The organism is Streptomyces flavotricini, from assembly GCF_020639365.1.
GTDB classification, from domain to species: domain Bacteria; phylum Actinomycetota; class Actinomycetes; order Streptomycetales; family Streptomycetaceae; genus Streptomyces; species Streptomyces flavotricini.
Genome location: NZ_JAINUL010000001.1, coordinates 2183951 through 2241621 on the forward strand (window position 1 = coordinate 2183951; position 57671 = coordinate 2241621).

Annotated in this window: 40 protein-coding genes and 1 pseudogene (1 of these 41 cut by a window edge); 5 read left to right on the plus strand and 36 right to left on the minus strand. The window is 74.3% G+C overall.

What is annotated here, in order from left to right; all coding sequences use genetic code 11:
• Positions 1–150: 150 nt before the first annotated feature.
• From K7B10_RS41245 to K7B10_RS09995, 5 genes are read right to left on the minus strand one after another with little or no spacing between them, the layout of a single operon-like run.
• A complete protein-coding gene (locus K7B10_RS41245; RefSeq protein WP_229335752.1) occupies positions 151–2160 on the minus strand; it encodes a phage tail sheath subtilisin-like domain-containing protein in 2010 nt (669 codons plus the stop codon).
• Positions 2157–2612, minus strand: a complete 456-nt coding sequence (locus tag K7B10_RS09980; RefSeq protein ID WP_030858299.1) for a phage tail protein — start codon at positions 2610–2612, stop codon at positions 2157–2159. Before K7B10_RS09980 ends, K7B10_RS41245 begins: the two co-directional genes overlap by 4 nt.
• Before the next feature lie 26 nt (positions 2613–2638).
• Positions 2639–4513 (minus strand): phage tail sheath family protein, encoded by a 1875-nt coding sequence (locus K7B10_RS09985; protein WP_229335753.1) that lies wholly within the window; start codon positions 4511–4513, stop codon positions 2639–2641.
• Positions 4514–4536: 23 nt separating this feature from the next.
• Positions 4537–5415 carry a hypothetical protein gene (locus K7B10_RS09990; protein ID WP_229335754.1) on the minus strand — a complete coding sequence of 293 codons (879 nt, stop codon included), beginning with the start codon at positions 5413–5415 and terminating at the stop codon, positions 4537–4539.
• A complete protein-coding gene (locus tag K7B10_RS09995) occupies positions 5412–6068 on the minus strand; it encodes a Pvc16 family protein (protein WP_229335755.1) in 657 nt (218 codons plus the stop codon). The genes K7B10_RS09990 and K7B10_RS09995 overlap by 4 nt, the downstream gene beginning before the upstream one ends.
• 133 nt (positions 6069–6201) lie before the next feature.
• On the opposite strand from K7B10_RS09995, the gene K7B10_RS10000 reads away from it, so the two are divergent.
• Positions 6202–7110 carry a hypothetical protein gene (locus tag K7B10_RS10000; RefSeq protein ID WP_229335756.1) on the plus strand — a complete coding sequence of 303 codons (909 nt, stop codon included), beginning with the start codon at positions 6202–6204 and terminating at the stop codon, positions 7108–7110.
• 83 nt (positions 7111–7193) lie between these two features.
• On the opposite strand, the gene K7B10_RS10005 is transcribed toward K7B10_RS10000, so the two are convergent.
• The 14 genes and pseudogenes from K7B10_RS10005 to K7B10_RS10070 all read right to left on the minus strand — a co-directional run bounded on the left by K7B10_RS10005 (position 7194) and on the right by K7B10_RS10070 (position 23428).
• Positions 7194–7934: a LysR family transcriptional regulator gene (locus K7B10_RS10005; protein WP_229335757.1), complete on the minus strand. Its 741-nt coding sequence runs from the start codon at positions 7932–7934 to the stop codon at positions 7194–7196.
• 177 nt (positions 7935–8111) lie between these two features.
• A complete protein-coding gene (recQ, locus tag K7B10_RS10010; protein WP_229335758.1) occupies positions 8112–10115 on the minus strand; it encodes a DNA helicase RecQ in 2004 nt (667 codons plus the stop codon).
• A gap of 65 nt (positions 10116–10180) precedes the next feature.
• The gene (locus K7B10_RS10015; protein ID WP_229335759.1) at positions 10181–10693 is read right to left on the minus strand and encodes an O-acetyl-ADP-ribose deacetylase; all 513 of its coding nucleotides are present in this window, start codon (positions 10691–10693) and stop codon (positions 10181–10183) included.
• Positions 10693–12111 (minus strand): phytoene desaturase family protein, encoded by a 1419-nt coding sequence (locus tag K7B10_RS10020; protein WP_229335760.1) that lies wholly within the window; start codon positions 12109–12111, stop codon positions 10693–10695. Before K7B10_RS10020 ends, K7B10_RS10015 begins: the two co-directional genes overlap by 1 nt.
• 88 nt (positions 12112–12199) lie before the next feature.
• Positions 12200–13024, minus strand: coding sequence for an inositol monophosphatase family protein (locus K7B10_RS10025; protein ID WP_229335761.1), 825 nt, complete (start codon positions 13022–13024; stop codon positions 12200–12202).
• 42 nt (positions 13025–13066) lie between these two features.
• Positions 13067–14599 (minus strand): NCS1 family nucleobase:cation symporter-1, encoded by a 1533-nt coding sequence (locus K7B10_RS10030; RefSeq protein ID WP_229335762.1) that lies wholly within the window; start codon positions 14597–14599, stop codon positions 13067–13069.
• Between the two features lie 35 nt (positions 14600–14634).
• A complete protein-coding gene (locus K7B10_RS10035; protein ID WP_229335763.1) occupies positions 14635–15636 on the minus strand; it encodes a TIGR03842 family LLM class F420-dependent oxidoreductase in 1002 nt (333 codons plus the stop codon).
• A 9-nt stretch (positions 15637–15645) separates the two neighbouring features.
• Positions 15646–17046, minus strand: coding sequence for a dihydropyrimidinase (gene hydA, locus K7B10_RS10040; RefSeq protein WP_229335764.1), 1401 nt, complete (start codon positions 17044–17046; stop codon positions 15646–15648).
• A gap of 16 nt (positions 17047–17062) precedes the next feature.
• Positions 17063–18316, minus strand: coding sequence for an aspartate aminotransferase family protein (locus K7B10_RS10045; RefSeq protein WP_229344911.1), 1254 nt, complete (start codon positions 18314–18316; stop codon positions 17063–17065).
• A gap of 38 nt (positions 18317–18354) precedes the next feature.
• On the minus strand, positions 18355–19197 hold the full coding sequence (locus K7B10_RS10050) for a nitrilase-related carbon-nitrogen hydrolase (RefSeq protein ID WP_229335765.1): 843 nt from the start codon (positions 19195–19197) through the stop codon (positions 18355–18357).
• Between the two features lie 151 nt (positions 19198–19348).
• Complete coding sequence (locus K7B10_RS10055) at positions 19349–19909, minus strand: hypothetical protein (RefSeq protein ID WP_229335766.1); 561 nt, start codon at positions 19907–19909, stop codon at positions 19349–19351.
• Between the two features lie 5 nt (positions 19910–19914).
• Positions 19915–20067: pseudogene (locus K7B10_RS10060) on the minus strand (sulfate adenylyltransferase subunit CysD); the annotation flags it as partial.
• A complete protein-coding gene (gene cysC, locus K7B10_RS10065; protein WP_372481545.1) occupies positions 20064–20687 on the minus strand; it encodes an adenylyl-sulfate kinase in 624 nt (207 codons plus the stop codon). The pseudogene K7B10_RS10060 and the gene cysC, both read right to left, overlap by 4 nt.
• A 17-nt stretch (positions 20688–20704) precedes the next feature.
• A complete protein-coding gene (locus K7B10_RS10070) occupies positions 20705–23428 on the minus strand; it encodes a penicillin acylase family protein (protein ID WP_229335768.1) in 2724 nt (907 codons plus the stop codon).
• Between the two features lie 260 nt (positions 23429–23688).
• On the opposite strand from K7B10_RS10070, the gene K7B10_RS10075 reads away from it, so the two are divergent.
• Positions 23689–24420, plus strand: coding sequence for a sulfotransferase-like domain-containing protein (locus tag K7B10_RS10075; RefSeq protein WP_229335769.1), 732 nt, complete (start codon positions 23689–23691; stop codon positions 24418–24420).
• Between the two features lie 51 nt (positions 24421–24471).
• Here K7B10_RS10075 and K7B10_RS10080 read toward each other — a convergent pair whose 3' ends face one another.
• The 4 genes from K7B10_RS10080 to K7B10_RS10095 all read right to left on the minus strand — a co-directional run bounded on the left by K7B10_RS10080 (position 24472) and on the right by K7B10_RS10095 (position 35721).
• Positions 24472–25347 (minus strand): glycosyltransferase family 2 protein, encoded by an 876-nt coding sequence (locus K7B10_RS10080; protein WP_229335770.1) that lies wholly within the window; start codon positions 25345–25347, stop codon positions 24472–24474.
• 83 nt (positions 25348–25430) lie between these two features.
• Entirely contained in the window at positions 25431–26927 is a 1497-nt protein-coding gene (locus K7B10_RS10085) for a non-ribosomal peptide synthetase (protein WP_229335771.1), read from the minus strand.
• Positions 26924–30241, minus strand: a complete 3318-nt coding sequence (locus tag K7B10_RS10090) for a non-ribosomal peptide synthetase (RefSeq protein WP_229335772.1) — start codon at positions 30239–30241, stop codon at positions 26924–26926. The genes K7B10_RS10085 and K7B10_RS10090 overlap by 4 nt, the downstream gene beginning before the upstream one ends.
• Positions 30238–35721 carry a non-ribosomal peptide synthetase gene (locus tag K7B10_RS10095; RefSeq protein WP_267501361.1) on the minus strand — a complete coding sequence of 1828 codons (5484 nt, stop codon included), beginning with the start codon at positions 35719–35721 and terminating at the stop codon, positions 30238–30240. Before K7B10_RS10095 ends, K7B10_RS10090 begins: the two co-directional genes overlap by 4 nt.
• A 148-nt stretch (positions 35722–35869) precedes the next feature.
• Between K7B10_RS10095 and K7B10_RS10105 the strand changes: the two genes are divergently transcribed.
• Positions 35870–36880 carry an RNA-guided endonuclease InsQ/TnpB family protein gene (locus K7B10_RS10105; RefSeq protein WP_229344916.1) on the plus strand — a complete coding sequence of 337 codons (1011 nt, stop codon included), beginning with the start codon at positions 35870–35872 and terminating at the stop codon, positions 36878–36880.
• 286 nt (positions 36881–37166) lie between these two features.
• The gene (locus K7B10_RS10110) at positions 37167–38468 is read left to right on the plus strand and encodes an MFS transporter (RefSeq protein ID WP_229335773.1); all 1302 of its coding nucleotides are present in this window, start codon (positions 37167–37169) and stop codon (positions 38466–38468) included.
• On the opposite strand, the gene K7B10_RS10115 is transcribed toward K7B10_RS10110, so the two are convergent.
• The 10 genes from K7B10_RS10115 to argC form a co-directional block, all read right to left on the minus strand.
• Entirely contained in the window at positions 38438–39682 is a 1245-nt protein-coding gene (locus K7B10_RS10115; protein WP_229335774.1) for a tryptophan 2,3-dioxygenase family protein, read from the minus strand. The genes K7B10_RS10110 and K7B10_RS10115 overlap by 31 nt on opposite strands.
• Positions 39679–40500 carry a tryptophan 2,3-dioxygenase family protein gene (locus K7B10_RS10120; protein WP_229335775.1) on the minus strand — a complete coding sequence of 274 codons (822 nt, stop codon included), beginning with the start codon at positions 40498–40500 and terminating at the stop codon, positions 39679–39681. Before K7B10_RS10120 ends, K7B10_RS10115 begins: the two co-directional genes overlap by 4 nt.
• Before the next feature lie 13 nt (positions 40501–40513).
• Positions 40514–42202 carry a condensation domain-containing protein gene (locus K7B10_RS10125; protein ID WP_229335776.1) on the minus strand — a complete coding sequence of 563 codons (1689 nt, stop codon included), beginning with the start codon at positions 42200–42202 and terminating at the stop codon, positions 40514–40516.
• Positions 42203–42210: 8 nt separating this feature from the next.
• A complete protein-coding gene (locus K7B10_RS10130; protein ID WP_229335777.1) occupies positions 42211–45570 on the minus strand; it encodes a non-ribosomal peptide synthetase in 3360 nt (1119 codons plus the stop codon).
• 36 nt (positions 45571–45606) lie between these two features.
• Positions 45607–46968 carry a M20/M25/M40 family metallo-hydrolase gene (locus K7B10_RS10135; protein ID WP_229335778.1) on the minus strand — a complete coding sequence of 454 codons (1362 nt, stop codon included), beginning with the start codon at positions 46966–46968 and terminating at the stop codon, positions 45607–45609.
• Positions 46969–46984: 16 nt separating this feature from the next.
• On the minus strand, positions 46985–48088 hold the full coding sequence (locus tag K7B10_RS10140; protein WP_229335779.1) for an acyl-CoA dehydrogenase family protein: 1104 nt from the start codon (positions 48086–48088) through the stop codon (positions 46985–46987).
• Positions 48085–49251, minus strand: a complete 1167-nt coding sequence (locus tag K7B10_RS10145; protein WP_229335780.1) for an acyl-CoA dehydrogenase family protein — start codon at positions 49249–49251, stop codon at positions 48085–48087. The genes K7B10_RS10140 and K7B10_RS10145 overlap by 4 nt, the downstream gene beginning before the upstream one ends.
• Complete coding sequence (locus tag K7B10_RS10150) at positions 49248–52646, minus strand: non-ribosomal peptide synthetase (RefSeq protein WP_229335781.1); 3399 nt, start codon at positions 52644–52646, stop codon at positions 49248–49250. Before K7B10_RS10150 ends, K7B10_RS10145 begins: the two co-directional genes overlap by 4 nt.
• A gap of 5 nt (positions 52647–52651) precedes the next feature.
• Positions 52652–53521 (minus strand): [LysW]-aminoadipate kinase, encoded by an 870-nt coding sequence (locus tag K7B10_RS10155; RefSeq protein ID WP_229335782.1) that lies wholly within the window; start codon positions 53519–53521, stop codon positions 52652–52654.
• A gap of 155 nt (positions 53522–53676) precedes the next feature.
• Positions 53677–54702, minus strand: a complete 1026-nt coding sequence (gene argC / locus K7B10_RS10160; protein WP_229335783.1) for an N-acetyl-gamma-glutamyl-phosphate reductase — start codon at positions 54700–54702, stop codon at positions 53677–53679.
• A 107-nt stretch (positions 54703–54809) separates the two neighbouring features.
• Here argC and K7B10_RS10165 point away from each other — a divergent pair, with 107 nt between their 5' ends.
• Positions 54810–56027 carry an RNA-guided endonuclease InsQ/TnpB family protein gene (locus K7B10_RS10165; RefSeq protein ID WP_229335784.1) on the plus strand — a complete coding sequence of 406 codons (1218 nt, stop codon included), beginning with the start codon at positions 54810–54812 and terminating at the stop codon, positions 56025–56027.
• 38 nt (positions 56028–56065) lie between these two features.
• Here the strand turns inward: K7B10_RS10165 and K7B10_RS10170 are convergent, their stop codons facing one another.
• The 3 genes from K7B10_RS10170 to K7B10_RS10180 all read right to left on the minus strand — a co-directional run.
• Entirely contained in the window at positions 56066–56236 is a 171-nt protein-coding gene (locus K7B10_RS10170; RefSeq protein WP_229335785.1) for a lysine biosynthesis protein LysW, read from the minus strand.
• Positions 56237–56342: 106 nt separating this feature from the next.
• On the minus strand, positions 56343–57395 hold the full coding sequence (locus K7B10_RS10175; protein ID WP_229335786.1) for a BtrH N-terminal domain-containing protein: 1053 nt from the start codon (positions 57393–57395) through the stop codon (positions 56343–56345).
• A protein-coding gene (locus K7B10_RS10180; protein WP_037847103.1) for a beta-sandwich domain-containing protein crosses the window boundary here: on the minus strand, positions 57385–57671 show its 3' end. 295 nt of this gene lie beyond the right edge of the window; only the last 287 of its 582 coding nucleotides appear in the window; its start codon lies off the right edge, out of view; its stop codon occupies positions 57385–57387. The genes K7B10_RS10175 and K7B10_RS10180 overlap by 11 nt, the downstream gene beginning before the upstream one ends.

Consider the following 57671-nt stretch of genomic DNA (forward strand, 5'->3'; position numbering starts at 1 on the left):
CCCGGGGCGACCGCGGCCGGTCCGGGCGCGCCGGCCCCGGACGGCGGGCGGGGGATGTCGGGCGGGGGTTCGGCGGTCCGGCCGGAGGTGGCGCTGCGGGTCAGCCGCACCCGGAAGCGGAAGGTCTGCACGAGCTCGGGCACGCTCACCTCAGGTCACCGCCACGGAGCCGTCGGCGTCCTGCGCGATCCGCAGGACGAGGTACTCCAGGGGCCGGGCGGGGGCCACGCCGATCTCGGCGACGAGCCGTCCGAGCCCCTGCGACCAGCCGGGGTTGAGGTGCTCGTCGCAGCGTACGAAGAAGGCCTCGTCCTCCGTCTCCCCGGCGAACGCCCCGCCGCGGTACAGCCCCCGCAGCAGCTGGACGACGGCGGCGCGCAAGGCGCCCTGCAGCTGCGGGGTGTGCGGTTCGAAGGCCAGCCCCCGTGCCTGCCGGTCCAGCACGAGCCGGAGCATGGTCATCAGCCGGCGCACGCTGAGCTGGCGGTGGTCGGGGTCGCGGGAGAGGGTGCGGGCCGAGGCGAGCCGGTAGCCGTCGCGCTCGGCGCGGAACACGTCGATGCCGAGCAGGTGCAGCTCGTCGCAGTCGGCCTCGCCCAGGCGCTGCGCGGCGGTCACGGCGTCGGCGGCCAGGGCGTTGGCCGGTCCCCAGGGCAGTCCCAGGCTCCGCTCGCGCTCGGCGATGATCCCCGCGGCGAACCCGGAGGGCGGTACGTACACGGCCCGGCGCTCCGGGTCCTCGGGCGCGACGACCCCGAGCCAGGGGTGGTAGGCGGCGGCGTACGAACTGTCGAAGGCGGCCCGCCAGCGGGCGACGGCCCGGACGGGGAGCCCCGGCGGCACGTCGAGGAGGGCGACGAAGCGGCGCTGACGCTCGGCGAGGGCGACGAGCCGCTGCTGGCGGCGCAGGATCTCGGGCAGTTGGGCGCCGGCGTCCAGGAGCAGTGCGCGCGGCCGGGCGGGGTGCAAGGTCATGGGGGCGGGCGGCGGCGGGCAGGGCGAGAAGGAGCCGCCGGGCTCCCGCGGCGGGGTCTCGGTGGTGGGGACGGACTCGCCGTACTGCCAGAGCAGATCCGGTACGCAGAGCAGCGCGACCTCGGTGACCAGAGCCATCCGGTCCACGCCGACGACCTGCCCCGGCCCGGCTTCCTCGGCGCCCTCGAAGCCGTCGACGGGCAGCAGTTCGGCGGGGACCGCGCCCTGGAAGCTGTCGGAGCCGATGGATCCGTAGCGGTCGGTGCCGGGGCGGACGGGCCGGGAGAGGGCGGAGCCCAGGTACCCGTCCGGCGGGAGCAGCGCCCCGGGCCACGGCCCGTCGGGAGCCACCAGCAGGGATTCGGCGGCCAGTACGGCGGCGGCGTACCGGGGGTGGGCGGGGCCCAGCCCGAGCTCCGCGAACCGCTCCAGGCGGGGGTGGGCCGGGTCGCCGTCGGCCACGGTGACGGTGGCGGTGACGACCTCGGCCTCGACGGTCCTCGGCCGGGTGCCGCCAGACGCCGGGGCGCCCCCGCCCGGCGGCCGGTCCAGGACCGCGACCCGGCCGCGCGCCCCGTACTCGTCCTGCCGTTCGGCCAGTTCGAGGACGCGGAAGAAGCTCCCGGAGGCCGGCAGCCACGACCCCCGTACCCGCAGCACGGAGCCGGCCGGCGGGGTGCGCCCCTCGGGCAGGGCCAGCTCCCGGCCGTTCGCGGCGGCCTCGAACGGCCCGGAGCCGGTGAACTCCCAGCGCACCGAGAGCCGCCCGCCCCAGCTTCCCTCGTCCCGGGCGCGCAGCCCGATCGCACACGGCGTCCCGCGGCCCGGGTCGGCGCCGGGCGCGTCCGCGCGGGCCAGCGTGGTCCGGTGCAGGGCGCGGGCCTCCTCGGCGGCGGGATGCGGGGCGCGCGGCAGCGGCGCCACCCGCAGTACGTGGGCCCGGACCCCGCCTTGGGCGAAGAAGGCCCGTACCGCGTACGGCAGCAGCCCAGGGCCCTCCAGGCCGCCGAAGTACCTCTGGTAGTCGGCCCAGCGGTCGACGGCGACCGGCTCGTCGACGGGCCCGCGGGGTGCCACGCCGACGAACCCCGCGATGTCCAGGCGCACCGGCCGGAAGGAGGGCGCCGCCCGCCGGCCGTCCCGGTAGACCCCGGGCGCCCCGAGGCCCCGTCCGGCCGGGCTCACAGCGACTGGAAGTCGATGCGTTCGGCGACGAGGTGGAGTTCCTCCATCGCCACCTCCCCGCCCCCCTTGCCCGTGAGGGTGGGGCCGACCCACTTCTTGGGCTGGGCGGCGCGCAGCACCCAGGCGCAGACCGGTTGGCGTCCCTCGTCGTGGAGGGTGACGGTGACGGTGCGGGCGTCGTACTCGCCCTCGCGGGTGGCCTTGATCCAGTTGAAGAGGCGCAGGTCTCCGATGATGCCGCGTTTGAGGGTGACGTCGTTGGTCGTGTTGGTGTTGGCGATCTTGCGGACGTGGTTCTCGGGGTCGTTGCCGTTGCGGTACTCGGAGAACTTCACCTCGTTGCCGGCCCCGCTGAAGTCGGAGAAGCCGCCGGCGATCTGGTCCTCACCGCCGGTGTCGCCGAGTTTGACGAGGAAGTTGAAGGCTCCGTAGGGGTTGTTGCGCGTGGCCATGGGTGGTGTCTCCCGTTCTGCGGGCGTCAGCCGCGCTGTGCGTCGGCCGTGAACTGTCCGACGCGGAACACGACGAACTCGGCCGGGTAGGTGGGTGCCACCCCGATCAGGCAGATCAGCCGCCCGTTGTCGAGGTCGTTCTGGGTCATGGTGGTGCGGTCGCAGCGGACGAAGAAGGCCTCCTCGGGCTTGGTGCCGAGCAGGGCCCCGGTCCGCCAGACGGTGATCAGGAAGTCCTCGACGGTCTGCCGTACGGAGGCCCACAGCCGTTCGTTGTTCGGCTCGAACACCGCCCACTGGGTGGACTTCTCGATGGAGTGCTCCAGGTAGATGAAGAGCCTGCGCACGTTGACGTACTTCCACTCCGGGTCCGAGCTCATCGTCCGGGCGCCCCACACCCGCCGGGCCCGGCCCTCGAAGAAGCGCAGGGCGTTGACGCCCTCCGGGTTGAGCACGGACTGCCGGTCGTAGGTCACGTTGGTGGTGAAGTCGTTGATGCCGAGGAGGACTTCGTTGGCCGGGGCCTTGTGCACACCGCGCTCCACGTCACTGCGGGCGTAGACCCCGGCGACGTACCCGGAGGGCGGCACGTCGATGACCGGCGGCGGAGCGCCGGGGTCGGGGCGCCGGCTCGGATCGGTGATCCGTACCCAGGGGTAGTAGAGAGCGGCGTACTTGGTGTCGAACTGGGCCCGGAACCGGCGCACTTCGGAGATCGAGCTGTCGCGGGGCGGGTCGACGATCGCCATGCGGTAGCGCAGCTTCTCGCAGTGCCCGATGAGGAGGTCGACGGCGGTCTTCTGCTCGGCGGCGGGCAGGGTGACGGTGTCCGGGAGGGCGACGATGGCGATGTCGTCGATCTCGGCGAGCGCGCCGAGCCCGCGGGCGGGATCGGTGAGGCTGTCCGGATTGGCCTCCTTGCCGCCGAGGTCCTGCGCGGTCGGCTCCAGTCCGTCGCCGCCGCGGGTCAGGTGGGCGCCGGGCTGTCCGAGGCCGAGGAGGGCGGCGAGCCGGGCGCCGGGGAGCGTGGGCGGCGCTCCGGCGGCGGGCCTCACCGTGTCCAGCCAGACGAGGGAGAACTCGTCGGCCGGATCGGCGGCCTGGAGCACGTTGCCCACCGAGCGCGGGTGCCGGTCGTCGAGCTCCAGCTCGTTGTACACGTCGACGCGCTCGCCCAGGCGCACGGTGACGGCCAGCGTCAGGTGGAAGGCGGCGGTTCCGGCCGCGACGGGCTCGAAACCGCCCTGGCCGTTCAGGTATCCGAGGATCCCGTCGGCGCGGCGGACGACGGTCCTGACGTTGGCCGCCACCGGCGGCGCGTCGTCGGACGGGGAGGGCGCGTTCCCGCCGCTCAGCGGGAGGACCTCCACGGCGGCGCCCGCCTGTACGCCGGTGAGCCGGAGCGCTCCGTCGCCGCCGGCGATCAGGATGTTCTTGCCGCGCCGGAAGGTCACCGCCACGGAGATCCGGGCACCGGCGGAGCCCGGCCAGCGGGCCCGCCAGTACAGCAGCGGGGTGCCCGTCGCCGGGACGGCCAGGGAGGCGAAATTGGCGTCGACGGCGGGGGGCGCGTCCTCGGCGGCGCTCGTGCGGACGAAGGGGAAGACCCGCGAGACGTACAGGCGGCGCCCGCCGTTGGCGAAGAAGGCCCGTGCGGCCAGGGCGAGTGGGCAGTCCTCCTCGCCGATCTTCAGCCCGCCGAAGGCCCGTTCGTACTCGGTGAAGCTCGTGACGAGCGCCGGCCCCGGCAGCACGGTGGGACCGCCCGGCAGGAGGTACGGCACCGGTCCGTACTCGGTGCGCCCCGCCATGCCGAACGTGCTGGTCGGCACTCCCTCGATGGACCGCGAACGGAAGCTGGTCTCCTCGACGTAGACGCCGGGGGTCAGGTACTCGGGCATGTACGGGTCTCCTCGGTCACGGGTCAGGCGGGGACGTGCGGCAGGTCGGCGGCGTGGACCACCTGGCCGACGGTGAGGGCGCGGACGGTGTCGGCGGCGGCGGTGCGGTATCCGGCCGGGCGGGCGGTGCCGCGCAGCACCGCGTTGTCGAGGTCCTGCGGTCGGGGCGGGTTGGCGCTGCGCACGACCGGCTCCGCGACGAGGTCGGCCGTCGCACCGGCCGGCGGGTCGGGGGCGTGGGTGCGCAGCGCGACGGCGAACCCGGAGGGCGGCGGGTACGGGAGCACCCCGACCCCGTCGATCAGCAGCAGCACCTGGCCGTGCTCGTCGCCGTGGGCCCAGCCGAGCGGGACTCCGCCCGGCCCGAAGGCGTCCACCCGCGGCCAGCGCACGGGGGTGGCGGCGGCGTCCGGGCGTACGACGCGCAGCCGCAGACCGGTCGTGCCCTGCGGGACCGGGTAGGCGGGACCGGGCAGCAGCCAGGGGATCAACAGCCGGGCGTCGGCGCGGACGTGGGGGGCGGTGGGCGGCCGCTCGTCGGCGCCGGAGACTTCGGCGCGGGTCCACAGCGGTACGGAGAAGCGGCGCGGTATCCAGCGGCGGGCGGGGTCGTCGATCCGTACGGTGACGGCGGCCGGGAGGCCGCCCGCGGTGGTGTGGCGCAGGACGAACCCGGCGGCTCCGTGCCCTTCGAGGGGGCGGAGCAGGTCCTGCGGGCGACGCTGCCGGCGGCCCGGTACGGGCTCGCTCTCGCAGCCCACGCGCAGCCCCGGCCCGGCGGCGGCGCGGCTCCTGGCGTCCAGGGGCCGCACGACCAGCGCGAGCCGGTGCAGTACGTCGACCGGACCGGCCTCCACGGCGATGCGCCGGTCCGCCCCGCCGGAGCCCGCCCCCGGCGTCATCGGAGCGGCTCCGGCGGCGGCCCGGCCGACGGCCCCGCCGACAGCCCGGCCGACAGCCCGGCCGAAGCCCCCGCCGACGACCCGGCGGTGACCACGGTGACCTCGCCCGCGGCGGGGCCGGCCGGCCCGTCGATCCGCACGACCCGGGCGACGTACGGCAGGCAGAGGCGGTAGTCGGTGGTCATCGCCTGGAAGGCCTCGCTCATCGAGTCCATGGCCAGCTCGTCGGGGACGATCTGCACCGAGTCCCCGGCGATCCAGTCCCCGCTCGGGTGCAGCAGCGGCCCGGTGAACACCCCCTCGCTCTCCAGGATCCGGGCGGCCAGCCCCAGCCATTCGAGCTCCGCCTCCACGAACCGGTCCCAGGCGGCGATCATCAGGTGCATCCGCAGCGGCAGCCGGGGCAGCCCGTCCTGGGCGGCCATCGCCGCCAGCGCGGGCCGGGTCTCGCGGTCGATGCTCAGGCGGTAGCAGTAGACGGACACCGCCGGATTGCGGATGACGGAGCCCGGGGTGTCCACCTTGTCGAAGTCGACGGGCCCGGCGAGGACGGCCTCCGGGCGGCGCCCCGCCGGGATCTCCTCGGCGAAGCGCCGGTTGAGCAGCGTGACGACGCTGCGCCCCACGGCGGCGAGTGCCCGGTATCCAGCCATGGGCCGATGCTGCGGCCCCTCCCGTCACGGGCGCGTTGCGCGGGCCGCGGGCGGCGATGGCCGGGCGACGAACCGGTGACACCGCCCGGCCCACACTCGGGTGCGCCTGCCCCCTCACCCAGGAGAGCCCACCATGAGCAGCACCGCGCACCACCCCCCGGCCGCCGGCACGGGCGGCTGCGATCCCGGCGCGATCGACGAGCTCGCCTGCGTCGCCGCGGGCATCCAGCGCCGGGCCGAGGTCACCCAGCAGCACCTGCCCCAACTGCGCGAGTTCCAGGAGAAGTTCAACAGCGCCCGGACCGAGTACACCAAGGCCCGGCTGGCCGCGAAGACCGATCTGGACGAGGCGGCGGCGACACTCGCCAAGGTCCGCGAGCAGATCCGCTGCCGGGTCACCCACGAGCAGCGCCACTGCCTGCAGCAGGCCGTCGACAAGGTCTTCGACGAGATCCGCCGCTGCACGGGCGGCCGGGGCTGCTGCGTGGACGACTGCGGGTGCGATTTCGACGACACGGTCGGCCGGGAGGACACGGTCGCCACACTGGCGGCGCGCATCGCCCGGTACACGGCGGACACCTCGAAGGCCGCGGCCTGTTTCACCGACCTGGACGGGGAGCTGACGGCGCTGCCGGAGCGCGCGGCGAAGATCAAGACGGATGCGGCCCAGCTGCTGGCGGACGTCTGCGACGCGGCCTTGGGCAAGGACGTCGTACGCCTCTACGCGCGCCTGCTGGTGCTGCTCCGCCGCAGCGCGGAGGCCTGGCGGGGCTTCACCACGGTCTCCGAGTTCGTCGACTGCCTCTGCAAGGCCCTGCTGTGCGTGTTCAAGGGCTGGCAGGCGATCGCCGTGCTGGAGGGCGCCCGCGCCGAGCTGCTGTGCAAGGAGGAGACGCGGAAGAAGGCGTGCGAGCGCAAGCAGAAGGAGACGGTCGAGGAGGTGATGGCGGAGTACACCCGGCTGTGCCCGCCGTGTGCCGCGCACTCCGACGAGACCGAGGAGGAGGATCCGGACGAGGACCGCACCGCCGACGCGGCCTGAGGCTCCCCGACCGGGTCTCAGCCGTGCGGGCCCTCGGGCTCGGGCTCCGGTGCGGGGGCGCCGGCGGCCGCGGCCGCCGGCAGTTATCGCAGCGCGGGTCCGGGAGGCCCGGGCAGCACCGCCAGGTACGTCGTCAGGGCCGGCCGGGTCAGCGGCCGGATCGTGGTGCGCGGCAGCCTCGGCACCGGCCCCACCTCGTAGAACACCGTCCAGGACGGGGCCAGGGGGCTCTCGCCGATCGCCGTCAGCGTGGCGAGCAGGTCGGTGAAGGGCGGCCCGGCCGGTGCCGCGGCCAGCGGGGCGACCAGGTCGTGGAAGGGCGGGTTGTCCTCGCGCGCGGCCGGCCGCAGCGGCAGGTGCGCCAGCTGCTCCGGGGCGAGCTCCTCGGCGGCGGCCAGCGGATGCCCGCCCGGCAGGGCCGCGTACAGCGGGTCCCGCCACAGCGGCAGCAGCTCCAGGCCGGGGGCGTCGGGCCGGGCGCGGACCAGTGCCGCGTCCAGCTCGCCCGAACGCACCGCCGCGAGCCGCTCGGTCACCGGCAGCCGGACCGGCCGTACCCGCAGCCCGGGTGCGCGCTCGGCGAGCTCCTCCAGCAGCCGGTAGACCCGGTCCCCCGGCCCGTGCACCGTGCCCAGCCTGAGCACTCCGGTCGCGCCCGCCGCGACCCCGGCGGCCACCTCCCGCGTGCGGGCGGCCGCTGCGAGCACCGCCCGCGCCTCCGGGAGCAGCCGCTCCCCGGCGCCGGTGAGGCCCACCCGGCGGGTGGTGCGGGTGAACAGGACCAGGCCCAGTTCCCGCTCCAGCAGGCCGATCTGACGGCTCACCGCCGACTGGACGGCGCCGCCGGCTCTTCGGCTGCTTCCGGACGCTGGGGCGCATCCAGCACGGGCTGGCGTCCTTCGAGGAGCTGCTGCCCCACCAGGACCGCTACGACGTCCACTTCCCCGGGGCCTGAGGCCGCCCCGTGGTGCGCGCCGCGGGGCCGGGCGGGCCGGGCCCGCCTACTCCCAGTCGTCCCAGGGCGGGTCCGTGTCGTCGAAGTCGAAGGGCGGTTCCTCGTCGGCGTGCGGGGCCGCGGGCTCCGGGGCCGCGGCCCGCGGCGGGGACGCCGGTGGCGGGGACGCCGGGCCGGCGGCGGCTCCGGTCTCGGCCAGCGCCGCCAGGATCCCCTCGGCGTACTTGGCCAGCTTCGCCTCGCCGACACCGCTGACCGTGCCGAGCTCCTCGGCCGTGCCGGGCAGCCTGGTCGCGATCTCCCGCAGCGTCGCGTCGTGGAAGACCACGTACGCCGGCACGCCCTGCTCCTTGGCGGTCGCGCCCCGCCAGGCGCGCAGGGCCTCGAACACCGGCACGGCCGCCGCCGGCAGGTCGACCGGGACCCGCCCGGCCTTCCCCGAGCCGGAGCCCGAGCCGGAGGACTTGCGGGCCGATGGGGCCGGCGCGGCCTCCTTGCGCATCGGCACGCCGCGGCGCCCGCCCAGCACCTCACCGCTGGCGTCGGTCAGCACCAGCGTCCCGTAGTCCCCCTCGACCGCCAGCAGCCCCGAGGCCAGCAGCTGCCGTACGACCCCGCGCCATTCCGCGGTGCTCAGGTCCGTGCCGATCCCGAAGACCGACAGGGCGTCGTGGTCGAACTGGATGACCTTGGCCGTCTTCTTGCCCTGGAGGATGTCGATGATCTGGCCGGCGCCGAACTTCTGCCGCCGCTCCTTCGCCAGCCGCCACACCGTGGACATCAGCTTCTGCGCGGCGACCGTGCCGTCCCAGGACTCGGCCGGGGTCAGGCAGGTGTCACAGTTGCCGCACGGCCCGGCGGCCGCCTGCCCGAAGTACGCCAGCAGCCGCGCCCGGCGGCACTCGACCGTCTCGCAGAGCGCGAGCATCGCGTCGAGGTGGGCGGCCAGGGAGCGGCGGTGCGTCTCGTCGCCCTCGGAGCCCTCGATCATCTTGCGCTGCTGCACCACGTCCTGCAGCCCGTACGCGAGCCAGGCCGTGGCCGGCTCCCCGTCACGGCCGGCGCGGCCGGTCTCCTGGTAGTAGCCCTCGACCGACTTCGGCAGGTCCAGGTGCGCCACGAACCGCACGTCCGGCTTGTCGATGCCCATGCCGAACGCGATCGTGGCCACCACCACGACCCCGTCCTCCCGCAGGAAGCGCGCCTGGTTCGCCGCGCGCGTGCGGGAGTCCATGCCCGCGTGGTACGCGACCGCGTCGATGCCGTGCTCCACCAGGAACGCGGCGGTCTTCTCCACGGAGGCCCGCGACAGGCAGTAGACGACTCCGGCGTCCCCGGCGTGCTCGGTGCGGATCAGCTCCAGCAGCTGCCGGGTCGGGTTGTTCTTCGGGGCGATCCGGTACTGGATGTTGGGCCGGTCGAAGCTGGCGACGAAATGCCGGGCCCCGCCCTCCGTCAGCCCCAGCCGGGCCGCGATCTCGGCGTGCGTGGCCTCGGTGGCCGTCGCGGTCAGCGCGATCCGCGGCACCGTGGGCCAGCGCTCGTGCAGCATCGACAGCGCCAGGTAGTCGGGCCGGAAGTCGTGGCCCCACTGGGCGACGCAGTGCGCCTCGTCGATCGCGAAGAGCGACACCGTGCCCCGGTCGAGCAGCCGCTGGGTGCCCTCGGTGCGCAGCCGCTCGGGGGCCAGGTAGAGCAGGTCCAGCTCACCGGCGAGGAAGGCCTGCTCGACGGCCTGGCGCTCGTACGGATCCTGCGTCGAGTTCAGGAACCCGGCCCGCACGCCGAGCGCCGTCAGCGCGTCAACCTGGTCCTGCATGAGCGCGATCAGCGGTGAGATCACCACGCCGGTACCGGCTCTGACCAGCGCCGGGATCTGGTAGCAGAGCGATTTGCCGCCGCCCGTGGGCATCAGGACCAGCGCGTCCCCGCCGCCGGCCACGTGCTCGATGATCTGCTGCTGCTCGCCGCGGAAGGAGTCGTATCCGAAGACGCGGTGCAGCACCTCGAGGGCATCGGGGGTCTCGGTGGGGGCGTCGACAAGGCTCATCCCAGAAGCCTATCGACCCCCACCGACACATCCGGACGCATCGAGCGCATCCCCCCGCCCCGGCGCTACCCCAGCGCCGTCGCGAAGACCGCGTACGCCTGCTCGTCGAAGAGGACGAAGCGGACCTCCTCCACGGGCGCCGCGGCCGCCGCGCGGACCGTTTCCACCGCGATCCGGGCACCGTCGTCCATCGGCCATCCGAAGATCCCGGTGGAGATCGCCGGGAAGGCGACCGTACGGGCCCCCAGCTCGGCCGCGACCCGCAGGGACTCGCGGTAGCAGGAGGCCAGCTGCGCCGAGCGGTCCTCGTCCCGGGACCACACCGGGCCCACCGTGTGGATCACCCAGTCGGCCGGGAGCCGGCCCGCCGTCGTGGCCACGGCCCGGCCCGTCGCGAGGCCCTTGCCGTACTGGGAGGCGCGCAGCGCCCGGCAGGCTTCCAGGATCTCGGGGCCGCCGCGCCGGTGGATGGCGCCGTCCACTCCGCCGCCGCCGAGCAGCGAGGAGTTCGCCGCGTTGACGATCGCGTCCGCGCGCTCGGCCGTGATGTCGCCCTGGACGAGGGTGATGCGCACCATCAGGTGGCCCTTCTCAGGTGGCGCCAGACCGCCTTGGCCGCGTTGTGCCCGGACATGCCGTGCACTCCCGGGCCGGGCGGGGTGGCGGAGGAGCAGAGGAACACGGCCGGGTGGGCCGTCGTGTACGGGGACAGGGTCAGCTTGGGCCGCAGCAGCAGCTGGAGCCCGGAGGCCGCGCCGCACGCGATGTCGCCGCCGACGTAGTTGGGGTTGCGGGCGGCCAGCTCCGGCGGTCCGGCCGTGGCGCGGGCCAGCACCAGGTCGCGGAAACCGGGGGCGAAGCGCTCGAGCTGCCTCTCGACGGCTTCGGTGAGGTCACCGCCCCAGCCCGCGGGGACGTGCCCGTACGCCCAGAACACGTGCTTGCCCTCGGGCGCCCGGCCGGGGTCGACCAGGCTGGGCTGGGCGGTGATCAGGAAGGGGTTGCGCGGGGCCCGGCCGCCGGTGGCCAGCTGGAGGGCGGCGTCGATGTCGCGGGCGCGCGGGCCGATCTGGACGGTGCCGGCCCGGCGCGGGGCCTCGGCGGTCCAGGGCACGGGGCCGGACAGGGCGTAGTCGAGCTTGAACGCGGCGGCGCCGTACCGGTACCCGTCGTACGCGCGTCCCAGCCGGGCGATCCGGGCCAGCGCGGTCGGCGAGGTGTCGAAGACGTACGCCCGGGCGGGAGGCAGGTCGTCGAGGCGCTTGACCTCGAAGCCGGTGTGGACCGCGCCGCCCAGGTCGCGCAGGTACCCGGCGAGGGCGTCCGAGATCGACTGCGAGCCGCCGCGCGGCACGGGCCAGCCGCCGGCGTGCGCGGCGAGGGCGAAGACGAGGCCGACGGCGCTCGTGCCGATCCCGCCCAGCGGGGCGATGACGTGCGCGACGAGCCCGGCGAACAGGGCCCGCGCCCGCTCCTCGTGGAAGCGGTTCAGCAGCCAGGTGGAGGGCGGCAGTCCGGCGAGCCCGAAACGGGCCAGGGTGACGGGGTCCCGGGGCAGGGCGGTCGAGGGCAGGGACATGAAGTCCCGGGCCAGGGTGTCCCACTTGCCGAGGAAGGGGGCCACCAGCCGCCGGTACGTGCCCGCGTCGCGCGGACCGAGGGAGGCCGCCGTCTCGGAGACGGAGCGGGAGAGCACGGCGGCGGTGCCGTCGTCGAAGGGGTGCGCCATGGGCAGCGGGGCGTGCAGCCACTCCAGCCCGTACCGCTTCAGCGGCATGGTGGAGAACACCGGCGAGCCGATGCCGAGCGGGTGCACGGCCGAGCAGGGGTCGTGCCGGAAGCCCGGGAGCGTGAGCTCCTCGGTGCGGGCCCCGCCGCCGACCGTCTCCGCGGCCTCGAACACGGCCACCGAGAGGCCGCGCCGGGCCAGCTCGACGGCGGCCGTCAGCCCGTTGGGCCCCGCCCCCACCACGACCGCATCGAGAATCGACGGCACCTTGAGACTCCTTCGTCCGGCGGCGGCTGCGCTCCCAGGATATTCGCCCCGTCCACACCGGCCGCCGCCCGCGCCCGGACGGGGGCGCCTACGCGCCGCGCAGCAGCTCGCGGATCCGGACGGCAGTGGCCTCGTCGCGCCCCACGGCGAACGGCAGCTCGTTGTCCCGGTCCACCCGGAAGGGGACCCCGGCGACGGTGCTCTGCGCGCCGCCCGCCTCGGCGACCAGGAGCAGTCCGGCCGCGTGGTCCCACGCCGAGGGCCAGGTGAAGGCGAGGCCGTCCATCTCCCCGCGGGCCACCTTCAGGTACTCCAGACCCGCCGAGCCGCAGGGCCGGGCCGCGACCCCGGGCACGTCGAGCCGGGACAGCTTCGCCTTGTCCTCTTCCGAGGTGTACAGCGGGTGGGCCATGGCGACCCGCAGATCGGCGCCGGGCCGCGGCGAACCACTGTGGATGCGCTCGCCGTTGACGTACGCGCCCTGCCCGCGCACGGCGGTCGCCAGCTCCTCCAGCGCCGGGGCGAAGGTCCAGGAGGCGAGGATCTCGCCGCGGTGGGCCAGGGCGACCAGGGTGCAGAACGCCGGGTCCCCGGCGACGAACTGCCGGGTGCCGTCCACCGGGTCGACGATCCACACCGGCGCGTCGGCGCGCAGCGCCCCGTACACGGTCGGGTCGGCGTGGACCGCCTCCTCGCCGACGACGGCGGAGCCGGGCAGCAGGTGGGTCAGGGAGGCCGTGAGGTGCTCCTCGGCCTTGCGGTCGGCGACGGTCACCAGATCGTGCGGACCGCTCTTCTGGTCCACCTCGTGGTCGGCGAGCTGCCGGAATCTCGGCATGATCTCGACCGCCGCCGCCTTGCGGATCGCTTCTTCCACTGCGGACAGGTCTTGGGCCAGGAACTCTTCGATCATGCCCCCATCACACCACGCCGGGCTGACAAACCCCACCGGTCGTCATGTCGGTCTGCCGTACTCGGGATGGCCCCCCGGTGAACCGCGGCGCGTCCAGCGCATCAGGGCCGTGTAGAGCAGCAGGGACGCGGCCAGGCCGACCGCCCAGCCGTAGTCCGCGAGGGGTTTCAGGAGGGGGATCAGGCCCTCCTCGGGGAAGGGGCCCTTGCCGGGGGCGGAGTGCGAGCCGCCGATGGCCAGCACCCCGCCGACGGCGAAGGCGGCGACCGCCCGGACGTTCCAGCCGCCCGCGTACCAGTACGGCCCGCCCGCCCGGTACAGGTCGGGCAGCGAGAGCCGGGTGCGCCGCACGATCCAGTAGTCCGCGATGAGGATGCCGGCGACGGTGCCGAGCAGCCCGCCGACCAGGCCGAGCCAGGTGAAGATGTACAGCTCGGGGGTGGAGGTCAGCTTCCACGGCATGATCAGCACGCCGACGACCCCCGTGATCAGCGCGCCCCGGCGGAAGTCGATCAGGCGGGGCGCCAGGTTGGACAGGTCGTACGCCGGGGAGACGACGTTGGCCGCGATGTTCACCGAGATCGTCGCGATCAGTACGGTGACCAGCGCGTAGAGCAGCCCGAAGACGCTGTCGGTCTTGGCGACGAGCTCCACCGGGTCCCAGATCGGGGTCCCGTAGACCGCCTCCGATCCGGAGGTGACGAACACCGACAGCAGCGCGAAGAGGATCATCGTCGTCGGCAGTCCGAGCGTCTGGCCGAGGATCTGCGAGCGCTGGCCGGCGCCGAAGCGCGTGAAGTCCGGGATGTTGAGCGAGAGGGTGGACCAGAAGGCGATCATCGCCATCAGGGAGGGGAAGAACACCGACCAGAACTCCGGGCCCCAGCCGAGCCGGGAGGGCTGGTCGAGCAGTTCGCCGAAGCCGCCCGCCTTCACCCCGATCCACACCAGCAGGGCCAGGGCGCCGACGATGACGAAGGGCGCGGCCCAGTTCTCGAACCGCCGCAGGGCCTCCATCCCCCGGTAGATGATGGCGAGTTGCAGGACCCAGAAGACGGCGAAGCACAGCCACAGCGTCCACGGTTCGCCGCCGATCTCCGCGGCGTCCGACCAGCCGCCGAAGATCTTGCCGAGCAGCACGAAGATCCCGGACCCGCCGATCCAGGTCTGGATCCCGAACCAGGCACAGGCCACGGCCGCCCGGATCAGTGCGGCCAGATTGGCTCCGCGCACCCCGAAGGAGGCGCGGGCCAGCACCGGGAACGGGATCCCGTACTTGGGGCCGGCGTGCCCGGTGAGCAGCATCGGCCCCAGTACGACGATGTTGGCCAGGGCGATGGTGAAGACGGCCTGCTTCCAGTCCATTCCCAGGGCCACCAGCCCGGAGGCGAGCAGCCAGGAGGGGATGTTGTGCGCCATGCCGACCCACAGGGCCGTGAAGTTGTACGTGGTCCAGCGCCGGGCCGCGACCGGTACGGGCAGCAGGTCGGGGTTGCTGAAGCGGCTGTCGGACGGGGCCTCGCCGGGGGCGAGCTCCACGCGGTTCCCGGTTTCTGCGGTCGGGTGGTCCGGCACGTGCGCACGCCCCTTCGGGTCGGACGGAGATCGGGTCAGGCTCTGAGCGCCGGGATCACGTGCTGCCCGTACGCGTCGATGGTGGCCTCCTGCGCGTCGTGCATGTCGTACACGGCGAACTGGTCGACGCCCAGGTCGCGCAGTGCCCGCAGCTTCTCGATGTGGGCCTCGGGCGGACCGAGCAGGCAGAAGCGGTCCACGATCTCGTCGGGCACGAAGTCGGCGGACGGGTTCCCGGCGCGGCCGTGGTGGCTGTAGTCGTAGCCCTCGCGGGCCTTGATGTACTCGGTGAGGGCGTCCGGCACCATGCCGGAGTGCTCTCCGTAGCGCCCGACGAGGTCGGCGACGTGGTTGCCGACCATCCCGCCGAACCAGCGGCACTGGTCGCGGGCGTGGGCCAGGTCCTCGCCCACGTACGCCGGCGCCGCGACGCAGATGGTGACCGCGTCCGGATCCCGCCCGGCCCGTTCGGCGGCCTGCCGGACGGAGCCGACCATCCACTCGGTGAGGTAGGGGTCGGCGAGCTGGAGGATGAACCCGTCCGCCTTCTCCCCGGCCAGGGCCAGCGCCTTCGGCCCGTACGCGGCCATCCAGACGGGGAGCTTCCCGTCCCGGACCCACGGGAGCCGCAGCGGGTTGCCGTCGACCTCGGCCTCCCGGCCCTCGGCGAGGTCGCGGATGACGTCGATGGCCTCGCCGAGGCGGGCCAGGGTGTTGGGTTTGCGTCCGGCGACCCGCATCGCCGAGTCGCCGCGGCCGATCCCGCACACCGTGCGGTTGCCGTACATGTCGTTGAGGGTGGCGAAGGTGGAGGCGGTGACCTCCCAGGTACGGGTGCCGGGGTTGGTGACCATCGGGCCGATGTGCAGCTTCTGGGTGTTCGCGAGGATCTGGCTGTAGATGACGAAGGGTTCCTGCCACAGGACCGCCGAGTCGAAGGTCCAGCCGTAGCGGAAGCCGTTGCGCTCGGCGCGCTTCATGAGGCTGATGACCCGGGAGGCGGGCGGGTCGGTCTGGAGGACGAGGCCGAAGTCCATCACGGCTCCTTAGAGGTACTGGCAGGTGGAGCGGGGGATGAACACCCCGTGGCCGGCCCGGCCCGTGTATGCGCGCCGGTCGATGACGAGTTCGCCGCGGGAGAGCACGGTGTCGACGCGTCCGGTGATCCGCTTGCCCTCGTACGCCGAGTAGTCCACGTTCATGTGGTGCGTCTCGGCGGAGATGACCTGCTCGGCGTGCGGATCGTAGAGGACGATGTCGGCGTCGGAGCCCGGCGCGATGGTGCCCTTCTGCGGGTAGAGGCCGAACATCCGGGCCGGGCTCGCGCAGGCGATCTCGATCCAGCGGCGGCGGCTGATGTGCCCGTCCAGGACCGCCTGGTGGAGGAGGTCCATCCGGTTCTCCACCCCCGGCAGCCCGTTGGGGATCTTGGAGAAGTCCCCGCGGCCGAGTTCCTTCTGGCCGCGGAAGCAGAACGGGCAGTGGTCGGTGGAGACCACCTGGAGGTCGTTGGTCCGCAGCCCCCGCCACAGCGCCGCCTGGTGCTCGCGCGGCCTCAGCGGGGTGGAGCAGACGTACTTGGCGCCCTGGAAATCGGGCTCTTCGAGGTTGTCGGTGGACAGGAAGAGGTACTGCGGGCAGGTCTCGCCGAACACCGGCAGGCCCTTGTCGCGGGCGGCGGCGAGTTCGGCCACCGCCTCGTCCGCCGAGACGTGGACCACGTACAGCGGGGAGCCGGCGACGCGCGCGAGCTGGATCGCCCGGTGGGTGGCCTCGGCTTCGAGGACGACCTTGCGGACCTCGCCGTGGTGGCGGGGGTCGGTCTCGCCCCGGGCCAGGGCCTGTTCGACGAGGACGTCGATGGCGATGCCGTTCTCGGCGTGCATCATGATCAGCCCGCCGTTGCCGGAGGCCCGCTGCATGGCGCGCAGGATCTGCCCGTCGTCGCTGTAGAACACCCCGGGGTAGGCCATGAACAGCTTGAAGGAGGTGACCCCCTCCCCGATGAGATGGTCCATCTCCTTCAGGGTCCCCTCGTTGACGTCCGAGAGGATCATGTGGAAGGCGTAGTCGATGGAGCACTTGCCGTCGGCTTTGTCGTACCAGGTGTCGAGCCCCTGGCGCAGGGCCTGGCCCATGCTCTGGACGGCGAAGTCGACGATGGTGGTGGTGCCGCCCCAGGCGGCGGCCCGGGTCCCGGTCTCGAAGGTGTCCGAGGCGGCGGTCCCGCCGAAAGGCAGCTCCATGTGGGTGTGGGCGTCGACCCCGCCGGGGATGACGTACTTCCCGCTCGCGTCGATCGTGCGGTCGGCCGTCCAGGCCTCGGCGGCCGCCGAGCCGTGCGCCGCGAGGGCGGCGACGCGGCCGTCCTCCACCAGTACGTCGGCGTGGAGTTCGTCGGCGGCCGTGATGACGAGGCCGCCGCGGATGAGGGTGCGGATGGACATGTGCGGCGCCTTCCGGTCACACGATGCTGTGCAGGGCCCGTTCGAGGATCTCGGCGCCCTCTTCCGCCTCGGCGACGGTGAGGGAGAGCGGCGGCGCGATGCGCAGCACGCTCGTGTCGTGTCCGCCGCCCTTGCCGAGCAGCAGGCCTCCTTCGCGGGCGGCCTCGAGGACGGCGGCGGCGGCGTCCGGGTCGGCCACGTCGGTGCCGGGCTTCGTCAGCTCCAGCGCGGCCATCAGGCCCCGGCCGCGGACCTCCCGGACGGCGGGCACGGTGGCGGCGATGGCGCGCAGCCGCTCCAGGAGCAGGCCGCCGACGCGGCGGGCGTTGCCCTGGAGGTCGTGCTCCAGCAGGTACGCGAGGTTGGCGACGCCGGCCGCCATGGTGATCGGGGAACCGCCGAAGGTGGAGATGGAGTTGGTGTCGATGCAGTTCATGATCTCGGCGCGGGCCACGACCCCGCCGACGGACATGCCGTTGCCGATGCCCTTGGCGAAGGTGAGGATGTCCGGCGGGCCGCTGCGGCCGTGGGCCTGCCAGCCCCAGAAGTTGTCGCCGGTGCGGCCCCAGCCGGTCTGCACCTCGTCGCTGATCCAGAGGATGCCGTGCCGGTCGAGGACCTCGCGGAAGGCCCCGTACAGCCCGTCGGGCGGGGCGGTGAACCCGCCGACGCCCTGGATCGGCTCGGCGATGAGGGCGGCGACCCCGCCTCGGGCCTGGCCGAGCACGTCCTCCAGGTCGGCGACGGCGGCCGCGGTGAAGGCGGTGTCGTCGAGGTGCGCGAAGGGGCCCCGGGTGCGGACGGCGCCGTGGACGTAGTACGTCTGCAGCGGCGAGAGGCTCGTCGGGGACCAGCCGCGGTTGCCGGTGACGGAGACGGTCGAGAAGGAACGGCCGTGGTAGCTGTTGCGCATCGCCAGGATCTGGTTGGAGCGGCGGTACGCCGTCGCCAGCATCAGGGCGGTGTCGTTGGCCTCGGTGCCGGAGGTGGTGAAGAAGACCCGCGCCTCGGGAATGCCGGACAGCGCGGCGACCCGCTCGGCGAGCTCGATCATCGGGCGGTTGAGGTACAGGGTGGAGGAGTGGATGAGCCGGCCGGCCTGTTCGGAGACGGCCTTGGTGACCTCGGGCAGGGCGTGGGCGGTCATCGTGGTGAGGATGCCGCCGAAGAAGTCGAGGTAGCGGTTGCCGCCGGCGTCCCAGACGTGGCGGCCCTCGCCGTGCGTGAGCTCGATGGGGCGGCGGTAGTAGAGCGCGAGCCAGTCGGGCATGACGGCCTGGTGGCGGCTGTGCAGGGGAATCGGGTTGGTCACGGCTGAACGAGCCCTCCGTAGGCGTCGGGGCGGCGGTCGCGGTAGAAGGCCCACTGGTCGCGGACCTCCTTGATCAGGTCGAAGTCGAGGTCCCGGATGAGGAGTTCCTCGTCCTTGCCGCTGGCGACGTCCCCGACGAACCGGCCGCGGGGGTCGACGAAGTAGCTGGTGCCGTAGAAGTCGTTGTCGCCGTACTCCTCCTGGCCGACGCGGTTGATCGCGGCGATGAAGTACTCGTTGGCGACGGCCGCGGCGGGCTGTTCCAGCTGCCAGAGGTAGGAGGACAGGCCCCGGTGGGTGGCGGAGGGGTTGTAGACGAGCTGGGCCCCGGCCAGGCCCAGGGCGCGCCAGCCTTCGGGGAAGTGGCGGTCGTAGCAGATGTAGACGCCCACCCGGCCGACGGCGGTGTCGAAGACGGGCCAGCCGAGATTGCCCGGGCGGAAGTAGTACTTCTCCCAGAAGCCCTTGACCTGGGGGATGTGGTGTTTGCGGTACTTGCCGAGGTAGCTGCCGTCGGCGTCGATGACGGCGGCGGTGTTGTAGTAGAAGCCCTCGGACTCGCGCTCGAAGACCGGGGCGACGATGACCATGCCGGTCTCGCGGGCGAGCGCCTGCATCCGCTGGACGGTGGGGCCGTCGGGGACGGGTTCGGCCCAGCGGTAGTGCTCGGGTTCCTGGACCTGGCAGAAGTAGGGTGCGTTGAACACCTCTTGGAAGCCGATGATCTGCGCGCCGTCGGCGGCCGCCCGCCGGGCGTGCTCCTCGTGCTTGGTGATCATCGACTCGGTGTCTCCGGTCCAGGTGGCCTGGACGAGTGCGGCGCGGACGACTTGGGCCATGAGCTGCTCCTCGCGACGGGAACGCCGAGTTCTACGCACGTAGACGGTGTGCGTAGGGAGTAGAACGTAGGCCCCGTCACACCGTGGGGCAAGACCGCCGTGCGCGGTTGGGTGAGTCGATCAAGCTAGGGCAGCGGATGGTCGAATCCGCTCATTGGACGGGCGGTTTCGCAACCCGCAGGGCGTGTACGAGGTCACGGTGGTGCGTGCCGGAGAGCGCTTCGGCGGCCCGCAGGAGCCGGGGGGTGAGCCATTGCGGATCGCGGCGGGCGAGGCGGACCGCCTCTTCGGCGGTGCGGACCTTGACGAAGGCGCCGAGCAGGGCGTCGGCCTCGCGGGTCCGGCCGGACCCGGCCAGGGCCATGGCGGCCTCGGCGATCTCGGCGGCGGGGCGGGCCGCACCCTGGCGCAGCAGCGCCTCGCAGTCGGCGTACCGGCCGGCCTCGCCGAGGGCGGCCGCGGCCGCGGCGAGCCGCTCGGGCGGGAGCGAGGCCGCCTCCCAGAGCAGCGTGGCCCAGTCGGCGGCGAGTCCGGCCCGGACCAGCTCGTCGGCCAGTCCGGGCAGCCGGCCGGCGGGCCAGGCCGCGGCCTCGCAGAGCAGCGCGTGGGCCTCCCCGCCGCGCCCCTGGGCCCGCAGCCCCAGCAACTCCCCGATCACCGCGGCGATCCCGCCGGGGCCCGGCCCGGCCGCGAGGGGCGCGGCGGCCCGCACGTCGGGGAGTCCTTGCCGCCGGAGAACAGGATCACCGGCTTCTCGAACTCGCCCGCCACCTCACGGAAGATGTGCACGGCCTCGGATTCGAGGGCGTCGAGATGGCTCAGCGCGAAGAGCGAGCCGGCCGCCTCCGCGGCCCGGACGGTCGTCGTCATGCCAGACCCCTTTCGGTGAGCAGTGCGTACAGGGCGGAGGCCGACTCCCGGACGCTCTGGGTGTGGGACTCGATGCGCAGGTCAGGGACCTCGGGAGCCTCGTACGGGTCGTCGACGCCGGTCAGACCGGAGATCTCGCCCGCCGCCTGCTTGGCGTACAGGCCCTTGACGTCACGTACGGAGCACACCTCGACCGGGGTGGCCACGTGCACCTCCAGGTAGGGGGTGGCGGCGGCGCGGTGCCGCTCGCGGACCGCCTCGCGGCTGTCGGCGAACGGGGCGATCACCGGGACCAGCACGAGCACCCCGTTGCGGGCCAGCACCTCGGCGACCATGCCGATCCGCTGCACGTTGGTGTTGCGGTCGTCCCGGGAGAAGCCGAGGTCGGCGGAGAGGAACTTGCGGATCTGGTCCCCGTCGAGGACCTCCACCCGCCGGTGCTCCCGGCGCAGCAGCCCGGCCAGCTCCTCGGCGATCGTCGTCTTGCCGGCGCTCGGCAGCCCGGTGAGCCACACGGTGGCCCCCGGCCAGCAGGAGCACCGCCGGGCCTCGGATTGCGGCCGGGCCTCGGGCCGGGGCCGGGCGCCGGATTGCGGCGGGGCCGCGGGGAGGGTTGTCACGAGTGTCATCGGTCTGCTCACGCTCCTTCGGGGCGGAGGGTCAGGCGGTCCTTCGTCGCGGTGGTGACCGCGGACCGGCTCGAGGGCCAGGGGAGGGTCTCGCCCCTGCGCCACAGCTCCGTCTGGTCGTCGTAGTGGTCGTTGAAGGCGTGCCCGGAGGCGCCGGTCAGGTTGATCCAGCGCGAGGCGTCGAAGTCGGCGAAGTCCACGACCATCCGCATCGAGGGCACCCAGTTCACCTCGTAGCCCTTGGACGCGTCCCAGCCGGTCGCGTCGACCGTCGCCGAACCGCCGCCGACCTGCACCGGCTCGTGGTTCAGCAGCCACTGCACGGGCGCGGGCCCGCCGGTGCCCAGGGTGTCGTTGCGCAGGGTCAGGGTGTGCAGGGCGCCCCACCGCCACTTCGCCGGATCGGGGCCGAGCCGGCCGGACAGCTCCTTCGCCGCGTCGTCCAGGGCGGCCCGCAGCACGTCGTCGCGGGTGCGCAGGCCCCGCGGGTCCTTCGCGTTGCGCCACCAGGCGTCGTCCGGCGAGGTCAGCAGCTTGCGGACGATGTCGTACCAGAGCCCGCCGCCGTCGACGTGCAGCTGGGCCTTGTTGCCGTCGAGCTCGTCGTAGAACGTCAGCTTCAGCAGGTTGCTCCACACCGCGTTGAAGTACGCGGCCGCCGCCGAGTCCGCGCCTTGTCCGAAGTCCCAGCCGCGCAGCAGGTCCTGGGCGGAGCGGGAGTCCTTGCCGGGGGTGACCGCCAGCAGGTACGGGGTCAGGGCCGCCGCGTTCTCGTTGTGGTCGTCGAGCTGGATCCGCTGCATCGCGGCGGCGTCCAGCTTGCCCGCCTTCTCGATCAGCTGCGCGATCCGTTCGCTGCGGTAGCCGTCGCCCCAGTTGCGGGTCAGGTTGTACGGGTACTGCGGGCCGGCCGCCGCGTTGTTCGCGGTGACGATGTAGCCCGACGCCGGGTCGAAGGAGCGCGGCAGCGCGTCGAAGGGCACGAAGCCCTGCCAGTCGTACTCGCCGGTCCAGCCCGGCACCGGCCAGCGGCCCTCGCCCTTGCCGCGCACCGGGATCCGGCCGGGCGCCTGGTAGCCGATGTGGCCCTGGCGGTCGGCGTAGACCAGGTTCTGGGCGGGGGAGGAGAACAGCGCCGCCGCGGCCCGGAAGGAGTCCCAGTCCTTGGCGGTGTCCAGCTGGAACACCGCGTCCATGGTCCGGCCGGGGTCCAGGGCGCTCCACCGCATCGCGACCGCGTACTCGGCGCCGCCGCCGCTCTCGCGCTCCACGCCCGGGATCCGGCCCTCGGCGGCGAGCGTCTTCGCCTTGGGGAAGGCGTCGGAGATGACGGGGCCGTGGACGGTGGAGCGGACGGTGATGGTGCGGTCGGGGCCGCCCGCGACCTTCAGGACCTCCCGGCGGGTCTCCAGCGGCCGCTGCTCGCCCTTGTAGGCGTACGTCGAGCCGGTGATGCGTTCCACGAACAGGTCGGTGTCGGCGGGCGCCAGGTTGGTCACGCCCCAGCCGATGTCGCCGTTGTGGCCGACGATCACCCCGGGCATCCCGGCGAAACCGAAGCCCGACACGTCGTACGGGCAGGCCGGGCCGGTCGCGTTGCAGTGCAGTCCGCCCTGGTACCAGACGCCCGGCATGGACGGGGACAGGTGCGGGTCGTTCGCGAGCAGCGGCTTGCCGGTCGTCGTGCGGCTCCCGGCCACCACCCACGAGTTGGAGCCGATGCCCGAACCGCGCGGCCCGAGCACCTTGTCGATCCCGGAGAGGGCGTCGGAGGCCCCGGCCATCGGCCCGTACGAGGCCGTCGTCGCGGCCGTCGCGGCGGTCGCGGCGGTCGCGGCGGTCGGCGCGGTCGCGGCCGCGGACGCCGCCGGACCGGCCGGCGCCTCGGGCACGGTGCCCTGGCTGTCGCCCGGGGAGACGATGGGCCGCCACCGGGAGAAGTCGTACGTGGGGAACAGGGAGTCGACCTGGGCGTCGGTCAGGGTCGCGGCGAGCAGCGCGTGCCGCACCTGGTCCGAGAGGGTCGCGTTGAGGTTCCACGCCATGGCCTTGAGCCAGGACACCGAGTCGGCGGGCGTCCAGGGCGCCGGGCCGTACTCCAGACCGCCCAGCTTCAGCAACGGGTACTCCACCCCCAGGTCCGCGCCCTTGTGGCCGGCCAGGTAGGAGTTCACCCCGGCCGCGTACGCGTCGAGGTTGGCCCGCGACTGCGGGTCCAGCAGGGCGACCTCCTGCTCGGCGACCCGCCGCCAGCCCATCGTGCGGATCAGGGAGTCGGTCTCCACCTGGCTCTCGCCGAACAGCTCGGAGAGGCTGCCGGAGGTGATGTGCCGGCGGATGTCCATCTCCCAGAACCGGTCCTGGGCGTGCACGAAGCCCTGCGCCAGGAACAGGTCGTGCGGGTCGTCCGCGTAGATCTGGGGGACGCCCGAGCCGTCCCGGGCCACCGTCACCTTCCCGTGCAGACCCGCCACGGTCAGCTCGCCCGACACCTGCGGGTGCGAGGCCCGCACCATCCGGGTCGCCGCGAGGCCGGCCACACAGGCGACCGTCACCAGCAGCACCGCCAGGCACCAGGCGGTCACCCGCAGCCTGCGCCACCAGCGCGAGCTGCGCCGCGGCGCGGCCGAGGCGCCGCGCACCTCCTGCGGGCCGCCCTGCGGCGCGCCCTCGCCGGACCCCTCCTCACCCGGTGCGCCGGCCCGGGTCAGCGGATCCATCACATCGCTCATGTCGTCCGTTCCCATTGCTCGGCGGAACCCTGAGCTCCCGACGGTCGCAGTCGCGCCGCCGGTGCGTAAGCCGGGGAATCTCCCGACAGTCGTTCCGCTATTCGTTCGCTACCGGCCGGCCGTCGGCCGGGGGAGCGGCCCGGCAGCGGACCGATAGCGGGCCGGGAGCGGCCCGCGGTTGAGTGGGGTCACCGGGGGACGCCGCAGCGGCGGAACCGGTCCATTTCACCCTTGGTTTTTCCGGACACGAAGGCGGGGACATGCCGGCGACAGCGCTCTGGGCGGCACCACGATCACGTTCGACCGCGTTCTTCCGGTCGATGCTCCAGCACGGCGACATCACCGCCCTGCACGAGCCGTTCTGCAACGTCGCGGACTTCGGGGAGACCGAGGTCGAGGGCGCCGTCGTCCGCTCCGAACGCGAGCTGATCGACGCGATCCGCGAACTCGCCCGCCACCGGCCGGTGTTCTTCAAGGACACCACCGACCACCGCTACGCCGAGGTCCTCGCCGACAAGGAGTTCCTCGCCGGGACCCGGCACACCTTCCTGCTGCGCCGCCCCGAGGAGATCGTCTCCTCCTTCTACGCCCTGCAGCCCGACATGGAGCTCTCGGACGTCGGCATCGAGGGCCTGTACGAGATGTACCTGGCCGTCCTCGCCGCCGGGGGCGAGCCGCCCGTGGTCGTCGACTCCGACGACCTGGTGGAGCGGCCGGCCGCCACGATGGCCGCGTACTGCGCCGCCGTCGGCATCCCCTTCCGCCCCGAGGCGCTCAGCTGGGACGCCACCGCCCGCGGCGAATGGCAGCGCACGGACCGCTGGCACGTCGCCGTCGCCAACAGCACCGGCTTCTCCAAGAGCCGCACCGCCTACCGGCACACGGCGGAGAACAACCCGGAGCTCGCACGGTTCGCCGCGCACCACCGGCCGTTCTACGAGTTCCTGTGGGACGCCCGCCTGCGGGTGGACCAGGAGGCCCGCGCCCTGTGAGGAAGACGGCCGGTGGCAGGCCCTCGGGCCGGCCGCCGGCCGCCGGCAGGGTCAGATCACCGGCGGGCGGCCCAGCCGGGTCATGCGCCACACCGTCCGCCACCGCATGGGGCGACGCGGCGGACAGGGCGTCCGCACCCCCTCGAAGAACCCGGCCCACCACGACTTCAGCCCCGCGAGCGGGGGGCGCTGGACCAGGGTGTACGCCGCCCACGAGGCGAGGTACACCGGCACCAGGACGGCGGGCAGGTGACGCTTGGCCAGCCAGACCCGGTTGCGCGCCGTCATCCGGTAGTAGACCGCGTGCCGCGCCGGGGAGGTCTTCGGATGCCGGAGCACCAGCGCGGGCTCGTAGAGGACGTCCCAACCGCGGTCGACCGCCCGCCAGGCCAGGTCGGTCTCCTCGTGCGTGAAGAAGAACGGGTCCGGCCACCCCCCGGTCTCCTCCAGCATCGGCATCGACAGCGCGTGTCCGCCGCCCAGGAACGTCGTCACCAGGCCGCGCCTCATCGGGTCACCCGCCCGCAGACGGGGTACGTGCCGTCTCTGCGTCCGGCCGTCCTCGTCCGCGATGCGGAACGAGACGATGCCCAGCCGCCGGTCCGCCGCGTACAGGTCGCAGATCCGCCGCAGGACGTCCGCCTGGATCAACAGGCCGTCGTCGTCCAGGTCCACCAGGACGTCGACGTCCCCGAACTCCCGCAGGCGGCGCCAGGCGACGTTCCGGCCGCCCGACACCCCCAGGTTCTCGTCCAGCTCCACTGCGGTCACACCCTCGGGCAGGCCCGTCAGGACCGTCCCGTTACCGACCACCACGACCCGGGCGGCAGGTTCGTCCTGCTCGGCCACCGAGGCCAGCAGAGCCAGCAGCTCGGGCATCCGGTCGCCCCTCGTCAGCACGGCGACACCCACACGCGGCCGGGTCACGCACACCACCACTTCCTTCGGGCACCAGGTCAGAGGCGAGCCTACTGCCGGCCCGCGCACCGCGGGCCGGGGCCGTCCACGGATCAGAGGGCGGCGGCTGCCAGTGCGCGGCGGTCCACCTTGCCGTTGCGGGTCAGCGGGACCTCCTCCAGCACGACCACCCGCCCCGGCAGCATGTACACCGGCAGCACCGTGCGCAGGTGCGCGTGCACCTCCGCGAGCGACGGGGTGTCCGTACCGGTGACGAAGGCCGTCAGCACGGGCTCACCGCCCTGCGGGCGCACCAGGTCCACCACCGCGTCCTTGACGCGCGGATGCGTCAGCAGGACCTCCTCGACCTCGCCCGGCTCGATGCGGTGCCCGTGCAGCTTGATCTGGGTGTCGATGCGGCCCGCGAACTCCAGGCCGTCGTCCCCCTCCGTCCAGCGGACCAGGTCGCCCGTCCGGTACAGCCGGGCGCCGTGCCCGCCGTAGGGGTCCGGTACGAACTTCAGCGCGGTCAGCCCCGGCCGGTTCAGGTAGCCCCGCGCCAGGCACACGCCGCCGATCAGCAGCTCGCCGAACTCGCCCGGCGGCTCCTCGTGCCCGTCCGGGCCCACCACGTGCGCCTCCAGGTTCGGCATCGCCTCCCCGATCAGAGGCTTGGGCCGGCCCAGCTGCGGCTCGTGCCGCTGCTCGGTGCAGGCCACGGTCGCCTCGGTGGGCCCGTACTGGTTGTTGACGATCCGCGTCGGCGAGGACCAGCGGTCCGCCTGGAAGCGGCTCAGCTGCTCCCCGCCCACGTTCAGTACCCGCAGCTGCGGCAGCTGCTCCGGGTCCAGCAGCGGCAGGATCGCCGTCGTGAACACCCCGATCGTGACGCCCTCGTCACGCATCAGGGCGCCCAGCGCCCGCGGGTCGAGCAGGCTCAGCGACGAGCCCTGCACCAGGCAGGAGCCCGTGGTCAGGGCCCCGAAGATCTCCAGGACGCTCACGTCGAAGCAGGGCGTGGTCAGCTGCAGCCAGCGGTCGCCCGGCCCGATCGAGAACTGCCGGGCCATGTGCGAGGTCAGGTTGACCACGCCCCGGTGCGGCAGCAGGGTCCCCTTGGGGCGTCCCGTCGACCCCGAGGTGTAGATGACGTACGCCAGCTGGTCCGGGTGCGCCGGCAGCTCGGGGTCGGCCGCGGACAGCCCGGTCAGCATGTCCGCCGTGAACGGGTCGTCGAGGCAGACCGCCGCGGCCTCCTCGGGGACCTGCCCGGCCAGCGAGGTCGTGGTGACGACCAGCTCGCAGCCCGCGTCCCCCATCAGATAGCCCAGCCGGTCCACCGGCTGCGCCGGGTCCATCGGCAGGTACGCCGCGCCCGCCTTGAGGATCGCGAGCATCGCCAGCGGCAGCCGCGGACCGCGCTCCATGAGGATGCCCACGACCGACTCCCGGCCCACGCCCATCCGGCGCAGGTGCGCCGCCAGCCGGTTGGCCCGCCCGTTCAGCTCCCCGTAACTCCACTGCTCGCCCTCGAAGCGCAGCGCGGGCGCCTCGGGGATCCGTCGCGCCCAGTCCTGCACGAGCTCGTGCAGGCATGCCTGTCCGTTCATTCCCGACCGCCTCCAGCGTCCGTGTCCGCCGGCCCGGATCCGTTCCGGCCGGCCAGCAGTTCCTCCACCTCGTCCTCGCTGAGCTCGCCGATCTCCAGGGCCAGGCGCGCGATCGCCTCCACGTCCACGCCCTGGTCCCGGCCGGCCGCTTCCACGAGGGCCGCCTGGCTCTCCACGTCGGTGGCCGCGAAGACCTCCCGCAGGGGGATCTCCACCCCGAAGACCTCCGCGGTCAGCGCGGCGATCCGGGTCGCGGCCAGCGAGTAGCCGCCCAGCTCGAAGAACTCGTCCCGTACGCCCACCCCGTCGACGTGGAGCACGCTGCCCCACACCTCGGCGAGCAGCGACTCCACCGGCGTACGGGGGGCCAGCCGGCCCGTCTCCAGGGCGGGCCGGGCGCTGCCGACGGGCGGCAGGGCCCCCCGGTCGGCCTTGCCGCTGACCGCGAGCGGCAGCCGCTCCAGTGCCACGAAGTGCGCGGGCACCATGTGTTCGGGCAGGGTCCGGCGCAGCTGCCGGCGCAGGTCGCCGACCGGCAGCTCCCCGCCGCCGTCCGGTACGCAGTACGCGGCGAGGGTGGTGTCGCCGGTCTCCCGCACCGCCTTGACGACCGCCTCCCGGATTCCGGGCAGCGCCGTCAGGGCCGCCTCGATCTCGCCGAGCTCGATGCGGAACCCGCGGACCTTGACCTGGTCGTCGATGCGGCCGAGGTAGTCCAGGCCGCCGCCGGCCCTCCAGCGGGCCAGGTCCCCGGTGCGGTACATCCGCTGCCCGGGCTCCCCGAAGGGGTCGGGCAGGAAGGCGGACGCGGTCAGCGCGGGCCGCCCGTGGTAGCCGCGGGCCAGCCCCGCGCCCGCCACGTACAGCTCGCCCGCCACGCCGACCGGCACCGGACGCAGCGCGCGGTCCAGCACGTACGCACGGGAGTTGGCCATGGGCCGGCCGATCGGGACCGGCCCCGGGGCCAGCACCTCGCCGGGGCCCACCTGCAGGGCCACGCAGCCGACGGTGGCCTCGGTGGGCCCGTACTCGTTGGTGACCACGGCGCCGGGGAAGCGCGACCGCCACTGGTCCAGGAGTTCGGAGGTGAGCATCTCGCCGCCGATGACGAGGTCCCCGGTGGGCGAGTACGCCTCGGGCAGCCCCAGCAGGATCGGCAGGTGGCTCGGGGTGACCTTCAGGAGGGACAGCCGGCCCTCCCCGCCCGGCAGTTCGTCGGTGCGGCCGTCGAGCCCGCCCAGTACGATCCGGCCGCCCGCGGTCAACGGCCCCAGCAGGGTGGTCACCGACAGGTCGACGGAGACCGGCGAGTGCAGCAGCGCCGAACCGGTCAGGCCCGGGTAGTCCCGGCGGCAGGCGGCCAGGTAGTCGGCGAGCGCGCGGTGGCTGATCAGGACGCCCTTGGGCCTGCCCGTCGAGCCGGAGGTGTAGATGGCGTACGCGAGGTGGTCGGGCCGCAGCGGGGCCCGCCGGTCGGCGTCGGTGACGTCGCCCGCCGCGCAGCGGGCCAGCGCGGCCCGGGTGGCGGGCGCGTCCAGGTCGAGGCGCTCGGCCGCGTCCGTCGCCGCCTCGGGGACGGCCGTGGTGGTGACCACGGCCGAGGGCGCCGCGTCGGAGAGCAGGTGGGCGATCCGGTCGGGCGGCAGCACCGGGTCCACGGGGACGTACGCGGCACCGGACTTGAGGACGGCCAGCACGGCCGTCACCGTCTCGGCCGAGCGCGGCAGCATCAGCGCCACCGTGCGCTCGGGGCCCGCGCCGCGCTCGATGAGCAGCCGGGCCAGCCGGTTCGCGGCCCCGTTGAGCTCGCCGTACGTGAGGGTGCCCGCGTCGCCGACCACGGCCGGGGCGTGCGGGTGGGCGGCCGCGCGGGCCTCGACCAGGGCCGGGGTGAGCTCCGCGGGGACCTCGGCGGCGGTCCGGTTCCACTCCGTGAGCAGGGTGTGCTCGTCCTCGGGGCGCAGCAGGGGCAGCTCCCCGATCCGGTCCGCGGGGCGGGCCGCGGCCGCCGCCAGGAGGGTCTCGTACTGGGTCCACATCCGGGCGACGGTGGCCTCGTCGAAGAGGTCGGTGCTGTAGTCGACGACCCCTTCGAAGCACTCCCCGGAGTCCCACAGCTGCACGTTGAGGTCCAGGTGGGTGGCCTTGCGGCGGACCGGGACGGTCGACAGCTCCAGACCGTCCAGCGCCACGGCCGGCAGCGGCGCGCTCTGCAGCAGGAACATCACCTGGGCCAGCGGCTGGTGGCTCAGGTCCCGCTTGGGCGCGAGCTCCTCCACGAGCCGGTCGAAGGGCAGGTCCTGGTGCTGCATGCCGTCGAGGACGGTCTCGCCGACCTGCGCGGCCAGTTCGGCGAAGCTGGGGTTCCCGGCGAGGGAGGCCCGCAGCAGCAGCACGTTGATGAAGCAGCCGATCACCTGCTCCACCTGCGGGGTGCGGTTGGCGACCCCGCTGCTGACGGTGACGTCCTCGCCGCCGGTCCAGCGGCCCACCGTCGCGTGGAAGGCGGCCAGCAGGGCGGTGAAGGGGGTGACGCCGAGGGTGCGGGCCGCCTGCCGTACGGCGGCCGAGGTCAGCGGGGACAGCCGTACGGGCAGGGTCGCCCCGCGGAACGACTGCACGGGCGGCCGCGGCCGGTCGGCGGGCAGCTCCAGCACCGGCTGCATCCCGGCGAGCCGCTCGCGCCAGTAGCCGAGCAGCTCCCCGGTCCGCTCCCCGTCGAGCTGCTCGCGGTGCCAGGCCGCGTAGTCGACGTACTGCACCTCCGGCTCGGGCAGCTCGGGCCGTCCGCCGGCGCGCAGCACCGGGTAGGCCGCGGCCAGTTCGCCGACGAAGATCCCGCAGGACCAGCTGTCGGAGACCAGGTGGTGCATGGTGACGGCCAGGACGTGGTCCTCGGCGCCGAGCCGCAGCAGCTCGACGCGCAGCAGCCGTCCCGTGAGGTCGAAGGGGCGGGCGGCGGCCTCGGCCACCAGCGCGGCCAGCGCGTCGGGGTCGGCCGCTGCCGCGTGGCCGGTCAGGTCCCGTACGGGCACCTCGACGAGGTGGTCCTCCTCGACGATCTGGCCGAGGACCCCGTCGACCGTGCGGAACACGGTGCGCAGCGACTCGTGGCGGCGCACCACCTCCCGGACGGCGCCGGTCAGGGCGAGGGTGTCGAGCGGTCCGCGCAGTCGCACCGCGAAGGGCACGTGATAGGCGGAGCCGCCCGGGTACAGCTGCTCGATGATCATGATCCGCTGCTGGGCGTGGGTCGCCGGGAACATGATCTGTTCGGGGTGCATCAGGGCCATCGGATTCTCCACGTACGTCATGAGCCGGTCTTCTGGCTGCCGATCCGGCGGGCGGCCCGCAGGGCCCGCAGCGCGTCCTTTCCGCCGCCCGGTGCCGCCGCGGGAGCGGCACCCGGCGCGACGAGGCCGACCTGGCGGGTGCGGTCGATCCGGGTGATCCGGCCGGCGCCCGCGCCGCCCTGCGCCGGTGCCGCGTCCGCCGCGGCGAGGGCGTTGTCCACGGCCGCGGCCAGGTGCTCCAGCGTCGGGGTCTCGAACATCACCCGCAGGGGCAGCTGCGCCCCCAGCGACTCCCGCACGCGCACCGCGAAGCGGGACATCAGCAGCGAGTGGGCGCCGTGGTCGAAGAGGTTGTCGGTGCGGCCGACGGCCCCGGTGCCGAGCAGCTCCGCGAGGATCCCCGCCAGCTCCCGCTCGGTCGCCGTGGCCGGCTCGGCGCCGGGCCCGTCCGCCTCCGGCGCGGGCGGCTTGAGCGCCGCCCGGTCCACCTTGCCGCTGGTGCCCAGGGGGAAGGCGTCCACCCACACGAAGCGCGCGGGCACCATGTAGGCGGGCAGCACCCGCGCCAGCTCCTCGCGCAGGGCGCGGGTGGTGCCCCGCTCGTCGAAGTCCGCGCCGCGAGAGTCCCCGCCCCCGCGGACGTAAGCGATCAGCACCGCCGGGGCGTCCGGCGAGGGGCGGTGCACCACGGCCACGCCCTGGCTCAGCTCCGGCAGCCGGCTGAGCGCGGCGTCGATCTCGCCCAGTTCGATGCGGTGGCCGTTGACCTTGACCTGGTTGTCGACCCGCCCCAGCAGCTCGGTCCGGCCGTCCGCCGTGGTCCGCGCCAGGTCCCCGGTGCGGTACAGGCGGGCACCGGGGGTGTTCCCGTAGGGGTCCGGTACGAACTGCAGCGCGGTCAGGCCCGGCCGGCCCAGGTAGCCGCGGGCCAGCCCGGAGCCGCCGATCAGCAGCTCGCCGGCCGCTCCGGCGGGCACCGGTTCCAGCGCCCCGTCGAGCACGTACACCTGCGTGTTGGCGACGGGGGCGCCCAGCGGGGTGGCGGCCCCCGGTACCGCGGTGACCTGTGTGCCGGTCGACCACACGGTGGTCTCGGTCGGCCCGTACAGGTTCCACAGGGTCCCCGTGCCGAACGACAGCAGCGTGCGGGCCAGCCCGGGGGAGAGGGCTTCGCCGCCGCTGGCCATCGCCAGCCCCGGGGTGCCGGTCCAACCCGCCTCGCACAGCAGCCGCCAGGTGGCGGGGGTGGCCTGCATCGTCGAGAAGGCGCCGGAGTCCAGCCGCACCCGCAGCTGCTCCCCGCTGGCCGCGATCCTGCGCGACGCGATGTGCGAGCAGCCGCCGGTGATCAGCGGGAGGTAGGCCTCCAGGGCGGAGATGTCGAAGGAGAAGGTGGTCACGGCCAGCAGCCGGCCGCCCTCGGCGGGCTTCAGCAGCCGGACCATGGCGGCCAGGAAGTTGGCCAGCGCGCCGTGCGGGACCTGCACCCCCTTGGGACGCCCGGTCGAGCCGGAGGTGTACAGCAGGTAGGCCGCCTGGTCGGGGCGTACGCGGACGTCGGGCGGGGAGGCGGGCAGCACGGCCAGCTCCGCGGCCAGTTCGTCGAGGACCAGCCGGACCGGGCCGTTCACGGCCGACCCGGCGGTCCCGGTCGTCCCGGCGGTCCCGGTCGTCCCGGCGGTCCCGGCCGTTTCCACCGACGAGTCGGTGATCACGATCCGGGCCCCGCTGTCGGCCAGCAGGTACCCGATCCGCCCGGCCGGCAGGTGCGGGTCGACCGGCAGGTAACTGCCGCCCGCCCGCAGCACCGCGAGCATCGCCACCACCATGGACTCGTCGTGCGGCAGCCGCACGGCCACGGTCTCCTCGGCCCGCAGCCCCCGCGCGAGGAGCAGCCGGGCGAGCCGGTTCACGGCCGCGTCCAGCTCCCGGTAGCTCAGCGTCCGGGCGGCGCGCACGCGGTCCGCGTCCGGGGCGGGCCCGGCGCCGAGCGCGTACTCGGTGTCGTCGAAGGCCAGGGCGGGCGCGTCGGGCGTCCGGGCGGCCTGCGCGGCCACCAGCTCGTGCACCGGGACCTCCGAAGTCCCCGGTACGGCCGTGTCGTTGCGGCCGTGCAGGACGGCGGCCCGCTCGGCCGCGGGCATCAGCGGCAGCAGGGCGGCGGGACGCTCCGGGTCCGCGGCGACGGCGTCCAGCAGGGCGCACAGCCCGGCGGCCATCCGCTCGGCCGTGGCGTCCTCGAACAGGGCGCGGTCGAACTGGAGCAGCCCGCTGAGCGTGCCGTCCACCTCGGCGAAGGTCAGCTGGAGGTCCATCTGGGCGTGCGGCTGGTCCAGGGCCACGGGCCGCATGTCCAGCCCGCCCAGGTCGAACCGGGAGGCCGGATCGCCCAGGACGAACGCGGCCAGGGGTCCCGACTGGAGCGTGAACAGGGCCTGCACCAGCGGGGTGCGGCTCGTGTCGCGCGCCACCCGGCTCCGCTCGACCAGCAGCGACAGCGGCATCGCGCCGTGCCGCAGGGCGGCCGGCACGCGCTGCGCGGCCCGCCGCAGCAGGGCGGTGAAGGACTCGCCCGGCCGCAGGTCGGCGCGCAGCACCGCGGTGTTCAGGAACGGCCCGACGACCTCCGCCGTGTCGGCGTGCTCCCGGCCGTGGACGGGGGAGCCCACGAGCAGGCTGGCCTGCCCGGCGGTGCGGCCCAGCATCAGCTGGTACGCGGTCAGCAGGACGGTGTAGAGGGTGGTCCCCTCGGCGCGGGCGAGGGCGCCCAGCGCTGCGGCGGTCCCCGGCTGCAGCCGGAAGCGCCGCGCCCCGGCCGGGGCGCGCCGGCGGGCCGGCCGTACGTGGTCGGCGGGCAGTTCCAGTACGGTCGGGGCGCCCGCCAGCTCGCGCTGCCAGAACTCCCACAGCCGCTCGCCCTCCGCTCCGGCGAGCCGTCCGGCCTGGCGGTGCACGGCCGCGCCGAAACCGGGCACGGCCCGCGCCCCGGGGGCGGGGCCACCGGTCTCGGCCCGGTAGTGCGCGCCCAGCTCCCGCAGCAGGATCTCCAGGGACCACAGGTCGCAGACCAGGTGGTGCAGGGAGACGACCAGCCGGTGCCGGCCCGGTCCGCAGCGCAGCAGGGCCACCCGCAGCAGGGGGCCGGCCTCCACGTCGAAGGGCCGGTAGGCGAGCGCGGTCAGCTCGGCCCGCATACGCTCGGCCGGCCAGGCGCTCGCGTCGGTCTCGGTGAACTCCGGCTCCAGTTCGGCGTGGACGCGCTGGACGGGGCCGTCGCCGACCTCGGGGAAGGTGGTGCGCAGGGCCGAGTGGCGTCGTACGACGGACGCCAGCGCGCGGCGCAGCGCGGCCGTGTCCACCTCGCCGGAGAGCTCCGCGGCCGCGGCGAGGTGGTACGCGGTGCTGTCCGGGTCCATCCGGTGCATGAACCACATGGCCCGCTGCCCGTGGGAGAGTTCGCCGTCGCCGGGCGGGGTGTCGGCGGGCGGCGCGGGCGCCGTGCCCGATGCCCCGGCGTCCGCGGCGGCGATCGCGTCGGCCAGCTCGGCCAGGGTCAGCGAGAACGCCTCCTCCGGGCCGAGCGCGAGCCCGAACTCCCGCTGGAGCCGGTGCAGGAGCCGTACCGAGTCCAGGGAGTCCAGGCCCAGGGCCGCCGGGGAGGCGTCCACGGGCACCTCCTCGGGCCGGGTCCGCAGCAGTACGGCCGCGGCCCGCCGCAGGTGGGCCAGGACCGCCTCGCGGTCACCGGCGGCCGGTACGGGCGCTTCCGCGGCCGCGCCCCCGGCCGCGCCCCCGGCCGCGGCGGCCGGCGGCTCCTCGTCGGCGTGGACGGCGGTCACCAGCAGCTCGCCCGCCAGGTAGGCGGCGCGGCAGGCGTGCCGGGCCACCTTGCCGCTGGAGGTGCGCGGCAGCGAGGCCGTACGGATCAGGACCACGGCGCTCGGGCGCACCTCGTGCTGCTCGGCGATCTTGGCCTGTACGGCACGCGCCAGCTCCGCCGGGTCCGCCAGCCCGTGGCCGTGGATCAGCTCCTGGACGACGACCAGCCGCTCGACGCCGTCGGCGCCGGTGACGGAGAAGGCGGCGCCGCCGTTGCCGCGCAGCGCGGGCGAGCAGCGCTCGGCGGTCAGCTCGATGTCCTGCGGGTAGTGGTTGCGGCCGCGGATGATGATCAGGTCCTTGCGGCGGCCCGTCACGTACAGCTCGCGCGCGTCGCCCTCGCCGGAGAGGAAGCCGAGGTCGCCGGTGCGCAGGAAGCCGGTGCCGTCGCCGCCCTCGACGAGCGCGCCGAAGGTGTCGGCGACGGCGTCGGTGCGGTTGAAGTAGCCGCGCGCCACGCTCGGGCCGGCCACCCACACCTCGCCGACCTCCCCGTCGGCCACGGGGAGCCGGGTCTGCGGGTCGACGATCTCCAGCCGCTGCTCGGGCGGCAGCACCCCGGAGGCGACCAGTTCGCCGGCCACGCCGGAGCCGGCGGGCGGCTCGCAGGTGCGGAAACCGGTGCCCGCGGGGCCGCCCGTCACCAGCAGGGAGCCCTCGGCCAGCCCGTAGCAGGGCAGGAAGGCTTCGGGGCGGAAGCCGGAGACGGCGAAGGCCTCGGCGAAGCGGTGCAGCGAGGCCGGGCGGACGGGCTCGGCGCCGTTGTACGCCACCTGCCAGGACGACAGGTCCAGCGCGGCCCGCTGCTCCTCGGTGGTGCGCTCGACGGCCAGGTCGTAGGCGAAGTTGGGGCCGCCGGTGACGGTCGCCCGCTCCTCGGCGACCACGCCCAGCCAGCGCAGCGGGTCGCGGGCGAAGGTGCTCGGCGCCATCAGCGACATCGTGCCGCCCGCGCGGACCGTGCCCATGACCGAGCCGATCAGGCCCATGTCGTGGTACATCGGCAGCCACGACACCCCGCGCATCCCGGTGTCCAGCCCGAAGACCCGGCCGATCATCGCGGTGTTGTGCAGCAGGTTGCCGTGGCTCAGGACGACGCCGCGCGGCGTCGAGGTGGAGCCGGAGGTGTACTGGAGGAAGGCCGTGGCGTCCTCGCCGATCCGCGGGGCGTGCCAAGTCGGCGCGTCCTCGGCGCTCATCGCGTCGGTCGCCACCAGCCGCAGCGGCGGCACCCCGTCGGCGGAGGCCAGGCGAGGCGCGAGCCGGTCGCGGATCACCGCGGTCGTCAGTGCCGTGTCCGCGCCGCTGTCGCGCACGATCGCGGCGAGCCGCTCGGTCGAGCGGACACCCCGGCTCGGCGGATACGCGGGGACCGCGACGACGCCCGCGTACAGGCAGCCGAAGAAGGCGGCCACGTAGTCCAGTCCGGCGGGGAACAGCAGGACGGCACTGCGCCCGGCAAGTCCCAGGTCCGCCAGGTGCGCCGCCACGGCCCGGGCGCGGGCGTCGAGCCCGGCCCAGTCGAGGTGCTCGGGCTCGCCCGGCTCCTCGGAGTGGAAGCGGAAGGCCGTCGCGTGCGGGCGCTCCTGTGCCGTACCGGAAAGTACGTCTCGCCAGTTCATCAGGGTCCTTTCGTGGATACCCCCACTTTCAGAGGGGGGAGGAAGCGAAACTCCCGCGGAGCAGTGCAGGACGCGGCCTTGAACCTCTTGGGCGAAGACTCGCGCTTTGACCTGCAGATTTGGCCCTTGTTTATGGGCTCCCCAGCTTGTGGGCGTGACCACGGGCCATGTGAAGCGGGCGTTCAAGTACCGCTTCCATCCGACGGATGTGCAGGCAGCGGAGCCGTCTCGCGCCTTCGGCTGTGTTCGCAAGGTCTACAACCTGGCGCTCGCTGCCCGGACGGAGGCGTGGGCGCGGAAGGAGCGCGTCAACTACAGCCAGGCGTCCGGGATGCTGACCGTGTGGAAGAAGACCGAGGAGCTGGCGTTCCTGGGTGAGGTGTCGTCGGTTCCGCTCCAGCAGTGCCTTCGGCACTTGCAGGCGGCGTTCAGCAATTTCTTCGGCAAGCGGGCGAAGTACCCGCGGTTCAAGTCGCGGAAGAAGTCCCGGAAGTCCGCCGAGTACACGGGCAGCGGTTTCCGCTTCCGTGACGGGAAGCTGACGCTGGCGAAGATGGCAGGGCCCTTGGACATCGTGTGGTCCCGGCCGTTGCCGGAGGGATCTCTTCCGTCCATGGTGACCGTGTCCCAGGACGCGGCCGGGCGGTGGTTCGTGTCGCTGCTGTGCGAGGACCCGAACGTGGTCCCCCTCCCTGCCGTCGGTACTGCGCTCGGCATCGACGCGGGCCTGGACCGGCTCACCACTCGACTCGTACGTGAAAACCAAACGCTCGTGATCGAGAACCTGACCGTGCGCACCATGGTCAAGAACCGAGGCCTTGCCCGTGCCGTCTCCGATGCCGCCTGGCGGCAGATGCGCAGGATGCTGGAGCACGAGGCCGCCTGGTACGGGCGGGACCTCGTGGTCGTGGACCGGTGGTTCCCCTCCTCCAAGCTGTGCTCCCACTGCGGCTCCCTCGCCGGGAAGATGCCGCTGAGCGTCCGCGCGTGGACGTGCGAGGGCTGTGGCACGATCCATGACCGGGATGTGAACGCGGCGAAGAACCTTCTGGCCGCCGGACGGGCGGTTGCAGCCTGTGGAGCTGGTGTAAGACCTCAACGGAGAACTCCGGGCGGGCAGTCGGCGATGAAGCAGGAAACCCCACGGCCCGAGCCGTAGGACCCCCCTCGCTACGAGGGGGGGAGGACGTCAAGTAACGACCTCACCTCGATCGATCGCGCAGCGGTCAACGGTGCACACCTTGGCCCAGTCGCCCTCCCCGCCTCGATCGGGGCTTTCCCCGACTGCCCCGCGCGGGCGGGGGCTGTGAGAGTCCGTCAGGGTGCCCGGACCCCGGTCTCCCGCAGTCCGCCGTCAACGGCGTCCCGGAGCAGCCGCGTTAACGGCGTTAACGCCGTTAACGCCGTCACCGCGGCGGGCGCCGAGAACCCGTGGAAAGGTCACCATGACGAGCACCGAGCCACGCACCGAGCCCGGCACCGGGCCGGCCCGCCCCCGCCACCCGCTGCGCACGACGCGCGACTACCGGGCCCTGTGGGTCGGGGACGCCGTCTCCCAGTTCGGCTCCAAGATCACGGAATTCGTACTGCCGCTGCTGATGGTCACCGGCCTGCACGCGACCGGCACACAGGTCGGCCTGCTCCAGACCCTCTACATGGCGCCGTTCTTCCTGCTGCCGCTGTTCGCCGGGGTCTGGCTGGACCGCCGCCCCGCCCGCCCCGTGATGATCGCCGCCGACCTCGCCCGCTTCGCCCTCGTGCTGGCCGTCCCCGTCCTCGCCCTGCTGGGCGGGCTCGCGCTGTGGCACGTCTGGCTGATCGCCCTGCTCGGCGGCTCCCTGAGCGCGGTCTACGACATCGCCGCCACCGCCTACCTGCCGCGGCTGCTGCCCGCCGCCCAGCTCCCGGCCGCCAACAGCCTGGTGACGGCCAACCAGGCCGTCGGCGGCACCGCCGGTCCCGGCCTCGCCGGCTGGCTCGCGGCGCTCTTCGGCCCCGCCGCCACCCTCGTCTTCGACGCCCTGTCCTACCTGGCCTCCGCCAGCGCCCTGATGCTCGTGCGCCACCGCGAGAAGACCGTCCGCTCCGCCGCCCCGCGCGACCTGCGCCGGGAGCTCCGGGAGGGGCTGCGCTCGGTCCTGGACAACCCGCCGCTGCGCGCCGTCGCCGTCCACGCGGGCATCTACAACGCGGGCGTCGCCCTGCTGAACCTGGCCTTCCTGATGCGCTTCGTCCGTGAACTCGGGCACGACAGCGCCGACTTCGGGCTGGTCATGGTGGCCGGCGGGCTCGGGGCCGTGGCCGGGGCGCTCACCGCCCCGCTGCTGCTGCGCCGCCTCGGCTTCGGACCGGCCTTCCTGACCGTCCTGGTCTTCTCGACCACGCCGTACCTGCTGCTGCTCACCGCCGACGGCGGCGGCGCCGACCTGCCCGTGAGCGCACTCGCCTACCTGCTGGGCACCGGAGGCGCCTCGGCGGGCAGCGTGATCGCGGTGACCATGCGGCAGCGACTGACCGCCCCGCACCTGTACGCCCGGATGACGGCGACCTACCGGCTCATCAGCTTCGGGATGCTCACGCTGGGCACCACCTGCGCCGGGCTGCTCACCCAGTACGCGGGGGCCCGTACCGCCCTCGCCGTCGCACCGGTCCTGCTGCTGCTCTCGGTCGCGCCGATCGCGGGCCGTTCCGTACGCACCCTGCGCACCGTCCCGGATCAGGCCGCGGAGGTGGCCTGCGCCTCCTGAGAGCGGTGCACGGAGTCGAACACGGGGATCTTCCGCACCTCGCCGAGGTAGGGGGTCCCCTCCGTGTATCCGGTGCCGCTGCGGTTGCCCAGCATCCGTACGGCGAGCCGGTAGTGGGTCTGGCGCCAGCGGCGCAGGGCGGAGGCGAACTCCTCCATCGCCGCGGCCGCAGGGAGCACGCGGCCGCGGCCGCCGGGCGGCCCCGACAGGGCGTCCGCGTACGCGTCGTCCAGGGTCCGCTGGCCGGCCAGCACCTGCTCGCGGACCTCGGGCACGGAGCGGTAGGCGTGCGAGTGGAGCCGCTCGGCGTCGGGGGTCCGGCACAGGGACTCCACCAGCTTGTACGAGCGCGACTGGATGGCGCTCGCCCCCTCGGTGAACTCCCGGAACACCCGGAAGGCCTCGGCCTGCATGGTGGCGAGCAGCGAGAACAGCGGCGCGGACTCCGTCAGGGCCGTCGCCGCGCGGCGCAGCCGGTCCGCGGCGGCGGGCCCGTGGCCCGCGTCGAGGGACTCGATCGCCGCCCGCAGCTCGGCCGCCAGCAGGGTGAAGGTGGCCTCGAAGGCCTGGAGCACGCGGATGAACAGGTACTCGTCGTGCGTCACGTGCACCGGCAGCATGCTCAGCTCCAGCACCAGCCGTTCCCGCCCGGTCATCGACGCGTCGGAGGTCTCCCACAGCCGGCGCGCCGCCTTCTCGGGCTCCTCGCCCGGTACGGGGCCGGGCAGTCCCAGCCGGGCCAGCGCGGGGGCGGCCACCCGCAGTGCCAGCCGGTGGCGCTTGCCGACCAGCAGCGGGGACGGGCGCAGCTGCGGCAGCAGGGCGGTCTCCCCGGCCACGGCGGCCAGTTCGAAGCGGGCGAGGTCGCCGAGGAGGTGCACGACGAGCCGGTCGCGGTGCCGGCGTATCTCCTCCGGAGCGGCCCCGGCGGGCGGGGCCAGCAGGGACAGTGCGGTGTAGGTGGGGTAGTCGTAGCGGCCGTCGTACTTGTCGAGGGCGGTGTCCAGGAACCGGTCGAGCACCTCGCGCGCGGCCTCCTGCGCGGCCCCGGCCGGGGCGGGCGCGGCGGTCATTTCCGCGCGCGCCCGGTCGAGCAGGGCCAGCAGCGGGTCGGAGACGAAGTGCTTGCCGCCCTCCCGGTAGGCCGCGACCACGCCGGCGTAGGGGAAACGGTCCGGCTCGGGCGCTGCGAGCCAGTCGGTGAGCGCTTTCATTTGCGGTCTTTCTCCTCGGGAAGGGGGGCCGCCGGGCAGGGAGCCGCCGGGGGCGCGGTCGGAGCGGCCGGGGCGGCGTCGCCCATCGGGCCGGTGCGGGTGAGCTCGGTGCGCACGAGCCACAGGCGCGGGAAGAACTGGTGGCCGATCAGCTTGGTGAGCACGCCGATGGGGATGCCCTTGGTGCCCAGGACGTCCTCGCCCAGCAGGCGGAGCGCCATCTTGCAGTGCTCCACCCGCCACAGGGAGATCCCCTCGTCCCAGCCGATCAGGGCCTCGGCGAGGCGGTGCACGGGTGTGTCGGGCTGCGTGCGGTAGACCTCGGCGAGGTCGATGCCCCGCTCCTCGACGGCGCGGTCGAAGGCCTCGCCGAGCAGCGCGGTGGCGCGGCGGGCGGCCGCCCAGCCGGGGGACTCGAAACCGGAGCCGTGGCCCAGGACGGTACGGATGGTCTGGAAGTCCCAGGGGGAGAGCCGGCGCATCATCTCCAGCTGGTCGGTGGCCAGCCGCACGCCGAGCCGGGCCCGCTCCAGCAGCCGTACGGCCGTGTCGAAGGAGCCCTCGCCGATCAGCCGGGTGCTGTCGGTGAGTTCCTGGCAGGCGAGCTTGAGCCACAGCTCGGTGGACTGGTGCACCACCTGGAAGAGCAGCTCGTCGCGGTGGATGACCTCCTCCGGGCGGCGCTGGAGGGACAGCAGGGTGTCGGTCCGCATGTAGCGGGCGTAGTCCGTGTCCCCCGTGCCGGGCAGCACCGGTACGGAGTAGTCCTTGCCGGCGGGTGCGGCCCCCGCCTCGGGTTCGGTGGTCTGGGTGGTCACGGGGCTTCTCCTGTCAGGCGGCCGCGGGCGCGGCGGTGGTGCGGTGCCCGGCCGCCGCGGCGGCGGCCTCGGTGTGGGCGATGACCTCGCGGATGGTGTGCTGGCCGAGCATCCGGTCCAGGGGGAGCTCCAGCCCCTGCTCCCGGGCGGCGGTCACGATCCGCACGGCCCGCATCGAGTTCCCGCCCAGGGCGTAGAACTCGTCGTGGACGCCGACCTCGGAGACCTCCAGCACCTCGCGCCACAGCGCGACCAGCAGGTGCTCGCCGGGGGTCTGCGGCTTCCCGCCGCCGGCCGGGAGGGCCGCGGGGGCCTCCTCGTACGCCTCGTCGGGCGCCTGGGCGCCGCCCGCGGCCGGACGGGCGTCGGCCACCGGGCAGGGCAGCGCCGACAGGGGGGTGCCGGGGGCCGCGGAGGCGGCCCGCAGCACCGCGGACAGCGAGCGGGCCACGAGGGCGGCGGTCTCGGCGGCGAAGAGGTCCGCGGACAAGGACACGTGCCCGGTGACCGCGTCGCCCTGCTCCACCAGGTCCGCCACCGCGTCGAACTGCAGCGCGGTGTCGGGGAGTTCGACGGGCTCCAACGTCACACCGGTGATCTCGGCGAGGCCCAGCGGCACGGACTGCTGCACGTTCAGCAGCGTCTGCGCCAGCGGCAGCCGGCCGGCCCGCCGGTCCGGGTGCGCCCGCTCCACCATCAGCTCGAACGGAACGTCGGCCCGGGAGTACGCCTCCACGCACCGCTCCCGGACCTGCGCCAGCAGCTCGCCGAAGGACGGGTCACCGGACAGGTCCACGCGGATCGGGAGCGTGTTCACGAAGAACCCGACCAGCGGTTCGAGGTCCACCTCGGGCCGCCCGGCCACGGGCAGGCCCACCACCAGGTCGTTCTGCCCGCTCCACCGCGACAGCACCACCGCGTACGCGGCCAGGGCGACCATGGAGGCGGTCACTCCGCCGCCGGGGGCGGTCAGCCGCAGCTGGCGCACCACCGGTGCCGCCACCTTCACCGGCGCCGAGACCGCCGACCACGCCCGAACGGCGGGACGCGGCAGGTCGGCGGGCAGCCGCAGCTCGCGCACCCCGGCGAGCCGCTCGCCCCAGTACGCCAGCTGCTCCTCCAGGGCGCCGGAGGCCACCTGCTCGCGCAGCCAGACGGCGTAGTCCGCGTACTGGAGGGGCAGTTCCTCCAGCGGGTGCGCGACGCCGTGCAGGCAGGGCTCGTACAGGGCCGTCAGCTCGCGCAGCAGCACGCCCAGCGACATGCCGTCGCAGACGCTGTGGTGGACGAGCGCCAGCAGTACGTGGTCGTCCTCGGCCAGCCGCAGCAGCGTGCAGCGCAACAGCGGGCCGGCGGCCAGGTCGAAGGGCTCCCGGCTCAGCTCCGCGGCCAGGGCCACCGCCGCCTCCGGGCCGCCGGGCACCTCCACGACGGGCAGGGACACCGGGCCGGGAGCCCGCACCACCTGCGCGATGTCGTTGCCGTCCAGCCGCAGCACGCTGCGCAGCACCTCGTGCCGGGCGACCACCTCGGTCAGGGCCCGCTCCAGCGCTCCGGGGTCCAGCGGGCCGCGCAGCCGCAGGGCGGCGCGCATCGTGTAGAGGGCGGTCCCGCTGCCCGCCTGCTCCAGCAGCCACATCCGCTTCTGCCCGAACGAGGCGGGCAGGGAGAACAGTTCCTCGGACATCTCGGTCTGGGTCATGTCAGGGGTCACTCCGCAATCGAAGGGGCGGGTACGCGGTAGGCGGACCGGTCGATGCGCCGCAGGGCGGGGGCGGACGCCGGGCGGCGCCCGGCCGCGGCCAGGGCCTCGGCCGTCGCGCGCACCGTCGGCGCCGCGAACAGCCGGCCCAGCGGCAGCTCCACCCCGTACCGCGCCCGTACCCGGGCGAGCAGCTGGGTGGCGAGCAGTGAATGCCCGCCGAGGTCGAAGAAGTTGTCGGTGGCGCCGACGGCGGGCACGCCCAGCACCTGCGCCCAGATCGCGCACAGCTCGCTCTCCACGGGCGTCGCGGGCGCGACCCGGCCGGCCTCGGGGGCGGCGGGCACCGGGTCCGGCAGCCGGCGCCGGTCGAGCTTGCCGTTGGGGCCGAGCGGCCACTCGGCGACGGCGGCGAAGGCCGTGGGCACCATGTGGGCCGGCAGCAGCTCCCGCAGGTGCGCCCGCAGCACGCCGCCCAGCCCCTCGGATGCCTCCGGCGCGTCCGGGCCCTCGGCGGGGCGGACGTGCGCCACCAGCACGGGGGTTCCGGAGCTGCCGGTGCGCACCGAGACCACGGCCGAGTCCACGCCCGGGTGGGTGCGCAGTGCCTCCTCGATCTCGCCCGGCTCGATCCGCATCCCGCGCAGCTTGACCTGGTGGTCGATGCGGCCCAGGTACTGCAGGGTGCCGTCGGCCCGCCACCGGCACAGGTCGCCGGTGCGGTAGAGGCGGGACCCGGGCGCACCGAAGGGGTCCGCCACGAACCGCTGCGCGCTCAGCCCGGGCCGGCGCCAGTAGCCGCGGCCCACGGCCGGGCCGCCCAGGAGCAGTTCGCCCGCCACCCCGACCGGGACGGGCCGGCCCGCGCGGTCGACGACGTACACGTGGGCGCCGTCGATCGGGCGGCCGATCGGCACCCGGCCCCCGTACCCCTCGGCGCAGGGGTACCAGGTGACGTCGACGGCGGCCTCGGTGGGCCCGTACAGGTTGAACACCCCGGTGTCCGGCAGCAGCGCGGCGCATTCGGTGACGAGCGCGGCGGGCAGCTCCTCCCCGCTGCACACGATGCGGCGCAGGGTGTCGCGGACGGCGGGCAGCCGCCCGGCGGTGGTGAACGCGGCCAGCATCGAGGGCACGAAGTGGACGGTGGTGATGGCGGCCGAGGCGATCAGGTCGCACAGGTACTCGGGGTCCTGGTGGCCGCCGGGCCGGGCGAGCACGCACCGGCCGCCCACCATCAGCGGCCAGAACAGCTCCCACACGGAGACGTCGAAGCCGATGGGCGTCTTCTGGAGCACGCCCTCGCCCTCGGCGAGACCGAACGCCCGGTGCATCCACAGCAGCCGGTTGACGACGGCCGCGTGCTCGTTCATGGCCCCCTTGGGCCGGCCCGTGGACCCCGAGGTGAAGATCACGTACGCGAGGTCGTGGGCCCCGGCGCCCGCCTGCGGGCGGTGTCCCGGACGGGCGGCGACCGCCTCCGCGTCCCGGCGCAGGCACAGCACCTGCGCCCCCGCAGCCCCTGCCGCGGCCGTCAGCTCCGCGGGTACGGCGTCCGTGTCGGTGACGACGACCCGGGCCCCGGCGTCCTCCAGCATCATCTCGATCCGGGCCGCCGGGTAGCCGGCGTCCAGCGGCAGGTAGGCGCCGCCGGACTTGAGTACCGCGAGCAGCGCGACCATCAGGTCCAGGCCGCGCGGCAGGGCCACCCCGACCAGGTCGCCCCGGCCGACGCCGCGCGCCCGCAGCTCCCACGCGAGCCGGTTGGCCCGCTCGTCGAGCTCGGCGTAGCCCAGCCGCTCCCCGCCGAACTGCACGGCGGTGGCGTGCGGGGTGCGGTCGGCCTGGGCCTCCACGTGCCCGTGCACGGTGGCGGTGTCCGTCACCACGGCGGGAACGCCCGCCCCGCTCCACCGCTCCAGCAGCTCGGCGCGGTCCGCCGGGGTCATGACCGGCAGCCGCGACACGGTGGTGGCCGCCCGAGCCGGCCCGGCCTCCTCCAGCACGAGCCGCAGCGCGGTCGCGATCCGCTCCACCGTGGCCGGGTCGAACAGCTCGGTGCTGTACTCGACGAGCCCGTCGAAGCCGCCGTCGGCGCGCGGTGAGAGGTCCACGGCCAGGTCGAACTTGGCGGTGCCGGTGTCGAGCCGGACCGGCAGCATCTCCAGTCCGCCCACGACGACCGGCTCCTGGGCGCTCTCGTCGGACTGGAACAGGTAGCGCACCAGAGGGGTGCGGCCGCCCGCGTCCCGCTGCGGGCGCAGCTCCTCGACCAGGTGGTCGAACGGCACCTCGGCGTGGGACCGGGCGTCCAGCACCTCGCCGTGCATCCGTGCGACGAGCTCCTCGAGCGAGGGGTCGCCCGACAGGTCGACGCGCACCGGCAGGGTGTTGACGAAGAACCCGGCCAGCGCGGCCGTCTCGGCCCGGCCGCGGCCCGCCACCGGCGTGCCCACCACCAGGTCGTCCTGGCCGGTGAATCGGGCGAGGACCGCGGCGAACGCGGCCATGGCGACCGTGAAGGGGGTGGTGCGCAGCCGCTCGGCGAGTGCGCCGATCCGGGCGCCGGCCGCCGCGCCCACCTCGAAGCGGGCGTGCGCCCCGGAGAAGTCGGAGCGGGCCGGCCGGGGCCGGTCGGTGGCCAGGTCGGCGAGGACGGCCCCGTCGAGCCGCCCCCGCCAGTACTCCAGCTGCGCGGCCGCCGCCGGGGAGCTCAGCCACTGCGACTGCCACAGCGCGTAGTCGGCGTACTGGACCGCGAGCGCGGGCAGCCGCGGCTCGCGCCCCTCGGCCTGCGCCCCGTACAGCTCGACCAGTTCGCGGATCAGCACCTGCAGCGACCAGCCGTCGGACACCGCGTGGTGCATGGCCAGGACGAGCAGCCGGGCGTCGCCGGCGCCGCTCAGCAGGGTGCAGCGCAGCAGCGGTCCGGCGGCGAGGTCGAAGGGCTCCGCGGCGATCCGCCCGGCCCGCCGTACGAGCTGCTCCCCGGCCTCGCCGGGGGCCGAGACCGTGCGCACGGCGACGGGCGCCACGGGCAGGACCACCGCCCGAACGCCGCCTTCGCCGTCGGCGCGCAGGACGCTGCGCAGCACCTCGTGCCGCTCGGTGATGCGGGTCAGCGCCCGTTCCAGCGCCGGCTGGTCGAGGGGGCCGCGCAGCCACACGCCGCAGGCGATGTTGTACGCGGCGCTGCCCGGCTGGAGCTGGTCGAAGAACCACAGCCGGCGCTGCCCGGAGGACGGGGCGGCGGGGGCGGCCGGGTCGGGCCGGCGCGTGATGCCGCCGGGCGCGGAGCCGAGGCCGCGCCCGCGGCGCAGCTGCGCGAGCAGCGCGGCGCGCTGCGGGGAGAGGAACTCGGAGGACATGGCGTCACTGGCCTTCGTCGTCAGGGGACCGGCGGTTCAGGGGTAGGTGCGCAGCAGTTCGGTCAGGCAGCGGGTGCCGAACTCCAGGGCGGTCACGGGGATCCGCTCGTCGGCGCAGTGCAGCAGGCGGCGGTGCGGGGCCCCGGCGGGGAGCAGGAGCGGCAGCCAGCCGTAGCAGCGGATGCCGAGGCGGGCGAAGACGGTGGCGTCGGTCGTGGCCGGGCTCATCACGGGAAGCGGTACGGCCTCGGGGTCGGCCTCGCGCAGGATCGCCTCCAGCCGGTCGTAGAACGGCCCGAACTCGGGCTCCGCGATCAGCTCGGGCCGGACCCGGGGGTCCTCGTGCAGCAGCTCGATGCCGATCGCGTCGGTGTCCTCGCCCTCCCCGCCGATCAGGGCGCGGATCTCGGCGACCAGGTCGGCCACCTCGAACTCCCCGGGCAGGATCCGCCCGTCGACGTCGACGGTGATCTCCGCCGGCATCATGTTGATCTTGTGCCCGGTGCGCACCACCGTCGGGTTGACGGTGTGCCGCAGCACCGAGTCCAGCTGGAGCGCCTCGTTCAGCGGCAGCCCCGCCGGCGGCGCGTCGCCCTCGCCGTCCTCCCGCAGCCGGGTCACCGCCGCGGCCAGCGGCTCCGGCAGCGCCCCGGCCAGCGCGGCCAGCATCCGGTCGGCGGCGGGCATCTGATGGCGCGGCAGCCGGGCCCCGCTCAGCGCGGTCAGCACCGCGCCCAGCCGGGCCGTCGGATTGCCCGGCGCGGCCAGCCGCGAGGCGTGCCCGCCGGGTCCGCGCAGGGTCAGCCGCAGCCAGCCCGGCCGCTTCTCGGCCACCACCACCGGGTGGAAGCGGATCCCGGCCAGCTCGATCCCGGCCCCGCCCTCCTCGCCGATGGCGTACCGCACCCCCTCGAACAGCTCGGGGTGCTGCTCGACCAGGTGCGCGGCGCCGGCCCCGCTGCCGTCCTCCTCGTCGGCGACCACCGCGAGGATCACGTCCCCGGCGGGCCGCTCCCCGGCCGCGCGCAGCCGGAAGAGGGCGGACAGCATCATCGCGAGGCCGCCCTTCATGTCGATCGCGCCGCGGCCCCACACCTCCCCGTCCACGAGGCGGCCCTCGAAGGGCGGGTGCGTCCACTCCTGGCCCGTCACCGGCACCACGTCGGAGTGCGCGTGCAGCAGCAGCGGCGGGGCCTCGCCCCGGCCGGGGAAGCGCACCACCAGGTTGGTGCGCTCCGCGCTGGGGCCGACCACCTTGTAGTCCGTGATCCCCTCGGCGATCAGCAGCCGTTCGAGGTGGGCGACGAGGCGGCCCTCGTCCCCGGGCGGGTTGACGGTCTCGATCCGGATCAGGTCCCGCAGCAGCGGCACCGGGTCCAGGAGGGGGGAGTCGTGCATGGCGCGGCCTTTCGGATCAGCGGGGGTTCGGGGTGTCGGAGAGCAGCGCGGCCGCCTCCCGCAGCAGCTCGGTGCCCGTGCCCAGCCACTGGGAGTCCACGGCGGCGCGGCGCAGGAACAGCTGGGCGTCGCAGGCCTCCGTCATGCCGTGGGCGCCGTGCAGGTGCACCGACTCGGCGGCCGCCCGCCGGGCCAGGTCGCCCGCCAGATAGAGGACTTGGGCCGCGGTCGCGCGTACGTCCTCCCCGCGGTCGGCGGCCGCGGCCACCGAGCGGGCGAAGGCCGCCGCGGTCGCGGCCTCGGCGGCCAGCGCCGCCAGCCGGTGGGCGGGCGCCTGCTGCCGGGCCAGCGGCTGCCCGAAGGCCTGCCGGGACCTCAGCCGCTCCGCGGCCAGCTCCACGGCGGCCCGCGCGGCTCCCGCCAGCGCGGCGGCCTGCCGGACCCGGGCCGCGGCCAGCACGGCCGGCCAGAGCGCGCCGACCGGGTGGACCGCCCCGGACACCGCGGCCCGGTCCAGCTCCACCGCGTACAGGTCGCCGCGGCCGATGTCGTCGCGGCGCGTCAGGCGCACCCCGGGCCGCTCGCGCGGTACGAGGGCCAGTACGGGTTCCCCGTCGCTCCCGGCGCCGACCACCGCCAGGTGGCCGCAGTCGGCCGCGAAGGCGGTGAAGGGCCGCCGGCCGGAGACCGCGTACCCGTCCGCCTCGCGGTGCACGGTGAGCGGGCCGGGCCGGGCGGGCCCGCTCAGCCCGTCCTCCCGGACCGCGAGGGCCACGGCCGCCGCGCCGCGGGCCGCCTCGTCGAGCAGCGGTCCGTACGCCGGATCCCCGGTGGCGGCCAGCAGCGCGGCCGCCGTCACGGTGTCCGCGTACGGGCTCTGGTAGAGCGCGGCGCCCATCAGCTCGGCGATCGCGACCCGTTCGGCCTCGCGGTGCGGGCCGAAGGCGCCCAGCTCGGCCAGGGTGGCCCAGACGGCGTCGCGGGTGCCCGCGTCCTCCTCGCCGAGCCGGGCCGCCGGCCCGTCCGCGGCGCCGCGCGGGCGCTCCCCGAGCCGGCGCAGCACCGGCGCCAGCTCCTGCCCGAACAGTTCCCTCAGCTCGTCGAGTACGGCCGTCGTCACAGGAGCCCCAAAGCGTTGGTGGCGATCAGAGTGAGCATGACCTCGGAGGTCCCGGAGGCCAGCCGGTGCGAGGGGCCCATGCGCAGGCCCGCCTCCAGCACCCCGCCGTCGGGCGCGGCGCCGTCCCAGGCGGTCAGGGCCGCCTCCAGTCCGCAGACCTCCAGGGCGAGGTCGAGCACCGGCCGGATCTGCTCGGTGACGTACCACTTGGCCATCGCCGAGCCGACCGGGTCCGGGCTGCCCGCACCCAGGTTGCGCACCTGCTGCCAGGCCATGGCGTGCCCGGCGCGCAGCCGGGCGTCGAGCGCGGCGAGCGGCAGCGCGTACGCCGGGTCCGCCAGCCGGCCCGTGGCCGCGGCCCGCTCGGTCACCAGGTCCAGCAGGCGGCGGGCCTTGGCGTGGAAGTCGACGCCGGTGCGCTCCAGTTGGAGCAGGTCGTTCATCAGGGCCCAGCCGTTGTCGACCTCGCCGAGGACGTCGGCCTCCGTGAGGCGCACCCCGTCGATGACGACCAGGTTGAACCGGTCGTTGCACAGTGTCGGAACGGGCTCCACGTGGACGCCGGGGGAGCGCAGCGGCAGCAGGAAGAGGGTGATGCCGTGCATCGCCACCGGGGACTCGGTGGTGCGGGCCGCGCACAGCGCCACTTCGCCGTACTGCGACTTCATGTTGTAGATCTTCCGGCCGTACAGCCGCCAGCCGTCGCCGTCGCGGCGCGCGGTGGTGCGCAGTGCCGACAGGTCGGATCCGGCGTCCGGCTCGGTGAAGAGCACGGTGGCGATCTCCTCGCCGGCGGCCAGCGCCGGCAGGTGCCGCTTCTTCTGCTCTTCGGTGCCGACCTCCAGCAGGAACCGGCCGACGATGTCGATGCTGAGGACGTGCACGTCGTCGGGGATCCCGGCGAGCGTCATCTCCTCGGTGACGATGGCGGCCTCGGCGGCGCCCAGGCCCGCCCCGCCGTACTCCTGGGGCCAGTTCGGGGCCAGCCAGCCCCGCTCGCCCAGCCAGCGGTGCACCGGCAGGTGGGTGGCCTCGGTGCCCGGCGGGTACGCGGCGATCTCGTCGGCCAGGGCGCGTACGCGGTCCTCGGCCAGCAGCGCGCGGACCCGCCCGCGGAACTCCTCCTCGGCGGGGGTGAGCCCGCCCGGGTGCCGGCCGGTCACAGCGCACCGCCGCCGGCGGCTTCGGCACGCTCCAGCAGGGCCAGCAGCTCGGCGTCGTCGGCCGAGGCCAGCTCCCGCTCCTCGACCAGGTCGGCGAGCTGCCCGAGGGTGCTGTTGACGAACAGGTCGCGCAGTTCCAGCTCCACCCCGAAGCGCTCCCCGACCCGGGCCGCGAACTGGGTGATCTTGAGCGAGTTGCCGCCGACGGCGAAGAACCCGTCGTGGGTGCTGAAGCCGCCCCGGCCCAGGATCTCCTCCCAGATGCCGGCCAGCGCCATCTGCGTGGGCGTCGAGGGGGCCTCGAACTCCACGGCGGCCGCGGCCGCTTCGGGTTCCGGCAGCCGGGCCCGGTCCAGCTTCCCGCTCGCGGCCCGCGGCAGCTCGGCGAGGAACGCGAAGAGGGCGGGCACCAGGTGGGCGGGCAGCCGTCCGCCGAGGCGGCGGCGCAGCTCCCCCTCGTCCGGCGCGTCCGTCCCCGGGGCGGGGACCACGTACGCCACGAGCCGGGCGTCGGCGCCCTCGCCGTGCGCGACGACGACCGCCTCGGCGATCTCCGGCTCCGCGGTCAGCGCCTGCTCGATCTCGCCGGGCTCGATGCGCAGCCCGCGGATCTTGACCTGCTGGTCGACGCGGCCGCGGAACTCCAGGTTCCCGTCGGCGCGGCGGACCACGAGGTCGCCGGTGCGGTACAGCCGCCCGGGCTCTCCGCCGCCGTCGCCGTCCCCGCTTCCGTCCCCGTACGGGTCCGGTACGAACTTCTGGTCGGTCAGCTCCGGGCCGTTCAGGTAGCCGCGGGCCACCCCGGCGCCGCCGACGAGCAGCTCGCCCGGGACCCCGACGGGCACCAGGGCGCCGAACCGGTCCACCACGTGCGCCGTGTAGTTGGCGAGCGGGGTGCCGATGGGCGGCATCGAGTCGTGCACCGTCTTCGGGCACCTGTAGTCGATGCAGGCGACCGTGGCCTCGGTGGGCCCGTAGCCGTTGTGGAACTCGCGCCCGCCGGTGTTCCAGCGGTTGACCAGCTCGCCGGGGAAGGCCTCCAGGCCGACGAAGAGCAACCGCAGCTCCGGCAGCGCCTCCGGGTCGAGGGCCCCGAGCACCGCCGGCGGCAGGTCGGCCACCGTCACGTGCTGCCCGCGCATCAGGGCGGTCAGCCGCTCGGGGTCCAGCAGCGTCTCGCGCGGGGCCTGGACCAGGGCGGCGCCGCTGGTCAGCGCGGAGAAGAAGTCGAACAGGCTGACGTCGTACGAGGGGTTGGCGAACTGCAGCACCCGGTCCCCGGGGCCCATCCGGAACAGCTCCGTGATGGCCCGCGCGAAGTTGACGATCGAGCGGTGCTCCACCTGCACGCCCTTGGGGCGCCCGGTCGAGCCCGAGGTGAAGATCACGTACGCGAGGTTCCGCGGCCCCGCCGAGGCCGGCGGCCGGCCGGGCGCGGGCCCGTCCGCCAGCGCCGGGTCGTCTGCGAGCACCGCGGTGACCGAGGCCGGCAGCTCCCCGGCCAGGTCGGCCGTGGTGACGGCGGTACGGGCGCCGGCCTCCTCCAGCAGCAGCTCCCAGCGGGCGGCCGGGTGGTCCGGGTCCAGCGGCAGGTAGCCGCCGCCCGCCTTGTGCACGGCGAGGAAGGCCACCGGCAGCGCCGGGCCGCGCCGCGCGAGCACGCCCACCACCGACTCGGGCCCGACGCCCCGCGCGCGCAGTGCGTGGGCGAGGCGGTCGGCCCGCTCGTCGAGCTCCCGGTAGGTCAGCGCCGCGCCCTCGTACACCACGGCCACCGCGTCCGGGTGGGCGTCGGCGACGGACTCGAAGAGCTGGTGCAGGCACAGCTCTTCCGAGCCGTGGGTGCGCGCGGTGTCGTTCCAGCCGCGGACCAGCTGCTCGTGCTCCGCGTCCGTCAGCAGCGGCAGCTCGCTCAGGCGAAGTTCCGGGTTCTCGGTGACGGCCCGCAGCAGCCGGGCGTAGTGCCCGAACAATCGCTCGATCCGGTCCGTGTCGAACAGCTCGGTGGAGTACTCGGCCCACAGCCGCAGGCCCTGCCCGGGCACCTCGGTCAGCTGCACGGCCAGGTCGAAGCGGGCGGTGCCCGGATCGGCCGGGTACGGCTCGGCGGACAGCCCGCCCGCCTCGGCCTCGGCGGCCGCCGCGTGCTGCAGGGTGAAGCAGGTCTGGAAGAGCGGGTTGCGGCTCGGATCGCGCTCGGGGGCCAGCTCGTCCACCAGGGTGCCGAACGGCAGGTCCTGGTTGAAGTGGGCGCCCATCACGGTCTCCCCGGTGCGCCGCAGCAGCTCGCGGAAGGTCGGGTCGCCCTCCGTCGAGGTGCGCAGGACCAGGGTGTTGGAGAAGAAGCCGATGAGGTTCTCGATCTCCGGCCGGGTGCGGCCCGAGAAGACCGAGCCGAGGACGACGTCGTCCTGGCCGGTGTAGCGGGACATCAGCGCGGTGAAGGCGGCGAGCACCACCGTCAGCAGGGTGGCCCGCTCGGCCAGGGCCGTACGGTGCAGCCCGCGCAGCAGCTCGTCCGGCAGCATCTGCGTCAGCGTGGCGCCGTCGCGGGTGGGGTCCGCGGGCCGGGGACGGTCGGCGGGGAAGTCGAGGGTCGCGGCTCCGGCGAGCCGCTCCCGCCAGTACGCGAGCTGCTTGTCCAGCACCTCGCCGGTCAGGTGACCGCGCTGCCACACCGCGAAGTCGGCGTACTGGACGGGCAGTTCGGGAAGGGCGGGGGTGGTTCCGGCGGCCTCGGCCCGGTAGAGGGCGACCAGCTCGCGGGTCAGGATGTCCGTGGACCAGCCGTCGGTGGCGATGTGGTGCATGGCCAGGACCAGCACGTGCTCCTGCGGCCCGAGCCGGACCAGCGACACCCGCAGGGCGTGCTCGGCGGCCAGGTCGAAGGAGTGCCGGATCTCGGCCCGTACGTGGGCCTCGACCGCCGCCTCCTGCTCCGCGCCGGCGAGCGCGCCGAGGTCGGTCACGGGCAGCGGCACCTCGGCGGGGGCCGGGTCGACGTGCTGGTAGGCCACCCCGTTCAGCTCCGGGTAGCGGGTGCGCAGGATCTCGTGCCGCCCCACCAGGGCGGTCAGCGCCCGCCGGAACGCCGGCAGGTCCAGCGGGGCCCGCAGGCGCAGCACGGACGGCGCGTTGTACACGGGCCGGCCCTGCGACCACTGGTTCAGGAACCACAGCCGCTGCTGGGTGAACGACAGCGGCAGGGCCCGGTCCCGGGCCGCCGGGGTGATCGAGGTGCTCGTCGCCCGCACCGTGGTGCGCTGGCGCTCGCGCAGCGCCAGCAGGGCCTTGCGGGTGTCGGCGAGGCTGCGCGCACCCGCGCCGGCCGCCGCCGTTCCCGTACCGGCCGCCGCTCCCGCCCCGGCCGTCGTTCCGGTCGTCGTCTCGGCCATCGCCGTCAGCTCCCCGTCGTCGTCAGCGGCGCGGCGCCGCCCGTCTCGCGTACGGCGCCCAGCCGTACGGTGGTCCCCGCGCCGCCGAGCGCGCCGGAGACCGGGTTCTTCACGCGGCCGTCGGCCACCACCACCTCGGCCACGGAGCCCAGCAGGGCCTCCCGGGCCGCCTGCAGCTTGGCCTTCATGCCGCCCACGGCCGCGTCCCCGACGGGCCCCTCGGCCGGCACCCGGTACTCGGGCAGCAGCGAGGACTCGTCGCGGTGGTCGGCCAGTACGCCCGGCGCGCCCGTCAGCATCACGAGCCGCTCGGCGCCCAGGGCCGCGGCGACCGCGGCGGCGGTGCGGTCGGCGTCCACGTTCACCGCGGTGCCGTCCTCGGCGAGGGCCGGCGGCGAGAGCACCGGCACGATGCCGTGTTCCAGCAGCAGGGTCAGCAGGGTCGGATCCACCTTCCGGATCCGGCCGTTGTGGTCGTCGCGGATCATCACCGTGCGGCCGTCGAGCACCGCGCGGTGCGCGGCGGTCCGCCGGGCCGTGACCGTGGCCCCGTCCAGTCCGGTCAGCCCCGCGGCGCGGGCGCCGAAGCGGCCCAGCGCCGCCACCAGGGCGGGCTTGACCTTTCCGGCGAGCGCCAGCTGGAGGACCTCCAGGGTGGCGGGGTCGGTGTAGCGGCTGGAGGAGCCGCTGGGCGTGGTCAGCCGGCGCTGCGGGACGCCGAGCCGCTCCGCGAGCAGGTCGACCTCGGCGGCCCCGCCGTGCACCAGCACGACACGGCGGCCCGCGGCGGCCAGGGACGCGATGTCGGCGCACATCGCCTCCCGGTCGATCGCCGGGCTGCCACCGCATTTGACGACGGTGACGGGGTGAATCATGTGTCGCTGCCTCTCGGATCGGTACGGGGCTTTCGAAGGGGCACGGGGCCGGCCGCTGCGGCCGTGCCGGCCGGGCCCGGCGCCGCCGGGGGGAGGGGGTCCCGTCGGCGCCGGTGCGGGGGTACGGGCCGGGGCCAGGCGCGGGCCCGGCCCGGTCAGATCGGGTGCAGCCCCGGGAAGCCCAGGGCGGTCCTCTCGTCCCAGCCCATGCGGATGTTCATGCTCTGCACGGCGTTGCCCGCCCCGCCCTTGACGAGGTTGTCCAGCGCCCCGATCACGAGCAGTTCGCGGCTCGCCGCGTCGTAGGCGAAGCCGACGTCGCAGTAGTTGGAGCCGAGCAGCAGCTTCGGCTCCGGGAACCGGTAGTTGCCGCGCTTTTGCGCGACGACGCGGACGAAGGGCTCCGCCGCGTACGCCGTGCGGTAGGCGGCGCGGATCGCCGCCTCCGTGACCCCGGGCCGGGCCGTGGCCCGGATGACCACCTGCACGCCGCGCACGGCGTCCACGCCGGTGGCCGTCATGAGCGCCTCCAGGCCGGTGGCCTGGCTGATCTCGGCCTGGTGGCGGTGGCCCAGGGGGGCGAACACCCGCAGCACGTTGCTGCGCTCGGAGTGCAGGTTCATCTCGCCCGCCGAGGCGCCCGAGCCGCTGGAGCCCACCCGGCCGTCCACGGTGACCCGGGACTCGATGAGACCGGCGGCGGCCAGCGGGTTCAGCGCCAGGATCGACGCGCTCGCCATGCAGCCGGGCACGCTCACCAGGTCGGCCGTGCGCAGGCTCTCCCGGTGCAGCTCGGGCAGACCGCTCACGGCGTCCGCGAGCAGCTCCGGTACGGGGTGCTCCCGTCCGTAGTGCTTGCGGTACAGCGCGGGGTCCTTCAGCCGCAGGTCGGCACTGAGGTCGAAGACCACCTTGCCGCGGGCGGCGAGCTCGGCTCGCCCGGCGGGGTCGTCCAGGCTGGACGCGGTGAAGAAGAGGACGTCGCACTCGGGCAGTTGCTCCGGTGCGACGTAGCTGAGGTCGGTCAGACCCCGGAGGTTGGGGTGGCTGCCGTCGACCCGCCTGCCGGACAGGCGGGTCGACGTGGCGGCCGCGACCTCGACCTCGGGGTGGCCGAGCAGCATCCGGAGCAGTTCGCCCCCGATGTACCCGGCCCCGCCGACGATCCCGGCGCGGATCACCGGGCTTCTCCCTGGAGGCTCACAGGCGCGGAGCGCCGGTGTTCTGTGGACATCTGGCCTGACCTGCACCTTCTCTGATTGTCAGTGAGGACTGTTGCGTTGCGGTCATGACGACGATGCCGATGGCCGACGGTGGCGGGGTTGCCCGGTACACGTACCGGCTTCGTGTGTCGTCCACCGCGCTCTCCCGGCTGGAGGCCGAGTGGGCGCGGTGCCGCTGGGTGTGGAACGAATGCGTGGCGATGTCCCGTAAGGTCCACACCTTCAACAAGACAGCCACGGAGAAGCTCACGTGTGGGCCGGCGCAGCTCGACAAGATGCTGACGGAAGCCCGCCGGTCGGTGCGCTGGCTGCGTGAAGGTGCTTCGGTGCCGCAGCAGCAGATCGTCCGTGATTTCGCGAAGTCGAGGGCGAAGGCTCTGAAGGACATCAAGGCCGGGTTGCCGGTGCGGCAGCGGGCCGGGATGCCCCGCGTCAAGCGCAAGCGCGAGGCCGTCCCGTCGTTGAACTCCACGCGGCGCGGGTTCTCGATCAAGGACCGTCGTCTGTACCTGGCGGGTGGGATCGTGCTGGCTGTGGTGTGGTCCCGAGACCTGCCGTCCGATCCCACCAGTGTGCGGGTGTACCGGGACGGCCTCGGGCAGTGGTACGCCTCGTTCGTCGTGGCAGCCGCCATCGAGCTCATGCCCGAGACCGGCGCGGTGATCGGTGTGGACTGGGGTGTGAAGGAGACCGCAACCACCACGTCCGGCGTCCACGACCTCCCACACCTCGGGCACGGGAAGAGGAAAGCGCATGACCTCGCCCGCTATCAGCGGATGATGTCCCGTCGTCGCACCCCGAAGAACCGGCCCGACACCGCCGGCTACCGCAAGGCCCGCAAGGCGGCGGGGAAGGTGTCGAAGAAGACCGCCCGGCAGCGCCAGGACATCGCCCGCAAGTGGGCCAAGACGGTCGCCCGCGACTTCGACCACATCGCCGTGGAAGACTTCCGCCCGGAGTTCCTCGCGAAGACCACCATGGCCCGCAAGGCGGCCGACGGCGCCATCGGCGCTGTCAAGACGGCCCTGATCGAGATGGGCCGCAAGCACGGGCGGACCGTTCACCTGGTCCACCCCGCGCACACCACCATGGACTGCGCGCAGTGCGGAGCGAGAGCCAAGCACGCACTACCTCTTTCCGAGAGAACGTATACGTGCACCGCATGCGGAGCGGTGTCCCCCAGGGACAAGAACTCCGCCCGCGTGATGCTCGTCCGGGCTGGTCTCAACCCGGCTGGTGCCGATCTTGTAAGTCCCGTCCCGTGCCGGGGTCAGGCAAAGTGAGCCAGGAATTCCCGTCCTTCAGGGCGGGGAGGTTTCAACTACTCACCCCAGTCCTCTTCGGCCTCGGGGGCCAGGGCCATGATCAGCGGTTCGCGCGAAACGATTTCGAGTTCCGCCATGCATTCCGCGCACTCGACGATTTCGTTGAGTTCCACCTCGGGTGCGACGGAGACGTCTCCGGTGCATTCCGGGCATGCTTCCTTGAGCAAGACAGCATTCCTTTCCATGCGATATTCGGCATGTTTTTCAGCGGGCGTTTCCACCGCAGGTCGAGCCTGCCGGGTGGGGTCCCGAGCGGTCAGTCGGGGATAACCCCTACGCGCCCCGAAGGGCCTGCCCGCGGGCCTCGAGACGGCTCTGGAGACCGTCCAGGACCCGGTCGTACGCGTCGAGCAGCGCGGCCGTGCGGCGCAGCAGCCCCGGCACCATCGCGGCCCGGTCGGGGCCGGCCGTGGCCACCGCGATGCGCAGCGCGGACCAGTGGTGGGCGACCCGGTCCACCTCGCGGGCCAGTTCGGCCAGCCGCGGTTCGCCGAAGCGCCGGCCGGCCTCGCGCAGGAACTCCGCGTGCAGCCCGGTCACCGCGAGGACGGGGCCGATGACGACGAAGACCTCGTCGCCGACGGCCGGGTCCCCGGGCAGCCGGTCGAAGGCCTCCGTCAGGAAGGTGCGCAGCCCTGCGAGTCCGCGCAGGTGCCCCGCGGCGGCATCGGCGGCGGCCGGCTCCGCCCGCAGCGCTCGCAGGTTCGCCGCGGTCACCCGGTCCACGAACTCCGGGTCGAAGGCGGGCTGGTCCTGCCCGATCCGCAGCTCCAGCCAGCGGTTGCCGATCGGATTGGCGGTGAAGAACAGGTCCCGGTCGTGGTGGACCGGGTTGCCGGAGTCCCGGGCGGCGGCCAGCGCGGCCAGCGGGATGGTCCCCTGGAAGGCGGGCGGCACCGGGTCGGCCACGAACACGTCGCCGGTGGTGTCGTCGAACCCGTAGAGCACCATCAGGTGGTTGGTGTGCACGTCGCGGTAGGCCGGCCGGAACGGCAGGTGGAAGTTGTCGGCGGCCACCGCCACCGGGGTGCCCGCCGCCAGCGCGGCCCGCACCTGTTCCCAGCCCTCGCGGGCGTCGGCCGGCTCGTGCCAGCGCGAGTGCACGTCGTGGAAGGGGGCGAGCCCGCCGAAGAGGTCCTGCGCCGCGCCCGGGAAGTAGTACTCTTCGCGGCGGATGTCGCCCGCCGGGTAGTCGAATCCCCAGCCGGCGCCGAGCGCCTGCACCGGGTCCAGCCCGTGGAAGCCCAGCAGGACCCCGGCCGTCGTGTGCAGGCAGTGCGACAGCTCGTGCCGCCAGTAGCCGACGGGTCCCAGTTCAACTCGCAAGACGGCTCTCCTCGTCCGCTGTGACGGTCATGGCGAAGACGTGCATCGCCGGGTTGTCCGGCAGCCGCACCGCGGCCAGCGGCGCGGGCACGCGCACCGGCACCCGCTGCTGCCAGATCGACGGCGCGTGGTGCAGGTGGGTGTGGCGGGGGTAGCGCATGCTGCCGGTGACGAAGGCCCTCGGCTCGCCGAAGTACGCGCCGGTCTGCGGCCAGAAGTCGCTCATCCGCAGCCACTCGCGGCGCACGGTGCCGTCCGCGTAGTGCAGTTCGACCT

Excerpts from the sequence above, each read along its gene's own strand:
- K7B10_RS10095 (WP_267501361.1), bottom strand. The coding sequence starts at position 35,721 with ATGAACTGGCGAGACGTACTTTCCGGTACGGCACAGGAGCGCCCGCAC.
- K7B10_RS10070 (WP_229335768.1), bottom strand. The coding sequence starts at position 23,428 with ATGAGCGATGTGATGGATCCGCTGACCCGGGCCGGCGCACCGGGTGAG.
- K7B10_RS10155 (WP_229335782.1), bottom strand. The coding sequence starts at position 53,521 with ATGATTCACCCCGTCACCGTCGTCAAATGCGGTGGCAGCCCGGCGATC.
- K7B10_RS10130 (WP_229335777.1), bottom strand. The coding sequence starts at position 45,570 with ATGTCCTCCGAGTTCCTCTCCCCGCAGCGCGCCGCGCTGCTCGCGCAG.
- K7B10_RS10045 (WP_229344911.1), bottom strand. The coding sequence starts at position 18,316 with ATGCCCGACTGGCTCGCGCTCTACTACCGCCGCCCCATCGAGCTCACG.
- K7B10_RS10035 (WP_229335763.1), bottom strand. The coding sequence starts at position 15,636 with ATGGACTTCGGCCTCGTCCTCCAGACCGACCCGCCCGCCTCCCGGGTC.
- K7B10_RS10150 (WP_229335781.1), bottom strand. The coding sequence starts at position 52,646 with ATGGCCGAGACGACGACCGGAACGACGGCCGGGGCGGGAGCGGCGGCC.
- K7B10_RS10015 (WP_229335759.1), bottom strand. The coding sequence starts at position 10,693 with ATGGTGCGCATCACCCTCGTCCAGGGCGACATCACGGCCGAGCGCGCG.
- K7B10_RS10085 (WP_229335771.1), bottom strand. The coding sequence starts at position 26,927 with ATGAACGGACAGGCATGCCTGCACGAGCTCGTGCAGGACTGGGCGCGA.
- K7B10_RS09990 (WP_229335754.1), bottom strand. The coding sequence starts at position 5,415 with ATGACGCCGGGGGCGGGCTCCGGCGGGGCGGACCGGCGCATCGCCGTG.
- K7B10_RS10165 (WP_229335784.1), top strand. The coding sequence starts at position 54,810 with ATGACGACGATGCCGATGGCCGACGGTGGCGGGGTTGCCCGGTACACG.
- K7B10_RS10135 (WP_229335778.1), bottom strand. The coding sequence starts at position 46,968 with ATGCACGACTCCCCCCTCCTGGACCCGGTGCCGCTGCTGCGGGACCTG.
- K7B10_RS10075 (WP_229335769.1), top strand. The coding sequence starts at position 23,689 with ATGCCGGCGACAGCGCTCTGGGCGGCACCACGATCACGTTCGACCGCG.
- K7B10_RS10110 (WP_229335773.1), top strand. The coding sequence starts at position 37,167 with ATGACGAGCACCGAGCCACGCACCGAGCCCGGCACCGGGCCGGCCCGC.
- K7B10_RS09980 (WP_030858299.1), bottom strand. The coding sequence starts at position 2,612 with ATGGCCACGCGCAACAACCCCTACGGAGCCTTCAACTTCCTCGTCAAA.
- K7B10_RS10115 (WP_229335774.1), bottom strand. The coding sequence starts at position 39,682 with ATGAAAGCGCTCACCGACTGGCTCGCAGCGCCCGAGCCGGACCGTTTC.
- hydA (WP_229335764.1), bottom strand. The coding sequence starts at position 17,046 with ATGTCCATCCGCACCCTCATCCGCGGCGGCCTCGTCATCACGGCCGCC.
- K7B10_RS10090 (WP_229335772.1), bottom strand. The coding sequence starts at position 30,241 with ATGACGTACGTGGAGAATCCGATGGCCCTGATGCACCCCGAACAGATC.
- K7B10_RS09985 (WP_229335753.1), bottom strand. The coding sequence starts at position 4,513 with ATGCCCGAGTACCTGACCCCCGGCGTCTACGTCGAGGAGACCAGCTTC.
- recQ (WP_229335758.1), bottom strand. The coding sequence starts at position 10,115 with ATGAGCCTTGTCGACGCCCCCACCGAGACCCCCGATGCCCTCGAGGTG.
- K7B10_RS10025 (WP_229335761.1), bottom strand. The coding sequence starts at position 13,024 with ATGATCGAAGAGTTCCTGGCCCAAGACCTGTCCGCAGTGGAAGAAGCG.
- K7B10_RS10000 (WP_229335756.1), top strand. The coding sequence starts at position 6,202 with ATGAGCAGCACCGCGCACCACCCCCCGGCCGCCGGCACGGGCGGCTGC.
- K7B10_RS10050 (WP_229335765.1), bottom strand. The coding sequence starts at position 19,197 with ATGGCCCAAGTCGTCCGCGCCGCACTCGTCCAGGCCACCTGGACCGGA.
- K7B10_RS09995 (WP_229335755.1), bottom strand. The coding sequence starts at position 6,068 with ATGGCTGGATACCGGGCACTCGCCGCCGTGGGGCGCAGCGTCGTCACG.
- K7B10_RS10125 (WP_229335776.1), bottom strand. The coding sequence starts at position 42,202 with ATGACCCAGACCGAGATGTCCGAGGAACTGTTCTCCCTGCCCGCCTCG.